General features: G+C 38.6%; 44 protein-coding genes, 1 pseudogene and 1 riboswitch. Of the genes and pseudogenes, 26 read left to right on the forward strand and 19 right to left on the reverse strand.

What is annotated here, in order from left to right; all coding sequences use genetic code 11:
• Positions 1-344: 344 nt before the first annotated feature.
• Positions 345-1,154 carry a pyridoxine/pyridoxal/pyridoxamine kinase gene (gene pdxK / locus SPK86_RS14825; RefSeq protein ID WP_330949727.1) on the reverse strand — a complete coding sequence of 270 codons (810 nt, stop codon included), beginning with the start codon at positions 1,152-1,154 and terminating at the stop codon, positions 345-347.
• A gap of 183 nt (positions 1,155-1,337) precedes the next feature.
• On the opposite strand from pdxK, the gene SPK86_RS14830 reads away from it, so the two are divergent.
• Entirely contained in the window at positions 1,338-1,826 is a 489-nt protein-coding gene (locus SPK86_RS14830; protein ID WP_330949728.1) for an NUDIX hydrolase, read from the forward strand.
• 133 nt (positions 1,827-1,959) lie between these two features.
• On the opposite strand, the gene adhE is transcribed toward SPK86_RS14830, so the two are convergent.
• The 3 genes from adhE to SPK86_RS14845 form a co-directional block, all read right to left on the reverse strand.
• On the reverse strand, positions 1,960-4,560 hold the full coding sequence (gene adhE, locus SPK86_RS14835; protein WP_284141407.1) for a bifunctional acetaldehyde-CoA/alcohol dehydrogenase: 2,601 nt from the start codon (positions 4,558-4,560) through the stop codon (positions 1,960-1,962).
• A 238-nt stretch (positions 4,561-4,798) separates the two neighbouring features.
• Positions 4,799-5,728 carry a phosphotransferase gene (locus tag SPK86_RS14840; RefSeq protein WP_284141408.1) on the reverse strand — a complete coding sequence of 310 codons (930 nt, stop codon included), beginning with the start codon at positions 5,726-5,728 and terminating at the stop codon, positions 4,799-4,801.
• A 152-nt stretch (positions 5,729-5,880) separates the two neighbouring features.
• The gene (locus tag SPK86_RS14845) at positions 5,881-8,088 is read right to left on the reverse strand and encodes an MMPL family transporter (RefSeq protein ID WP_330949729.1); all 2,208 of its coding nucleotides are present in this window, start codon (positions 8,086-8,088) and stop codon (positions 5,881-5,883) included.
• 148 nt (positions 8,089-8,236) lie between these two features.
• Here SPK86_RS14845 and SPK86_RS14850 point away from each other — a divergent pair, with 148 nt between their 5' ends.
• The 4 genes from SPK86_RS14850 to SPK86_RS14865 all read left to right on the forward strand — a co-directional run bounded on the left by SPK86_RS14850 (position 8,237) and on the right by SPK86_RS14865 (position 12,917).
• Positions 8,237-8,839, forward strand: a complete 603-nt coding sequence (locus SPK86_RS14850) for an AAA family ATPase (RefSeq protein WP_330949730.1) — start codon at positions 8,237-8,239, stop codon at positions 8,837-8,839.
• Positions 8,836-10,035, forward strand: a complete 1,200-nt coding sequence (locus SPK86_RS14855; protein ID WP_330949755.1) for a class I SAM-dependent rRNA methyltransferase — start codon at positions 8,836-8,838, stop codon at positions 10,033-10,035. The genes SPK86_RS14850 and SPK86_RS14855 overlap by 4 nt, the downstream gene beginning before the upstream one ends.
• A 347-nt stretch (positions 10,036-10,382) precedes the next feature.
• Positions 10,383-11,795 carry a LysM peptidoglycan-binding domain-containing protein gene (locus SPK86_RS14860; protein WP_330949731.1) on the forward strand — a complete coding sequence of 471 codons (1,413 nt, stop codon included), beginning with the start codon at positions 10,383-10,385 and terminating at the stop codon, positions 11,793-11,795.
• A gap of 198 nt (positions 11,796-11,993) precedes the next feature.
• A riboswitch (cobalamin riboswitch) is annotated at positions 11,994-12,181 on the forward strand.
• A 232-nt stretch (positions 12,182-12,413) separates the two neighbouring features.
• Positions 12,414-12,917 carry an acyl-CoA thioesterase gene (locus SPK86_RS14865; RefSeq protein ID WP_284141411.1) on the forward strand — a complete coding sequence of 168 codons (504 nt, stop codon included), beginning with the start codon at positions 12,414-12,416 and terminating at the stop codon, positions 12,915-12,917.
• 123 nt (positions 12,918-13,040) lie between these two features.
• On the opposite strand, the gene SPK86_RS14870 is transcribed toward SPK86_RS14865, so the two are convergent.
• Positions 13,041-13,490: a YaiI/YqxD family protein gene (locus SPK86_RS14870; RefSeq protein ID WP_330949732.1), complete on the reverse strand. Its 450-nt coding sequence runs from the start codon at positions 13,488-13,490 to the stop codon at positions 13,041-13,043.
• 184 nt (positions 13,491-13,674) lie between these two features.
• On the opposite strand from SPK86_RS14870, the gene SPK86_RS14875 reads away from it, so the two are divergent.
• Positions 13,675-16,329, forward strand: coding sequence for a calcium-translocating P-type ATPase, PMCA-type (locus SPK86_RS14875; protein WP_284141413.1), 2,655 nt, complete (start codon positions 13,675-13,677; stop codon positions 16,327-16,329).
• 465 nt (positions 16,330-16,794) lie between these two features.
• Here the strand turns inward: SPK86_RS14875 and SPK86_RS14880 are convergent, their stop codons facing one another.
• Entirely contained in the window at positions 16,795-16,983 is a 189-nt protein-coding gene (locus SPK86_RS14880; protein ID WP_284141414.1) for a hypothetical protein, read from the reverse strand.
• 483 nt (positions 16,984-17,466) lie between these two features.
• Positions 17,467-18,066: a DNA-3-methyladenine glycosylase gene (locus SPK86_RS14885; RefSeq protein WP_284141415.1), complete on the reverse strand. Its 600-nt coding sequence runs from the start codon at positions 18,064-18,066 to the stop codon at positions 17,467-17,469.
• Positions 18,067-18,409: 343 nt separating this feature from the next.
• Here SPK86_RS14885 and SPK86_RS14890 point away from each other — a divergent pair, with 343 nt between their 5' ends.
• From SPK86_RS14890 to SPK86_RS14920, 7 genes are all read left to right on the forward strand, one after another.
• The gene (locus SPK86_RS14890) at positions 18,410-18,928 is read left to right on the forward strand and encodes a hypothetical protein (RefSeq protein ID WP_284141416.1); all 519 of its coding nucleotides are present in this window, start codon (positions 18,410-18,412) and stop codon (positions 18,926-18,928) included.
• 300 nt (positions 18,929-19,228) lie between these two features.
• On the forward strand, positions 19,229-19,615 hold the full coding sequence (locus SPK86_RS14895) for a GntR family transcriptional regulator (protein WP_284141417.1): 387 nt from the start codon (positions 19,229-19,231) through the stop codon (positions 19,613-19,615).
• Positions 19,612-20,514 (forward strand): ABC transporter ATP-binding protein, encoded by a 903-nt coding sequence (locus SPK86_RS14900; RefSeq protein WP_330949733.1) that lies wholly within the window; start codon positions 19,612-19,614, stop codon positions 20,512-20,514. The genes SPK86_RS14895 and SPK86_RS14900 overlap by 4 nt, the downstream gene beginning before the upstream one ends.
• Positions 20,492-21,238, forward strand: a complete 747-nt coding sequence (locus SPK86_RS14905) for a hypothetical protein (RefSeq protein ID WP_330949734.1) — start codon at positions 20,492-20,494, stop codon at positions 21,236-21,238. The genes SPK86_RS14900 and SPK86_RS14905 overlap by 23 nt, the downstream gene beginning before the upstream one ends.
• The gene (locus tag SPK86_RS14910) at positions 21,238-21,939 is read left to right on the forward strand and encodes a hypothetical protein (RefSeq protein WP_330949735.1); all 702 of its coding nucleotides are present in this window, start codon (positions 21,238-21,240) and stop codon (positions 21,937-21,939) included. Before SPK86_RS14905 ends, SPK86_RS14910 begins: the two co-directional genes overlap by 1 nt.
• 78 nt (positions 21,940-22,017) lie before the next feature.
• Entirely contained in the window at positions 22,018-22,524 is a 507-nt protein-coding gene (locus SPK86_RS14915) for a GNAT family N-acetyltransferase (protein WP_330949736.1), read from the forward strand.
• A 325-nt stretch (positions 22,525-22,849) separates the two neighbouring features.
• Complete coding sequence (locus SPK86_RS14920) at positions 22,850-23,254, forward strand: DUF4064 domain-containing protein (RefSeq protein WP_284141422.1); 405 nt, start codon at positions 22,850-22,852, stop codon at positions 23,252-23,254.
• A 68-nt stretch (positions 23,255-23,322) separates the two neighbouring features.
• On the opposite strand, the gene SPK86_RS14925 is transcribed toward SPK86_RS14920, so the two are convergent.
• Positions 23,323-24,216 (reverse strand): DMT family transporter, encoded by an 894-nt coding sequence (locus SPK86_RS14925; RefSeq protein ID WP_330949737.1) that lies wholly within the window; start codon positions 24,214-24,216, stop codon positions 23,323-23,325.
• 257 nt (positions 24,217-24,473) lie between these two features.
• On the opposite strand from SPK86_RS14925, the gene SPK86_RS14930 reads away from it, so the two are divergent.
• Positions 24,474-25,526: a DUF3900 domain-containing protein gene (locus SPK86_RS14930; protein WP_284141424.1), complete on the forward strand. Its 1,053-nt coding sequence runs from the start codon at positions 24,474-24,476 to the stop codon at positions 25,524-25,526.
• A 306-nt stretch (positions 25,527-25,832) separates the two neighbouring features.
• Here SPK86_RS14930 and SPK86_RS14935 read toward each other — a convergent pair whose 3' ends face one another.
• Entirely contained in the window at positions 25,833-26,993 is a 1,161-nt protein-coding gene (locus tag SPK86_RS14935; protein ID WP_330949738.1) for an AI-2E family transporter, read from the reverse strand.
• 163 nt (positions 26,994-27,156) lie between these two features.
• On the opposite strand from SPK86_RS14935, the gene SPK86_RS14940 reads away from it, so the two are divergent.
• The 4 genes from SPK86_RS14940 (at position 27,157) to SPK86_RS14955 (ending at position 30,373) form a co-directional block, all read left to right on the forward strand.
• The gene (locus SPK86_RS14940; protein WP_284141426.1) at positions 27,157-27,273 is read left to right on the forward strand and encodes an RAxF-45 family protein; all 117 of its coding nucleotides are present in this window, start codon (positions 27,157-27,159) and stop codon (positions 27,271-27,273) included.
• A gap of 155 nt (positions 27,274-27,428) precedes the next feature.
• Positions 27,429-29,297 carry a ribosomal protection-like ABC-F family protein gene (gene abc-f / locus SPK86_RS14945; protein WP_284141427.1) on the forward strand — a complete coding sequence of 623 codons (1,869 nt, stop codon included), beginning with the start codon at positions 27,429-27,431 and terminating at the stop codon, positions 29,295-29,297.
• 145 nt (positions 29,298-29,442) lie between these two features.
• The gene (locus tag SPK86_RS14950) at positions 29,443-29,982 is read left to right on the forward strand and encodes a DUF1572 family protein (protein WP_330949739.1); all 540 of its coding nucleotides are present in this window, start codon (positions 29,443-29,445) and stop codon (positions 29,980-29,982) included.
• 142 nt (positions 29,983-30,124) lie between these two features.
• Positions 30,125-30,373 (forward strand): hypothetical protein, encoded by a 249-nt coding sequence (locus SPK86_RS14955; protein WP_330949740.1) that lies wholly within the window; start codon positions 30,125-30,127, stop codon positions 30,371-30,373.
• A 140-nt stretch (positions 30,374-30,513) separates the two neighbouring features.
• On the opposite strand, the gene SPK86_RS14960 is transcribed toward SPK86_RS14955, so the two are convergent.
• A complete protein-coding gene (locus SPK86_RS14960; protein ID WP_330949741.1) occupies positions 30,514-30,780 on the reverse strand; it encodes a hypothetical protein in 267 nt (88 codons plus the stop codon).
• 88 nt (positions 30,781-30,868) lie between these two features.
• On the opposite strand from SPK86_RS14960, the gene SPK86_RS14965 reads away from it, so the two are divergent.
• Both SPK86_RS14965 and SPK86_RS14970 read left to right on the forward strand, forming a co-directional pair.
• Entirely contained in the window at positions 30,869-31,540 is a 672-nt protein-coding gene (locus SPK86_RS14965; protein ID WP_330949742.1) for a hypothetical protein, read from the forward strand.
• 500 nt (positions 31,541-32,040) lie between these two features.
• Positions 32,041-32,304, forward strand: a complete 264-nt coding sequence (locus tag SPK86_RS14970) for a hypothetical protein (protein ID WP_330949743.1) — start codon at positions 32,041-32,043, stop codon at positions 32,302-32,304.
• A gap of 287 nt (positions 32,305-32,591) precedes the next feature.
• On the opposite strand, the gene SPK86_RS14975 is transcribed toward SPK86_RS14970, so the two are convergent.
• Entirely contained in the window at positions 32,592-33,758 is a 1,167-nt protein-coding gene (locus SPK86_RS14975; RefSeq protein WP_330949744.1) for an MFS transporter, read from the reverse strand.
• A gap of 265 nt (positions 33,759-34,023) precedes the next feature.
• Between SPK86_RS14975 and SPK86_RS14980 the strand changes: the two genes are divergently transcribed.
• The gene (locus tag SPK86_RS14980; RefSeq protein WP_330949745.1) at positions 34,024-35,001 is read left to right on the forward strand and encodes a hypothetical protein; all 978 of its coding nucleotides are present in this window, start codon (positions 34,024-34,026) and stop codon (positions 34,999-35,001) included.
• Positions 35,002-35,105: 104 nt separating this feature from the next.
• On the forward strand, positions 35,106-35,924 hold the full coding sequence (locus tag SPK86_RS14985; protein ID WP_284141431.1) for a phytoene/squalene synthase family protein: 819 nt from the start codon (positions 35,106-35,108) through the stop codon (positions 35,922-35,924).
• Positions 35,925-36,079: 155 nt separating this feature from the next.
• Here SPK86_RS14985 and SPK86_RS14990 read toward each other — a convergent pair whose 3' ends face one another.
• A complete protein-coding gene (locus SPK86_RS14990) occupies positions 36,080-36,565 on the reverse strand; it encodes a hypothetical protein (protein ID WP_443089798.1) in 486 nt (161 codons plus the stop codon).
• A 175-nt stretch (positions 36,566-36,740) separates the two neighbouring features.
• On the opposite strand from SPK86_RS14990, the gene SPK86_RS14995 reads away from it, so the two are divergent.
• The 4 genes from SPK86_RS14995 (at position 36,741) to SPK86_RS15010 (ending at position 40,381) form a co-directional block, all read left to right on the forward strand.
• Positions 36,741-37,481 carry a MerR family transcriptional regulator gene (locus SPK86_RS14995; protein WP_330949746.1) on the forward strand — a complete coding sequence of 247 codons (741 nt, stop codon included), beginning with the start codon at positions 36,741-36,743 and terminating at the stop codon, positions 37,479-37,481.
• A 209-nt stretch (positions 37,482-37,690) separates the two neighbouring features.
• The gene (locus tag SPK86_RS15000) at positions 37,691-38,719 is read left to right on the forward strand and encodes a LytTR family transcriptional regulator DNA-binding domain-containing protein (protein WP_330949747.1); all 1,029 of its coding nucleotides are present in this window, start codon (positions 37,691-37,693) and stop codon (positions 38,717-38,719) included.
• 106 nt (positions 38,720-38,825) lie between these two features.
• A complete protein-coding gene (locus SPK86_RS15005; protein WP_330949748.1) occupies positions 38,826-39,674 on the forward strand; it encodes an ABC transporter ATP-binding protein in 849 nt (282 codons plus the stop codon).
• Positions 39,671-40,381, forward strand: coding sequence for an ABC transporter permease (locus SPK86_RS15010; protein WP_330949749.1), 711 nt, complete (start codon positions 39,671-39,673; stop codon positions 40,379-40,381). The genes SPK86_RS15005 and SPK86_RS15010 overlap by 4 nt, the downstream gene beginning before the upstream one ends.
• A gap of 163 nt (positions 40,382-40,544) precedes the next feature.
• Here SPK86_RS15010 and comJ read toward each other — a convergent pair whose 3' ends face one another.
• The 7 genes and pseudogenes from comJ to SPK86_RS15045 all read right to left on the reverse strand — a co-directional run.
• A complete protein-coding gene (gene comJ / locus SPK86_RS15015; protein ID WP_330949750.1) occupies positions 40,545-41,012 on the reverse strand; it encodes a competence protein ComJ in 468 nt (155 codons plus the stop codon).
• A 16-nt stretch (positions 41,013-41,028) separates the two neighbouring features.
• Entirely contained in the window at positions 41,029-41,730 is a 702-nt protein-coding gene (locus SPK86_RS15020) for a NucA/NucB deoxyribonuclease domain-containing protein (RefSeq protein ID WP_330949751.1), read from the reverse strand.
• Between the two features lie 178 nt (positions 41,731-41,908).
• On the reverse strand, positions 41,909-42,274 hold the full coding sequence (locus SPK86_RS15025) for a hypothetical protein (protein ID WP_284140760.1): 366 nt from the start codon (positions 42,272-42,274) through the stop codon (positions 41,909-41,911).
• A gap of 18 nt (positions 42,275-42,292) precedes the next feature.
• The gene (locus SPK86_RS15030; protein WP_330949752.1) at positions 42,293-42,844 is read right to left on the reverse strand and encodes a hypothetical protein; all 552 of its coding nucleotides are present in this window, start codon (positions 42,842-42,844) and stop codon (positions 42,293-42,295) included.
• Between the two features lie 175 nt (positions 42,845-43,019).
• Positions 43,020-43,094: pseudogene (locus SPK86_RS15035) on the reverse strand (recombinase family protein); the annotation flags it as partial.
• A gap of 237 nt (positions 43,095-43,331) precedes the next feature.
• Complete coding sequence (locus SPK86_RS15040; protein ID WP_330949753.1) at positions 43,332-43,748, reverse strand: hypothetical protein; 417 nt, start codon at positions 43,746-43,748, stop codon at positions 43,332-43,334.
• A 4-nt stretch (positions 43,749-43,752) separates the two neighbouring features.
• Positions 43,753-44,270: hypothetical protein (locus tag SPK86_RS15045; protein ID WP_330949754.1), on the reverse strand; the 518-nt coding region annotated here is incomplete at its 5' end.

Here is a 44,270-nt window from a genome sequence, read left to right on the forward strand (position 1 = left end):
TTGACGGAGAATGAAAAAATAATGCTTACACAGAATTCTTGACACTACCCTCAAAAACGATCAAGAAACACCCCAACTCGATCAAGAAACAGCCTCAAACGATCAAGAATACTCCAAACTCAATCAAGAAACAGAGGATGTAGCTATTATAGCCTGCCTTCCCCTGTCGCTGTTCCCAAAGGACAAGACAGCGTCACATCGCACGTAGAAAAAAAGCGACCTCCTTTTTCAAGGAGGTTCGCCCATTTCAACTGCATAATAATTTTTTTAATTCTCCAAAACTTAATTTAGGTTCATGAATATTTCGTGTGTGTATTTATATAAAGAATCATTTTCTTTTATACTTAGTTTCCAAAACGGTTGTATGCGCCGTGCATGACTGGGCCAACGTATTGATTTAGCTTCCAACCGTGCTTGATTGCTGCAGTAACAAAATCCTTTGCTGCGGAAACTGCTTCTTGGACCGATTTTCCATTCGCTAAATTAGCTGTAATTGCTGCTGCAAATGTACATCCAGCACCATGATTGTAATGGGTGTCTATTTTTTCTTTTTCCATTAAAACAAATTGCTTTCCATCATAGAATAAATCAACTGCTTTTTCATGTTCGAGTGCTTTTCCGCCTTTAATTACGACGTTTTTTGCACCAAGCTCATGAATTTTAACTGCAGCTTCCTTCATACCTTCAATGTCTTTGATTCGCCCAGTTTTAGCTAGCTGTCCTGCTTCAAATAGATTAGGAGTCGTAACGATGGAACGAGGTAAAAGCAGTTCTCGCATTGCATCTGTGTTTTCTGGCTGTAATACATCATCCTCCCCTTTACATACCATAACAGGGTCGAGTACAAAATTTGTAAGGTGATGTTCATCGATTTTTTTGGCTCCAAGCTCAATAATATCAACAGAACCAAGCATTCCAGTTTTCATTGCATCTATTCCCACGGATAAGACCGTATTTAATTGTTTTTCAACCTCATCGACATCGATCGGATAGACACCATGGCTCCAATAGTTGTTTGGATCCATTGTTACAATGGATGTTAGTGCGGTCATTCCGTATACTCCATGCTCTTGAAAGGTTTTTAAATCCGCTTGAATGCCTGCTCCACCACTTGAGTCAGAACCGGCAAGGGTTAGTGTTTTTTTCATTGTCATAGAAGTTACCCCCAAAATTGAAAAAGTTAAAGTTCTTATTCTCATATCATATACCAATTAAAGAGTGGAAAAAAGTAATAGATGTTGGAAGGGACGAGATTTTGTAAAACAATAAAAAGATGTATCATGGATAATAGGAAAAGGATTGGATAATACAGAAATCGTTGGATGGGTGGGAGACATATGGAAATATGGGATTTATATGATCGGAAAAGGAATAAAATAGGGAAAACCCATGTCCGAGGTGTTCCGATTGATGAAGGGTTCTATCACCTTGTAGTACATGTATGGATTCAAAATGAAAAGGGAGAGGTTTTATTATCAAAAAGGGACCCTAACAAGTCATTTGGAGGGCTTTGGGAATGTACAGGTGGTTCTGTATTAGCAGGGGAGTCTAGCTTGGAAGGGGCAATAAGAGAAGTGGAGGAAGAAATTGGATTGCAGCTAGACGATAGAAAGGGGACCTTTGTCTTCTCAAAAATTGCCTCCACGCACCATTCAGATTACTGGCTGTTTCCTGCGAACCCCTCACTTTCGGACTTGCAGCTGCAGCAGGGAGAAGTAGTTGATATTATGTGGGCGAATGAAGAGCAGTATGAAAAGATGGTAGAACAACAGCTAATTGTTCCAACACTTCCTCACTTTTATAAGAATGCTGCCATCTTAAAATGAGTTGCTGTAACTAAGTGCGGAATATGGAATTGACCGGTAGTCTATCTGTTTCTATACGACTGTTGTATACAAAAAAGGATGCTCATCGTCTTGTTTAGACGTTAGAGCATCCTTTTGCAGGAAAGCGATTCGCTTAGACGCCTTTATATGCTTGGCGATAGATGTCTGCTAATTCGGACACTAAAGGCAGCTTCGGATTGGAGATGGTACATTGATCGTCAAAGGCAAGCTCGGCTAATTGATCTACATTTGCTTCAAAGTCTTTTTTCACAACGCCCGCCTCCTTGATACTCATTGGAATATTTAACTCTTTTGCTAAATTGATAATTGCCTGTACTAGGCTTTCGACCCCTTCTTCAACGGTGCTTGCAGGAAGGTGAAGTGTGTGGGCAATTTCTGCGTACCGTTGATCAGCAATAAAGTATTCGTATTTTGGAAACGTAGCAAATTTTTCAGGCTTGCTTGCATTATATCGGATCACATGTGGTAATAAAATAGTATTTGCTCGTCCATGGGCGATTTGGTAAGCTGCCCCTAATTTATGCGCTAAGCTATGATTGATTCCTAAAAATGCATTGGAAAATGCCATTCCCGCAATGGTAGAGGCATTGTGCATTTTTTCTCGAGCAACTTCATCATTCCCGTTGTGGTATGCCTTTGGTAAATATTCAAAAACAAGCTGAATAGCTTTAATGGCAAGCCCATCTGTATAATCATTTGCCATGCTAGAAACGTAAGCTTCGATCGCGTGTGTCAGAACATCCATTCCTGTGTCGGCAGTGACTTCCTTCGGCACGGACATGACAAACTGTGGATCAATAATTGCTACATCTGGTGTGAGTTCATAATCTGCTAATGGATATTTTGTGTTCGATTGTTTATCTGTCACGACCGTAAAGGATGTTACTTCTGATCCTGTACCAGAAGTTGTTGGTACCGCAACGAATTTAGCTTCTCTTCCTAGGTTTGGATACTTGACGATTCTTTTTCTTATATCCATAAATTTCTGTTTTAAATCATTAAATTCTACATCTGGATATTCGTAAAATAACCACATTGCTTTAGCGGCATCCATTGGCGATCCTCCACCAAGTGCAATAATTACATCTGGTTTAAACTGCTGCATTTGAGCAGTTCCTTTTTGAATGGTTTCAATAGAGGGATCTTGTTCAACATCAGAGAATATTTCACAATGGACATAGTCCGAACGTTTTCGTAAATAATAGAGTGCTTTGTCGACATAGCCGAGCTCAATCATCATTGGATCTGTAACAATAAATGCTTTCGTGATATTCGGCATCTTTTCTAAATATTGAATCGAGTTTTTTTCAAAGTATATTTTTGGAGGTAATTTAAACCATTGCATATTATTATTCCTCCGTGCCATTTTTTTAATGTTCATCAAGTGTACAGTGCTGACGTTTGATGATACAGAATTTCCGCCAAATGTCCCGCAGCCTAATGTTAGGGAAGGCATATGGGCATTGTAAATATCCCCGATTGCACCTTGTGAGGACGGTGAGTTAACAATGATTCGTCCGGCCTTCATTCGGAGCGAATACGCTTCGATGACCTTTTGATCTGTAGAATGAATGACAGCAGAATGTCCTAATCCACCAAAGTGAAGCATTTCTTCTGCTCTTCTAAATCCTTCGTCAGTACTTTCTACTCGATAGCAGGCTAATACTGGGCTAAGCTTTTCCCGTGATAATGGAAATTCAGGACCAACTCCTGTTAGCTCAGCAATGAGGATTTTTGTATTCTTCGCTACTTTCACTCCTGCTAATTTTGCAATTTCATATGCAGGCTTTCCGACGATATCAGCATTAACCGCACATGTAGTAGGGTTGATTACGAGTTTTTCGACTTTGGCTTTTTCCTCGTCGTTTAAGAAATAACAATTGTTTGCTTCTAAGTCACGTTTAACAGCAGGATAAATCTCCTTATCGATGATAACAGCTTGCTCTGAAGCACATATCATTCCATTATCAAATGTTTTAGATAAGATAAGGTCATTTACTGCGCGTTTAATTTTTGCGGTTTTTTCGATATAGCAAGGAACGTTTCCTGGTCCAACACCAAGTGCAGGCTTTCCTGAACTGTATGCGGATTTCACCATACCTGCACCACCAGTTGCGAGAATCAATGAGATGTTTTTGTGATGCATTAAAGCCTTTGTTGCCTGTACTGAAGGATATTCGATCCATTGAATACAATCTTCTGGAGCGCCTGCTTTAATTGCTGCATTATAAAGTACTTCTGCGGCTCTGCTGCTACATTTTTGTGCAGATGGGTGAAAAGCAAATATAATCGGATTCCTTGTCTTTATTGAAATAAGTGCTTTAAACATTGTTGTTGATGTAGGGTTTGTTACAGGTGTGATGCCGCAGATTATTCCTACAGGCTCTGCTAGCTCGACAATCCCTTCTTGTTCATTTTCATGAATAATACCAACCGTTTTGTTGTATTTTATATTGTGATAAATATATTCCGTTGCAAATATATTCTTGATGACTTTGTCTTCGAATACGCCTCGCCCAGTTTCCTCAATAGCCATTTTTGCCAGGTGCATATGTTGATCTAATCCAGCTAATGCCATTTCCTTTACAATTCGATCGATTGTCTCTTGATCTAATTGCTTTAACTCTTCTAATGCATGTACAGCGTTTGCTGCCAACTTATCAATCATTTTGGAAGCATCATCTGCCACTTTTGCTTTTTCTACTTGAGTCATGGAAATTCCTCCTTTAATATTGTGAAATGGTGAGCATAAATAAAAACGTTCTATAACTTACATCTATATTATATAAAGGTTTATTTGTTATTTCCATTAATTTTATGTGAAATATTGAGCAATCTTTTATTTGGAAGCGTTTGAAAGGATTAAAGAAACGCTTCCATTGTTGATAGTATAGGATTGTGGATAAAATGTGAACAACTAAAATTCGTAGTGGTCAAATACATCGTTAAAATTATGCTTTTTTAAGTGAATAAGCTTCCATGTTTTGCAAAAGGTGGAGTAAGCTTTGAAATAGCTTTTGCTGGGCATGATTTTCCCAATCTTCCTCATATGCTGCCATTAACCACATCACTTCATCCAGAAAAATATGCTTTAAGGCGATTGACCATTGCTCTACTTCTCGTTCCGTTAGTTGAACCGACTGCTGATACCCATTTAGAAATACGTTCCATTCGTTCGGTGTAAAAACCCTGTCAGGAGCTGTGGATAATTCATTGTGAAAAAGGAGTAAAGAAAGCGCAAGATCAAATATGCGCGGAATCCATGTTGCATTATCGGGGTCAATGACATAAGGCTTCGGTGTGTAGATGAGATTATTCGCCTTATAATCATATGGAGATGCAACGGATAGCAGCGTGCACGTCTTTAATTGTTCTTGCTGTGTAACTGCTTCAAGCAAAACCTTATGTAAAAACGCTAGGTCAAAAGGGAGCCCCTTCTTTTCCACATGCTGGCTAATTTTTTGTATGCTTTCCTCTACTTCTTCCAGGGTAAAATCAAAAACATCATATGTATCTAACAGATAGGTGTTTTCTTTCGGTGACAGTGCATGGATTTTTCCAAGCAAGCTACCGGCATCTCTTATTTGATGTATGGTACCACGATACGTTTCTCCAGATATAAATGGATAAACAACATATACTTCTTTCTCGTCTACCTGCTGTGGATTAGCAGTAGGAAGCGAAACTGGAATAACAATATCAATCCCATGCTTATGGAGAAAAGTTGTGAAGTTCATTAATCGTGTTGCACGCGATAATGGTGCTTGTGTTCGCTTCACAATATATTGATTTATTCGGTAAACAGGTGAGAATGGATAAATACTTTTCGGTTCCTCGTCGAGCTCGAAGCCAAATTGTCTTATACGTGCGATTTCACTCATAACAAAGCCTCCTCCGTTTATACAACCATAAGAAACTAGTATTAAGAAGATAGTAGCAGTAATCACAACGACCAACAAGGTGAAACCGTATAAATGTATAGAAAAGAGCAGTCCACATCTATTAAAAGATGAGGAACTGCCCTTAAAAGCGTTTATTTGCTGTGCTTTATGCTATTCTTTTGCTTTGATTTTGGCTTTGTTAATAGCAAAATCGACGGGAAGAACATTCCACGAATAATGAACGTATCAAGTAGAATACCAAATGCCATGGTAAAGCCAAATAGGAATAACTCCTGTAACGGCTGTGTCATTAAGACGGCAAAGGTAGCTGCTAATATTAGTCCTGCTGAGGAGATGACTCCTCCCGTTAAGCGAATCCCTTCAGCTACTGCTTCATTCCAAGGGAGTTCATTTGCTTTTTCTTTAATTCTAGATACGAGCATTATATTGTAATCAATCCCCAAGGCGATCATAAAGACAAAGGTATACACCGGCAAGCGATAACTAATCGACGTATAGCCTAACCAATGTTCGAACATCCACCAGCTAAATCCTAGTGTTGCAACATAGGATAATAGAATACTGCCAACCATGAGAATCGGATACAAGAAGGAGCGGGTTTGGAAGCCTAATACAATGGTGATAAAAGCGATGACCATCGAAAAGAGAACAATGGTATCACGTGTATTCATATCTCGGACATCAAGCTGTGTAGCTGTTTGACCACTATAATGTAATTCAAAGTGATTAGATAATCCGCTTGCTTCTAATAATGCTTCTTCTTTATCCCGAAGTTGTTCCAGTGTTTGCAACGCCTTCGGCTCATATGGATTGCTTTCTAAGGTTAGCTCTAGCTTTACAGCATTCCCATCTTCGGATAAAAAGTTGTTCGGCAATGCTTTTTCTCCTTGAATAATCGCTGGTTCTAAATCGGGAGAAACCTTACTTACATTATTTTCTGCTGCTAGTTTTTCAACTAGCTTAGAAACACGTTGCAAAAATGTCGAATCGGCATCAATGCTATCCTCTGTTTTTAAAATAATTGTAACAGGTGCTAATTCTCCCGCAGGATAATGGTTTTCTAGTAATTCAAACCCTTGACGGGAAGACATGTCATCTGGGAATGACTTTAATATATTAAAAGAATAGTTCATTGTTGGGACTTGAAAAGCTCCAATTAAGAGAACAATTAAAAGAGAGCCCGCGAGAAATGCTGGATGTTTTTTAACGAATTGTCCGATCATTCCCCAAAACTTATGCTCTTTTTCTTGTTCGTTATTAACCTTTGGAATAAATGGCCAAAAGGCTTTTCGTCCCATTAAAGCAAAAATACTCGGAATGAGCGTTATTCCAGCGATCAAAATGATAACTACAGCGATAGAAAATACTGGCGCAAAAGCATGATACGGTTCAAATATTGTAGCAAACAAAGTAAGCATTGCTAGGAAGATTGTTCCCCCACTAAAGAAGATAGGTTCCGCAACATGATACATTGCTTGAGACATCGAATCATACTTCGACTCTATTTGCGAGAGCTTTTCTCGATATCTTGAAAAGACAAATAAGCTATAATCGGTTAATACGGCAAAAAGTAGTACAAGCATAATAGAAACAGCAGAGCTGTCCACTGCAAACCACTCAAATTTTCCTGCCATTCCTAGTATTCGATCAACAACACCATATACTAATCCAGCGATGATAAGCGGAGTAATCGCTAGAAGTGGTGAGCGATAAATCAATATTAATAGGATAAATATTAATACTACTGTTGCTGCCATTAAAACAAAGTCACCGTTTTTAAATAATGTAATCGTATCCGCAGAAATACCAGCTGGTCCAGTAATCTCAAATTGCATGTGATCCAGCCCTAGTCCAGTAACCTGATCTGATATTCGTGTTAAGGTGTCATGGGTTTCATCGGTTGAGATTCCTTCCTTTAACGTTACATTGAAAAGAAGCGTTGTTTTGTCTTCTGAAAATAATTGCGCTTGCACATGCTCAGGGAATTTGTGATATGGGAGTGCCTTTGCAACATTTTCTGGCTTGTTTTCAGAGGCAAACCATTGACTAAGCTGATTAAATTTTTCCTTATCTGTTTCTGAAAATGTCTCTTTTTTGTGAAATACGAGCAAGGCAGTTAGTCCATCCTTGGATGGAAACTGTTCTTTTTCCAATTGTTGTGCGATTTCTGATGGGGTGTTTCCTGCTATACTTCCTTCCGTACTGTTTGATTCATAATCTTTTGCAGACGGGGCTAAAACCGTAAATAAAAGGACAGCCATTATCCAGGCAATAAGTGTTACCTTTGCTCCTTTTCTGCTACTCGTATATGCGACAATGTTACGAATAAATGTAAGCATCGTAATTCATCTCCTTCTTATTCAATGCTCTTATTTTAAGTGTTGAATATGAACAGAAGATGAATAGGATGTTTCAAAAAAGTTTGTATGAGGCGCTTTTAGGCTAGCTTTTTGTGGTAAGCTAGAAGGAAAGAATAAAGGGGTTTTCATGATGATTATATGGTTGAATGGCACCTTTGGCGTTGGCAAAACGACGCTTGCATTTGAATTAAAGAGGCGCTTGGACCAGGCAATTGTTTATGATCCAGAGCATTTCGGTGCTGTTTTCATGGCGAATATACCGAGAGTTATGGCAGAAGCTGACTTTCAAGATTATTCGCTCTGGCGTGAGGCGAATTACAAGCTGTTGCACCATATATCAGAGACGTATAATGGTCCCATTATCGTCCCAATGACATTGACAAACCCATCATATTTTAATGAGATCATAGGAAAACTAAGACGTGATGGAAGAAACGTTCACCACTTTGCATTAATGGCATCTCCGCAAACAATAGCGAAACGATTACGAAAACGGCTGGAAGGCAGTCGGAGCTGGAGTTATCGACAAATGCAGGGGAGACTGCAAAGCTTACAAGACACGCAGTTTGGCATCCATCTTTTAACCGATGGGAAAACCGTTGATGATTTAGTAGAAACGATTGCTTCCCGATGTGAGCTTTCGTTATTGCCAGATAAACGTACAATATGGAGAAAAAAGTGGGACTATATCAGCATACAAATGAAAGAGAGATTGGTTTGGATAAAATGAATAGAGCGATTATCGAAGTAACCGTAAAAAATAAATATGAAAAATCCTTTCAAAAAGGATATCCATTAATACATAAGGACGCAATTGTTGAGAATGAGCTAGAAGGCAAAGAGGGAGCGATCCTTCATTTGAAATCGGCACATGGAAAGTGGATTGCGAAGGGATACTATGGGATTCAAAACAAAGGTATAGGTTGGGCATTAACAATCGATCAACAGGTGGACATTGATGTGTCTTTTTTTAAGCAAAAGCTAGAAAAGGCCTTGTCCAAGCGAAAGTCATTTTTCACAGATCCGAATACGACTGCTTTTCGCGTTTTTAATGGAGAAGGCGATGGTATCGGTGGTCTCACGATTGATTATTTTGATGGCTGTTATTTAATGCAATGGTATAGCCTTGGAATTTATTCATATAAGGAAGAAGTACTAGAGGCATTCGAACAGGTTGTCGATTATCAAGCAATTTATGAGAAAAAGAGGTTTGATCATAAAGGACAATATATTGAAGATGATGATTTCGTAAAAGGAACACGTCCTACCTTCCCAATCATCGTGAAGGAAAACGGCATGCACTATGCGGTGTATTTAAATGATGGTGCCATGGTTGGCATATTTTTAGATCAACGTGAGGTTCGCCAAGCGATTCGAGAAAAGTATGCAAACGGAAAGCATGTGCTAAATACATTTTCATATACAGGAGCTTTTTCGGTAGCGGCTGCACTTGGTGGGGCTCGAAAAACGACTAGTGTTGATTTAGCAAAGCGAAGCAAGCCGAAAACCGTTGAACAATTTGAAGTTAACGGAATTGATGTTGCAGTGCAGGATATTGTTGTCATGGACGTATTTGATTACTTTAAATATGCCAAACGGAAAGGCTTCACCTTCGATATGATAATCCTAGATCCGCCAAGCTTTGCCCGATCGAAAAAACGAACATTTTCAACTGCAAAGGATTATCCGATGCTATTGAAAGAAGCAGTTGCTATCTTAGAGGAGGATGGCTTCATTGTTGCATCCACAAACAATGCCTCTTTTGGAATGAATAAATTCAAAGGGTTTATCGAGAAGGCGTTTCGCGAGATGAATGCTTCTTATAAGATTTTGGAGGAATTTTCCCTTCCTGCTGACTTCCAAACGATCTCAGCTTATCCAGAAGGAAACTATTTAAAGGTTGTCATCCTTCAGAGAACATCATGACTAGGCATAGATAAAGAAATATTATTCAAAACTACCCATTTAATAAAGTGGGTAGTTTTTTGTGGTTGTAGGTATGATCCTGATAGATGGAACAAGGATTGTGAAAAAGAGAAATCTAATTGCCTTAGAGCGGTGAATTTACTTCCTGATTTTTTTTCAAGCGTTTATTAATCTCTGCACTATATCATGTATTAACTTACATTATGATACGTTTAATGCTGAACAGCCCTACCCTCCTAGGCCACGTCTTTTTCCAATCTAGTGGGCTTTTATTTGCTACATGGTACCGGGACAAATTCACAATGAATAACATGATAGGTAGATATGTAAGATTGGGAGGGAAGGATATGAAAATACATGTAGTGAAGCGTGGCGATATACTTTGGCGAATTGCCCAGCAATATAATGCGGATTTAAACGAGATTGTATTAGCAAATGAAATCAAGGATCCAAGTGCACTTGTTGTTGGGCAAGCATTAGTTATTCCAGAGCGAGGGCGGGAATATGTTGTGCAGGCTGGCGATAGCTTGGAGGAGATTTCAAGACGGTTAAACATACCAGTTGAATCCCTTGCTAGCGTAAATAATATTACAAATCCATCTTTAATTTATATTGGGGAAGTTTTGCAATTGCCTTATACCACTCATCAAGTTCAGCCAGGGGAGTCATTGTGGCAAATTGCCAAACGGTATGGGATTACGGTTAATGAGCTCGCTGCCGTAAATGGAATAGCTAATCCATCACTTATTAATCAAGGGCAAATGCTGCGAATTCCTTTGCCAAAAAAGCCGACGAAGGAGGTCAACGCATACACAACTGAGATTAATGAGCAAGGGGCAGAGGAAGTGCTCGTATTAGGAAGAAATTTCACGTATTTATCTCCATTTATGCACCGGGTAAAGGAAGATGGAACAATTAGTGTACTTCAGGATACAACGATTTTAGATGCAGCACGAACTACAAAGGTATCGCCGCTTTTAGTGATTACTAATTTCAAAAATCGAAAATTCGATTCGGATTTAGCAGCTGCAGTTCTTCGTAACGCAGATGTTCAAGATAAACTCCTTACAAATATCGTTTCAACGATGAAAGGGAAAGGCTATCGTGGCTTGAATATCGACTTTGAATATGTATACCCAGAGGATCGAGAAAACTACAATGCTTTTTTACGAAAGACCGTTTCTCGGTTGCATCCAGAAGGATTTACAGTTTCAACAGCATTAGCCCCAAAGGAGCGCGGAGAGCAACAAGGCTTATTGTATGAAGCACATGACTATAAAGCACAAGGACAAATAGTAGATTTTATCATTTTAATGACCTATGAGTGGGGGTGGGCAGGAGGAGAACCGCGAGCCATTGCACCACTTAATAAGGTAAAGGATATTCTTGATTATGCAGTAACAGTAATTCCGCGAGATAAAGTAGTTGTAGGTATGCCACTGTATGGCCGTGATTGGAAAATCCCATGGGTACAAGGAACCTTTGCCACTTCAGTTAGTCCACAGCAGGCAGTACAGCTTGCTCTAAAATATGGAGCAGCGATTCAATATGATATGGTGGCACAATCTCCGTTTTTCCGCTATACAGATGAAAATGGACAACAGCATGAAGTATGGTTTGAGGATGCAAGAAGCATGGCTGCGAAATATAAGTTGGTGCAGGATTATGGCTTGCGAGGTGTTAGTTATTGGGTGCTAGGCAATGACTTTCCACAAAATTGGGCCGTGCTTCGTGACCACTTTACGATTAAAAAAATATAACACGCATTCAAAACATCTTTGGCCTTGAATCAAAGGTGTTTTTTTGCTACATCTAATGTTAGGAAAAAGGAGTTGCGTGTATTTTTGTCGAAGTTCCTTAAAGAAGGAAAAGCATATGAAGCGGGCAGAAATAGTATAGAAAAGTAACAATTTATGTAGAATAAGATCCCTTATGTTACAATAAATAATGGAACAAAAATTAAATAATCGCCACATGGTGACCTTGCTTGCAAGGTTGAAAAGGGAAGCTGGTGTGAGTCCAGCGCGGTCCCGCCACTGTAATGTGAAGAATCGACTTGTATACACCACTGATTTCATTAGAAATTGGGAAGGTAAGCGATTCGTTGAAGCAGAGCCAGGAAACCTGCCATGCGGAAGGACATTTTTTCCTACGGGAGATAGGAGGGTGTGACGAAATGATGCATGTTAGGATACATGTGTATTTCGACTAGGCCGAAAACCTTCTATATCATCTTAGAAAGGTTCTTTTTTTATTCCCCATGAGCCTGCTACTTAAGTGAGGGTCAAGTTGCACGTTGCATGTTGTGCTCAACGAACAATTAGTGTGGGATAGAAGAATCACCGCGGGTTGAAGCTTCACTATAGGGAGGAAACGGAGTGCAGAAGAAAACAATAAGTGAAACAAAAACAGTGCAAACGCGATTAGTTTTGCCGCCAGATACAAATCATTTGGATACTATTTTTGGTGGGAAGGTGCTAGCATATATCGATGAAATTGCAGCATTAACAGCAATGAAGCACGCAAAGAGTGCGGTTGTTACAGCTTCTATTGATTCGGTTGATTTTCTCTCATCCGCTAAGGCAGGAGATTCATTAACCTTGGAAGCCTATGTAACCTATACAGGAACAAGTTCTATGGAGGTCTATGTAAAAGTAGTTGCACAGGATTTAATTAAGCATGAGGAAAAGCTTACTACCGAATCATTCCTAACAATGGTAGCTGTGAATGAAGCGGGGAGGCCAATTCCGGTTCCAAAGGTATATCCAACTACACCTGAAGAACAGCAGCTTTATGATTCTGCACCATCTCGGAAAAAGCATCGCGAAAAGCGTGTAGCGATGCGACAACAGCGTCAAACAATGCAGGTAAGCAATACGTAAATGAAAAGAAGAGACGATTAGAGCAGGAGGCAATGTTAGCAAATATTGCTGTAAGACGGAAAAAAGCAAGCGCTTTGTTCCGTTTTTTCCTGCTCTTTTGTGTGCGCTTGCAAAGGGATGTGCCTATTCTTTAGCCCTTTGGACGGTTTGCAGGAGTAAGACGGTGAATTTTTCCCGATCCTCCTCTGTAAAAGGCTTAGGACCTTTTGTACGTTGGCCTGCGCGTCTCGCTTTTGCACTTAAGTGCCGTGTTTGAAGCAGTCGATCGATGTTATTTTGTGTGTAAGCAAATCCTTTATGGTTAAGGACATGGCATCCTTTTCCTAGTCCAAGCGAGGCAAGTCCGTAATCCTGTGTAATTATAATATCGTTTTTTGATACGAGTTGAATGATGCGATAGTCAGCAGCATCTGCCCCGTGATCGACATAAACTGTTTTTACCCCATCTGGATCCTCTTCATGTGAAAAGTGATTAAAGCTCTTCACGAGAATTACTGGAATAGCTTCTTGTTGCCCGATTGTTATCACAATATCCTTTACAGGACTTGCATCTGCATCTACATATATATTCATTTCTGATTCTCCTCAAATAATATTTCGAATATCTCATATAATAAGTTAGAAAAAATAGTGTCCATCCTTGCTGGAAATTGTTGGACAGCGTAAATATTGCTACAATAATCATAAATCAAGTGTTAGCTTTTTTCGATTAATAACAGACTGGATTCTATTATTATTAGATGAAAGAAGGGGTAACATGGAAGCGGAAAAGGATCAACAAGCAGAAAATCTACACAAAACTAATGTGGAACAAGGGCTATCAGCAGAAGAGGCAGCAAAGCGGTTAGCTACGTTTGGACCGAATCGCTTTGAAGAAACAAAAAAGGCATCTTTTCTAGTCTTGGTTTGGCGGCAAGTAAACAGCTTACTTATTTATATTTTAATTGCTGCGGCAGCGATTTCAGCAATAGTCGGTGAGTGGAGCGATGCAGTCATTATTTTGCTCGTCATTGCCTTAAATGCGGTAATTGGGGTTGTTCAAGAATCAAAGGCTGAAAAAGCTTTGGAAGAATTAAAGAAGATGTCTACTCCAAAAGCTATTGTTCGTCGAGATGGAACAACACAGGAGATCCCTTCTGAAGAGGTAGTTGTTGGTGATGTTATATTACTCGATGCGGGTAGATATGTACCAGCAGATGTCAAGCTTGTTGAAACAGCAAATTTAAAAGTAGAAGAATCTTCTTTAACAGGAGAATCGTTAGCGGTCGACAAGGATGCGAACTGGCAAGCACCTAGTGAGGATGTTCCTTTAGGAGATCAGAAGAACATGGCATTTATGTCCACGCTTGCAACATATGGAAGAGGAACAGGCATTGTCGTTCGAACCGGAATGGCGACAGAAATTGGTAAAATCGCGAAGATGCTGGCGAATCAGGACAAAGAGATGACCCCACTTCAGAAAAAACTAGACGAAGTCGGAAAAGTACTCGGAATAGGTGCGATTGCCATTTCAGCAGCCATTTTTTTAATCGGATTTTTACAGGGACGCGAACTCCTCGATATGTTCCTTATTGCTGTTAGTTTAGCAGTAGCAGCTATTCCTGAGGGGCTTCCTGCTATTGTAACAATTGTACTGGCGTTAGGTGTCCAGCGAATGATAAAACAAAACGCCGTTATTCGTAAGCTGCCTGCGGTAGAGACACTTGGTGCGGTTAGTGTTATTTGTTCAGATAAAACCGGGACATTAACGCAAAATCGGATGACGGTAACAAATGTTTTTACAAATAATAACTATACCAAGTTATCTGATGTGGCGATTTCAGATCCGACCGTTGAACGGTTTATAAAAGCAATTACATTATGTAACGATGCAACGATTGATCATGAGAAAAAGACGGGTGATCCAACAGAAATTGCCTTAGTTGAAGCGGCGATGGCATTGGGATTATCCAAGCAAACGCTGGAATTAGAGCATCCTCGGGTTGATGAGCTTCCATTCGACTCGGATCGGAAAATGATGTCTACCGTTCACCAAGAGGATGGACAGCAGGTTGTATATGTCAAAGGGGCACTAGAAAGTGTTTTTCCAAAGCTTGTTTCCATTGAAATCAATGGAGTTGTACAGCCGATAACAGATGCCGATCGTGCGAAAATAATGCAGCAGGCAAATGATATGTCCGAACAAGCGTTACGTGTATTGACGGTTGCTTATAAGAAGCTTTCAGATGAGAAGAGTGGCGAAGCACTAGAGGAAGAGCTTGTATTTCTTGGATTAACAGGGATGATTGATCCACCTAGAGAGGAAGTAAAATCATCCATTGAACAGTGTAGTAATGCAGGGATTCGTGTTGTCATGATTACCGGAGATCATCAAAAGACAGCACTTGCTATTGCAAAAGAGCTGCATATTGCAGCCCATGAAGATGAAACAATGACAGGAAAAGAACTAAATGCTATTAGTGATGCAAAGCTGGAAGAAAAGGTAGACACCATTCGTGTATTTGCTCGTGTTTCTCCAGAGCACAAGGTGCGTATCGTCCAAGCACTTCGTAACCGTGGGAAAATCGTTTCGATGACAGGTGACGGGGTAAATGATGCGCCATCCTTGAAAGAAGCCGATGTTGGCGTCGCCATGGGAATCACCGGAACAGATGTTGCGAAAGGGGCAGCAGATGTTGTCTTGACCGATGATAACTTTTCGACAATAACTGCTGCTGTTGAAGAAGGACGTAACATTTATAAAAACATTAAAAAATCAATTTTGTTTTTACTTTCCTGTAATCTCGGAGAAATTGTCGCGCTTTTTATTGGAATTTTAATGGGGTGGCCTGCGCCATTAACGGCAGTGCATATTTTGTGGGTGAACCTTATTACAGATACGATGCCTGCTATTGCACTAGGGGTTGATCCAGATGATCCGGATATTATGAAAGAAAAGCCAAGGAAGGCAAGCGAAAAGATTTTCTCAAGCGAAAACATTGCGTTTAGTTTGTGGAACGGGGCGCTAATCGGGGCGCTTACGCTTTTTGCCTTTATGGAAGGGTTAAAGGTATATACAGGCTCTGAATCGTTGTTCTCCATGGATTTAAAGCATCTTTCTGGTGATGCATTAATCCATGCACAAACGATGGCATTTATTACATTAAGTGTTTCGCAGCTATTTCATTCCTTAAATTTACGGAATGAGCGGAAATCCATTTTTCAAGTGGGTCTCTTTACAAATCGGTGGTTAATTGGAGCGATACTTCTTGGACTAGTCATTCAAATTACGATTGTCAATATCCCGCTTTTCCAAGGGTTATTCGATGTTCGTTCACTAGCCCTATTAGATTGGCTATTCGTGATCGGGTTATCGATTATTCCTATCGTTGTTAATGAAATTGTGAAAGGAATCAAGCGTGTCTTTGTATAAAATATAAAGGAAATGAGACAAAGCAAGCGTATTTGTATTAAAATAAGAACACTAACACCGCAGTTTGAAAATGGGTTCGCGATCCCTGGCACGGCTCAACCCCCTCGGAAAAGAGAAGCTGCTTTTCAGAGGGGGGTTATCTCAAAAAAACACCCTAATCCATTTTCAGCTCTTCTTGTCATTGGATGAATTCTAAAATTCCATATGCTGCTTTTCGTAAGTATTCGCCACTACATCCAATACTTAATAGATCGGCGATTCTCCAGGTGCTGCATATATTCTGGTTTGATTCTTTTACTCACTTGCCCTCTCCTCCTATCGAAATAAGTCTGAAAATAGGTCCCTAACAGATTCATTACCGAGGATAGAGGCTTATTTAAACAGGCAAAAACTGCACCAACAAAAACGAGACCCATAAGAGTAAAATCTCTTACAGGCCTTGTTGAACTAGAAGGTGTTTAGTTTTTAATCTTCCTCTTTTGCAAATCCTTTTGAGTGCCCGTAGGTAATCATTACAAGACACGCTATTATGCCTAACAAGCCTCCAGGTCCAGTAGTGATAAAACTTGATCCTTCTGGGTAGAAAAATTTCAAGAGACCAAAAATTAACGCAATCACCCAGCCCATCATGTTGACTTTTTTAACTTTTGTCATATCCATTCTCCCAACTCATCGTCTCTAATAACTTTACAATCTTTTGTATACTGCTGGATAATTGGTCTTTTTATTGTAAGTAACAATACATATTATTCTGTGCGCGATTTGGAAAGTCCTTTATTTTTTTATAATTTCTCGTGATTTACTAAATTTAACATTCGACACAAAAATGTAGAAGATCACGCCTAAACATGACTTTCTACATTTTGTGTTTTTATGGTCTTTTATAATTCTTCCCCAGAATCTCATAACGCTTTACGTAATAGTAGCATCGCAGTTTGAAAGTGGGTTCGCTTTCCTCGGGCACGGCCTCAACTAACTCGGAAAAGAAAGTTTGCTTTTCTGAGTGGATTTTCGGCTCGCGCTGTTCCCGTAGGAGTCTCACCCATTTCAACTGCTTGATAAATTACTTCGATTTAAAATGATGCTTAAAAAGAATGAAAAATCCTTTTCTGCCAACTTGTTTATGCAGTGTGTAGGTTATTTTGAAATATAAGGATTTCCTTTTATCCAAAACCGATAAGGGTAATGCTTTGCCTTCCCGGAGTTTTCGATTCCGATGCGCGGCCCAGCTTCAATCTCTATCGGTGTTTTTCCGTTGGCGATAAATAAAGGAGGCTCTAGAAAGGATCTGCCATAATCATGCATGTCGATTCCCATCGCTTTTGTTAATTTCCCAGGTCCATTGGTAAGGCTTTTAATATCCTTTACAGGTCTGCGTTGCTGCATTAAGTCAATGCCGCAACAAGGCTCCAATGCGCGAATTAGAATCGCTTCAGGGTTTTCTATTTCTCCGCTTACGACATTAACGAGACAGTGTGTATGCATGGAGTAAGTATAGACCATGCCAGCTTTTTCAAACATAATGGCGGTCCGCTTTGTGCGCCGGTTTTTAAAGCTATGTGCTGCTTGATCGACTGCACCAAGATATGCTTCTGTTTCTACAATAATCCCAGCCGTCATTCCTTCATCTGTATTTTTTACAAGCACTTGTCCGAGCAATGCTTGCGCTAGTGGGAGAGTTGGTTGTTGATAGAATGTCTCGGGTAGAGGAGTGAAGCGCTGTTTATTATTAATCATGGTAACCTCCTTCTATGTCGAAATGGAAGATGTAGCTATAGTATGTGGGAACGCATGGAGGAAAACAAGAAATTGACTACAGAACTAAGAAAAATTATCCAAACCATGCTAAGATTAGGATAGGTGGCAATAACAAAGAAATCGGAGTTGTTTTTAATGAGAAGGAAAATGCGTAAACAAGCGGATTAGGGGACGATGCCAACGTCAGTGATTTCAAGCATACACCTACTGGTGGAAGGTGGGAGATATCCCGTCTTACAGTGGCTGGTACAATGAAAGGAAAGCTAGAATAACTAAAGGGCGCATAAAACAACTATCTCCTGAATAAAAAGAAGGTGCTTTATTGGAAATTAAGAATTTCTATCTAAAAAAAGAAGTATATGATCTAGATGATCTTTCTTTAAACGCAGATTCTTATATTGGCGGTTATAATAACGAGTATTTGGTTGAAACAATCGAAAAAAATAGAGAGAAGCATGTTGAAAATGGTATATTGATGATAGAAGGAAGTATAGTGTTTATATCGAATTATAAAGAAATTGGCAACATACCAATCTTTGATGATCTAACTACTTTATATTCCTACTATTTGAATACCATTGAAGAATACCTTGACAATGGAGAGGCTACTTTTTATTATCCAAGTCAACCAATTGAAGTAATTATAAAACAGGATATTGGTCAACAAACAGAAATAACTATAGACGAAAATTCTTTGAAGGTTAACGAACGTTTTCTATTGGAGGGTCTCCTCAATAGCTCACAACATTTTTTTGACATATTGGTGACCCGCTTAATGCTTAATAAATATCAGCATGAGCTTACTCAAATAGAATCAATTAAAAAGAGACTTACTAAATAAAATAATATAGTTTTTGAAAAAAAGCACTCTAAATAGGGTGCTTTTTCTAATCCAAAATAACTACTAGGAAGGTAATTATATGTCTTATTAAAGATGAGTTTGATCGTTCGAATCAAGTGATAGTTAACCAAGATAAATCATGTATTACTGCATCTAATTATAGCGCAAAATTTGAGTTTTCGAACTCTGGCTTAAAACACCGCAACTAATCTTAATTTTCCTTCTTGACGAATTACGCTTCAATCTATATACTACATTACAACAGTAATGCACTAACCTGCATGAAGGGAGGATGCTGGATTGAACCTGGATATAAATAGTACAAAGCCAATCTATATACAAATAGCGGAATGGATTGAGAATGAAATATTAGTTGGTCATTTTAAGACGGAGGAAAAGGTTTTTTCTCAATATAAGCTAGCAGAAGTGTTCAATATTAATCCAGCAACCGCTGCCAAAGGGCTTAATCTCCTGTCAGATGAGGGGATTTTATATACAAAGCGAGGATTAGGGAAGTTTGTAACAGCGGATGCAAAGCACATTATCCAACAAAAGCGTAAAAACGGCACATTAAAGGGGCTTATTTTAGATAGTGTGCGCGAGGCGAAACGACTGAAGGTTAGTGAGCAGGAGCTAATGGAAATGATCACCAAGGCGCATAAGGAAATAGAGGGGGATGAAGCATGAATATTGTACAATGTAACGCGGTATCAAAATCCTATGGAAACGTAGCTGCCTTGGATGAGGTTACTTTTTCCATTAAACAAGATACAATCACTGGTATCATTGGACGAAATGGCGCAGGAAAAACAACCTTATTAAAATTAATCGCGGGATATTGGAAGCATTCAAAAGGGGACATTCACGTGTTTTCGGAAAATCCGTTTAATAGCTTAACGGTTTCCGCCAATATGATTTATATCGACGATCAAATGACATTTCCAGATGCAATGCCACTTCATAGTATACTGACCGAAGCGGCACGATTTTATCCAAATTGGGATGCCAAGCTTGCGAAGCGGTTATTTGATTATTTTTCCTTTCATCCAAATCAGTTTCATGATCATTTATCAAAGGGAAAAAAGAGCACTTTTAACACGATCATTGGTCTTGCTTCTCGGTGCGCACTTACTATTTTTGATGAGCCTACAACTGGAATGGATGAAGCGGTAAGAAATGATTTTTACCGTGCCTTGCTTCGCGACTATATTGTAGCACCAAGAACAATTCTTATTTCGAGTCATCATTTAAATGAAATCGAGCATTTACTTGAAGATGTCTTACTAATAGATCGTGGTAGGGTTAAGTTGCACTTATCCATCGATGCACTCCAACAATATGCGATTGGTGTAACTGGAAATCAAGCAGTTCTTTCACAATGGGCAAATGATCAGGAAATCTTGTTTTCCAAGGACGATGGGGAAAACAGCCTTTTTTTAGTAGTAAGAAACAATGTATCAAAGGAAAAAATGGATCAGTTATTAAGGCTAGGAATAAAGCCGACGTCAATTTCACCAGCTGAACTCTGCCTGTATATGACACAACTGAAAAAAGGAGGAATTGATGATGTCTTTCGCGACGCCTAAACTAATCGATATCGTGAAAAAGCAATTTTTATTTAAATGGAAAGGGTATCGTACTTTTTTTACAAACCTCGTTATATTGCAAGCGATAGCTATTATATTTTCTCTCGGTGGTATTGGTTCATCTTCACATGGAAGAGAAGGTGTTAATGTAAGTGAATCGATTTACTCTGCAGACTTTGTGCTCGCCTTTACCATGCTTTGGGCATTTATTGTCGCAATCCTATTGACGTCAAAAGCATATCGTGAAGCTGATTTTGTTTTTATTACGAATCGTTTTACTGCACAGCTAGCAAATGTCGCATTTTTATTTACCATAAGTGTTATTGGAGCGATTACAGCAATTTTATCAAGAAATTTGTTATGGATGATCACGTATTTTAGTTCGGATAATATTACATTCGTAAAAGAAGCAGCGCTGCATCCTTCAGAATATGTAATGGGCGGTATAGCAACCATCCTGTATGTTTTTCTCTTTAGTGCTGTCGGATATTTGCTCGGCTCTATTGTACAGATGAATAAAATGTTTGCCTTTATTTTGCCAGTCGTATTCATTGCTTTACTTATCCTTTTCGGGATGCAAGAGCAGTATCTATTATTATGGCTCCATGAATTCTATTATCAAGAAGACTCGTTTATATGGTGGTTCGTAAAGACTGGATTTACGGCTACTGCCTTCTTTATTGCTTCCTTTTACCTTTTGAACAGACAGGAGGTTAGCAAATAATGCATATTATCTTTGGATTTATGCCGATAATTATTGTGGTAGCTCTCGTTATTATAGCTGTATTTATTGGACTTAAGGTTGGTAGATCGAAAAAAACGCGTGGAAATAAATCGTTATACATACTAGTTGGCTACGGCTTACTGCTCGTATTGTCGACGATACTATATTTTTTGGTGCCAGTAACTGCGGAAGATCCTACACAGAAAATAGATGTAACGCAGATTCCAAATCTTTCTATGGAGGCATATGAAGGGAAGCTAGCAAATGTAGACGAGAAGTACATTACCCAGAAATGGACATTTCCATTTGAAGGAAATCAATTAAATATCGAAGAATACTGGGGAAATGGGGACGTAATTGATGTATATTACGGAACAAGAAAGAATACGAATGAGATTGAAGTGCTACTCTATGAAACCCCACTTATTATTGGTGAAAGCTTTGATGCAAGCAAGAGTCTAATCGCCCCCAAAGTATCGTTGGAGGATGACAGTTTATTGATTCAGCATCCGGATGCTGGAAATATTCAACTATCTCAATTTAAAAATGAATTTCCATTTAGGCAATTTCTGAAGGGATCGAAGGGCGACTTATTTTATAGTGCCGATTTGGATTGGGATTCGGATTATTATGGCGATCGAGTTATTTATATCCTTGTTCCAGCTCGTGTCCAGCTAGAATCGAATGTGGATGAACAGTAGCCCCTAACGTGAAAGAATCCTTGCAAAAAATCGGCATTCAGCTATAATTTAGATCATTCAAACGAAGGGGGAATGGGGATGCGACTAGTAAGGCCTGCAATAGAGAGGCAAATGGAGCATGAGGCGTACGTGGAAGAGTGGGAAACCGATCGGATGACACCGAGTAGCTTTCATTTAGGTGGCTATAAAAGCTATGAAGCTTATTTAACATCCCTTCATAAGCGCGAGCGTGGTGAAGGAAAATGGCTACCAAGTACGAATTATATGCTAGTAGATGATCAAGATGTCGTTGTCGCGCTTGTAGACATTCGCCATGCGCTTAATCGGCATTTGTTAAACGTTGGCGGCCATATTGGCTATAGTACACGTCCATCAAAGCGTGGAAAAGGCTATGCAACAATCGTACTTGCAGAAGCGCTCAAGAAATGTAAAGCCCTTCAAATCGATCGCGTGCTCGTTACCTGTAATCTATCGAATACGGCTTCCGCTAGAGTAATTGAAAAAAATGGCGGAGTAGAAGCGGAACATTATGTGGAGAGCGATGGAAACGTGGTTAGGCGATTTTGGATTGATAATGGAGAATAGAATTTTTGGGAAGCTGAAGGCTTGGTTCGCACCTATTGCGATACCAAGCCTTTTTTTACAAAATCCAGCCATTATGTGTTGGGTCTTGCCGAGAAATCGCGGTAAAAAATGAAATGAAACCTTATTCATTATTTTTCGTACAAACGGGTATACATAAAATGACACGCAGATTCATTTTGCCTCGATTGAATGGAGGAAGGCTTTCAAAAAGAACTTGAGCTTTTGATTACTAATATTGTAATTGTAAATATTAGTAATGCGACTTTCGATTACTGAACAATAGGTGTAAATGAGCCTGAACATATGATAAAAGGAGGAAGTGCACATGAAACGAACAGGAGAAATGGTGTTAGGTGTAATTGGTGTTGGGATGGATGCATTATTTATGTTGCTTGGGATAGTTGTACTCATTATTATGAACAGTGGTGTTGGTTTGTTAGAGCAGGGGATAAATGAATTGGGATATGGAGGATTTAATCAATTTCTTTATTTATTTATTAATTTAATATGGATTCCCATTGTTAGCTGTGTTATTAGTTTTGTGTTAGGCATAATTGGTCTTTTAAATTTATCCAAAAAACCAAATGTGGCAGGTGCATTTTTTATTGCTGCAACGGTTGTAAGTAGCTGGCTTATTTTTACCGGTATTGCTTTCCAATCGTTGTTATATTTGATTGCCGGAATTATGTGCTTTGTTCGCAAGCCAGATAGACCTTCCGTTTCTTTATAACCGAATAGTCCGATACAAACATAAACGGAATGGAATATGTGAATAGCACAATTCCATTCCGCAAAAAATTACTCCAAACGTGTTTTTCTTCTTCTTCTACCTAAGGTATTCACAATTAGTACACTTGCAATGGCAATGGTTCCACCTATTAATGACAGCGTATTTGGCCACTCGTTTAACCAAAACCAAGCAATAATAATTGTTAATGCGGGCTCTAAATACATCATTGGCGTAATTTTGCTCGCATCTCCTAAGGAAAGTGCAATTGCCCATGTTGCATAAGCTATCCCTGCCGGAAAGACACCGACGAAGATAGCGGCTATATGCGCTTCTGCTGTCGCAATCATCATATTTGAAAGTAAACCAGGTAAAAAAATCAGCATTGGCAATGTGCCTGCCCATGTAAAGTAAGCGGTCAACTCTATCGGATCGTAGCGTTTAAATAACGGCTTTTGAAATACGAAAAAAATAGATGTTGCTATCGTTGCAATCAGTACATAAATCGTCCCTTTCGATATTGTGAATGCGGGACCTGCAGAACCAAGTGTAATGAGTACGATGCCACTAAATCCAATCACTAACCCGATCCAGCTGCTTGCTGCCATGCGTTCTTTTAATACAATTACTGCAATAATTGTTGTGAAAATAGGAGCTGCACCAACAATCATGGCAGCAGTCCCTGCAGTAATGGTTTGCACGCCAAAGGTAATGCCTACGTGGTATACCGTAATACCAACGAATCCAAGGAGAAATATTCGCACGGCATCTCGTATATTTGGAAGCTTAAAATGGACATGAGGCATAAGGCTATACAATCCGAAAATAGAAGAAGCAATCAAGAAGCGGACAAGCACAAGATGCTCTGGTGTGTATCCCCCTTGTAAGCTTGCTCGCACGCCTGGAAAAGCAGCCGACCAGATAACAATGGTGATAAACGCCAATACTAATGCTTTTCTATTCATTTTGCTCGCCTCCTAATCAATCGCATAATAAGAAAAAGGTATCATACTCGGTGATGTACTGGCAATCCCTATCTTCAACAATTTCTGACACTCCTAATTATGCTTCGCCTGAAAAAATCGCTAGACTTGCCTCAAAGATAGTCTATCAATTTGGATAAAATACGATATAATGAATAATTCAGGTATATGAATGAATTTTTCGAGCGTGAACCTACCAAATATTAATGCAGAGAACAGCATGAGGGAGCTTTGTTATTATGGAATTTGAGATTAACTATTTATCATTCTATGTTATCGAATTAAAGGATCAGGACGATAAACGGTATAAGCATTTTCAAACATTAGATCATTCTTTATATGAGGAAAGCCCTTTAAAAGACTTTTTAGATGGAGAATTAACAAAAATCGCCAAACGAAGAGTGGAACGACATGCGAAATCTGTCGATGCTCCAACAAAAATTGGCCGGTTTATTGTGGAGCCAGGACATGAATTAACATCAAACCCCAATTATAATCAATTCCATCGTGTGCGTTTTGCTGCCTCGACAGATGATTTTCGTATCGCAGCAGATGAGATTGCTCAAATGTATATTGAAACAAGCGCAATACGAGAAGGTGCATTAATCATTGTTTCTGCGAAGCTGACGAAGTTTTTTGATGATCCGTTTATTTTTATTTTGAAATGTGATTTTGAGCAGAAAGTAGCGCGGATCACCGATGAAGCCACTTTGATACATAATGTAGAAATGGCTATTACAACAAAAAACATGAAGTCGATTCAGTATCCATATATGCCTGAAGAGGGCATGATGGATAGTGCAGAATTAAAGGTATATCAGGCATCCCATGCACGATACTTTGAGGATTTTTTGAAATTTGTTGCCTATGAGAAGGCGATGCCGGAGATTGTCCGCAGCCAAGTGGTTGACCTTGTTCACGCACATATCGAAGAAGCATACCCTGAGGATAGTGAAGAAAAAACAAAGTTTGAAGAAGCCATTGCGGAATGGGCCATTACACCAAAACGAGAGCTGCAGGAGCGGTTTACGACAGAGGAAGTGATAGAGGCAACCTCGCATATCGTTGAATCAGCACCAGAAGTAGAACTGAAGATGAAACTTGATCATCACTCGGTACGTTCTATGCTTTCTGATTTTGGTGATACGGTTCATTTAGCAAAAGCGAATGATCGCTATGTTTTGTTAATTGAAGCGGAAGCAATCCATTTTGAAAAAGGCTTCTCACCAATTGAATTCCATAAGCCAGAACAGTTAGAAACAGTTGTGAAGCAGTTGCTGGATAAAGAATAAATTATAAAAGAGGCTGGGACAAATCCAGAACAGGTTACTTTAAAGACGAATAATAAGATTTGAAGGTAATCTAAGTGCAGTCAAAATACAGAGACTCCTGCGGGAACAGCACGAGCTGAAGATCCACTTGGTAAAGGGCTTTTCTTTACCAAGTTAGCTGAGGCCGTGCCCGCGGAAAGCGGAGTATTTTGACGAAGCGATGAGAAATGCTGTTTTTGAATACAAATAATCCGAACTTATTCGAGTGAATAGTTCGGATTTTACTATGCAGAAAATACTTTTATCCCTTCCCTTTTAGGTGTGATCTTATTTATCTTTTGTTTCATATGCTCCATATGTTTCGCCAAAGAAACGGTTATATCGTAACTTAAATTTGCCAAATACGTAAACGACGATTACTTTAAGAATGGCATAGCCTGGTATTCCAAGAATAACACCGACAATACCAAATAAATTTCCAGCGACAAGTAGTACAACAATGATTGTTAGAGGATGAATTTGCATTGTTCTTCCCATGATATTAGGAGAAATAAAATGTCCCTCTAAAAACTGCACCGCTGCCCAAACAATCGCTAGCTTTAAGAGCATAAATGGTGAATTAACGATGGCGATAATAATTGCAGGAGAAATAGCGATAATCGGACCAAGATAAGGAACGACACTTGTAATTGCTGCAACAACTGCCAACGTAATCGCATATGGCATGCCAATAATTAAATAGCCAATGAATAATAGGATACCAATACAGGAAGCGACTATGATTTGCCCTTGAATATAGGAACCTACTTGCACATCCATATTTTTCAGGATTTGTTGAAAATCATTGCGATACTTCGGTGGAAGCAATCGTAATGAATATTTTTTAAATTTGGCACCATCCTTCAATAAAAAGAAAAGGATAAATGGAAAGGTGAAAATTGCCACCATCACATGGGTCAAGGTGCTAGCAACATTGCGTATTCCTTCTACCGCTCCACCAAGGTATTCGCTTATTTTTCCAGGTAGTTCACTAAGATTTGAGGTTACCCAGCGGTAGCCCTCATCATAATATGGTCCAAGGAAGGAATGATCAACCCAAGATTTTATCCCATTGCTCATTTGCTGTAAGTACCGTGGGAAATTCGTTGCTAATTCTTTGATTTGCGCTTCAATAGCAGGTGCTGTTAATAAAACAACACCAGTCAGCAATCCACTAATTCCAAGAATAATAATGATAATCCCCCAGAGCCGTTTAATACGGAGTCGTTCCAGAAAGCTAACGATGGGATTCATTAAATAATAGGCAATAAAAGCCAGAATAACAGGTGCTGCCACTGTTGAAATTATGACAATGATTGGATGAAAGATAAAAGATATTTGGTTGTAAATATAGATAGCAATCCCGATTAGGATGAGTACGACAAGCCCAAAAACCAAATCACTGCCACCTAAAAACTTCATAAAGCGGCTTTCTGTATTTAATTTCATAGATATCTCCTTTATATAGAAAATAGAATGGTTTTAGATTTTTTATGTATCTATAGTATAGATGAAAGTAGGGATGGCTGTCATTATTTAGCTATAAAAAGGTTGCGTAAAGTTATCAGAAATATTAAACTAGTAATAACGATAAAAAGGAGGTAGGTGTAGCATGTTATATCAAGCTGTTTTTGCACGCGGATATTGGACAGAGTTCTTATATTTTAGCCGTGCAAAATTTGCTGTTTCTGTTATTAACGGGATACGTATGCCCTTTTTTAACAAGTGAATAGCAAATAAAAACAGTGAAAACACTCTACCTACTTATAATATGAACGGTTAAAGAGGGCGTTTTAGACGTTCTTTTTTTATTTAAAGGATTCGTAGCCATGGGAAGTGCTGTATTTCTCATGGCTTTTTATTATGTTAATAGGAGGAACTGCAATGATATTATGTAGTTGTAATCAATTAGAAAAAACATATGGTGGGAACACCATTTTTAAAGAAATAAGTTTTGAAATTAAGGAAGGTGACCGAATTGGATTAGTTGGAAGGAATGGTAGCGGAAAAACAACGCTATTTCGATTGCTTTCTGGTGAAGATACCCCCGATTCAGGACAAATTCATTGGCGTAAGGGTATAAAAGTTGGTTATCTCGCGCAAATTCCAGAGGCTGCTCCTGATCAAACAGCACGTGATGTACTCTTAACAGCGTTTTCAGAGTTGCTCCTGATGAAGCAGGAGATGGAGAGCTTAGCAGCGAATATGAACCAAAATCATAGTGAAAAGGAAATGGAACGCTTGTTGCAGGCATACGGTCAATTACAAGATAGCTTTACGATAAAAGGTGGCTATGAAATCGAAGCAAAGCTGCAAATGGTTGTTCAAGGATTAAGTATTACCGCTTTAATGGAAAAGCGATTTACTTCTTTAAGCGGTGGAGAAAAAACAAAAATAGGCTTAGCCCTTATTCTTTTGCAAGCGCCAGATTTATTAATCTTAGATGAACCAACAAATCATTTAGATTTACAGGCAATTGAATGGTTATCAAGCTATTTAAACAATTATTCAGCAACATGTATGCTCGTTTCCCATGATCGGTATTTTTTAGACGATGTCGCAGAAAAAATTTACGATCTAGAGGATGGGGAACTAACGATATATACAACGAATTTTTCAGGATATGTAAAAGAAAAGGAGGAACGTTTATTACGAGAGTTTCAAGCTTATCAAGAGCAGCAGAAGAAGATAAAGAAAATGAAGGAAGCGATAAAACGGTTACGAGATTGGGCTAATCGAGCCAATCCCCCGAATGAAGGACTACACAAACGAGCGCGAAACATGGAGCGTGCTTTGGAACGGATGGAAAAACTGAATCGTCCTGTTATCGAGCGAAGGAAAATGCAATTCGAAATGGAAGTCACAGATCGCAGCGGTAAGGACGTGATTTTACTAGAGGATGTAACGAAGCGTTTTGGAAACCAATTACTTTATGCACATTGCACCATTCATGTGACATACCGGCAGCGAGTAGCGATTATTGGTGAAAACGGCACAGGGAAATCCACCCTCGTTCACATGATGTTACAGCAGGAGGTTCCGGATGAAGGAAAAGTGCGGCTTGGAAGCAATGTGAAAATCGGTTATTTAGCACAGCATGTGTTTACTGGGGAAACAGAGCAAACGGTGTTACAGGCGTTTCGTGAAAAAGCGAACGTTTCAGAAGGAGAAGCACGATCGATCTTAGCACGTTTTTTATTTTACGGACCAATGGTTTTTCAACTTGTTTCACAGCTTAGTGGTGGAGAGCGGATGCGTTTACGGCTTGCGCAGCTCATGCAGGAAGATACCAATTTGTTAGTGCTGGATGAACCAACAAACCATTTAGATATTGAGTCACGAGAAATATTAGAGGATGTACTTGATACGTATGAAGGCACGATTATCGCAATCTCCCATGATCGCTATTTCTTAGATAAGTTATTTGATCATATTTATTGGATCGCTAATAAGAAAGTTCGAAAATTTTCTGGTAACTATAGCTATGCGAAAAAGAAAATGGCTGAAATAGAAAGAAATAATGAACAGCCTCAGCTAAAAGAGCAAGCAAAGAAAAAAGCGCGGAATGATTGGAAAACTCCTGTTAACGAAGCACATAAACTCGAACAAGAGATAAACAGCATTGAAGCCCAGTTGGAAAAGCTGGAAGCGGCAATGGAAAATGAACAGCGCGTCGAACTGTTGCAGCAAATGCATTTGGAGAAAACAGAGCTCGAGCAAAAATGGGAGAAGCTTGTAGGACGTTTCGACTGAAAATCAGTTCTTTTAAAGCGAGCTTTCACACCGGGTTTGTTATAATTATTGAATAAGTCAAAATTTAATGGGATTTAGGTTAAGGACTGCAGAGCAATGGGGTATAGCGAAAAAGTATTAACAAAATTCGAGAAGAGGTGGGAGAATGCAATTAGGCACTTTTTATTTGCAAATTATCAATGAGCGGTTTTCGAGCTTAAAAGACCTTGGAGAAAAAACCTTACAGCAGCTCGAAGAAAATGAATTACATTGGGTATATCATAGCTCATCAAACAGCATTGCTGTCATCGTAAAGCATTTGAGCGGGAATATGCTTTCACGGTGGACGGATTTCTTAACAACGGATGGGGAAAAACCATTTCGAAAGCGGGAACAGGAATTTGAAGCAGCGGGACTTTCTGTTGGCGAACTGATGCAGATTTGGAATGAAGGCTGGGATACGTTATTCTATGCGTTAGGACAATTAGAGGAAAAGGACCTTCTCAAAAAGATAACGATTCGAGGGGAACAGCAAACGGTCTTGGAGGCAATTGAAAGACAGCTTGCGCACTACGCCTATCATGTTGGGCAAATGGTGCTAATCGGCAAGCAATTAAAAGGAGATAATTGGGAAAGTCTTAGTATTCCAAAAGGAAAAAGCGAAGAATATTTAGAGCAAATGTTAAAAAAACATCAGCAATCGTGAAACAAAGGAAGAATGGAAAATAGCTTATAACCTGAAAGAATTTAGGTTAAGAAAAAATGGTGAAATAAATAAACATGGCTTAATTTTCTCTAATAAAAAGCTAGTCTAATTACTAGAGATCACCGAGGAAGAACAGCAATACATGACCACCATAATTGGCGAAGAAGAAAAGAAACGCCGGGAACGTATTCGTTCAATCAATAACAGGCGAAAAAATGGACAAATAGAGCGTAAAGTGTACATAGAGGAACAACAAATTAAGACAACGGACAGGCTAATACAAGTTGAAACCTTATTGAATAAGGGATATAAACAGAAGCAAATAGTTGAGGAACTAGGCTTATATAAAGGGCGTGGGAGTCAACTTGTTAAACAAATAAAAGAAGTTTAATGGTTCGTACGTTTATATTGGGTTGTGTGAAGTTTTTAGGCAATTAGGAAATATACAGAAGTATGGTTTGTGTTTTATATTATTTAATATTAATGTATCTGGGTTAAAAGATGAGTGAAGTAAGGAGCTTTTCCTTACTTCTATTTTTTCTTTTTAATAAGTTGATACACTTTTTTAGAAATTTTAATAATCCATAAAGTGATAAAATAGAAAAATACACCATTAAACAAGAGACTTAATAGTTTTAAACTTGCAAGATCTCCCTCCTTATACAGTACTAACCAATCAGCAGGAAACCCATAAACGTGTTCATCACCTTCTGTACGATGTCCAATATTAAAATAAAAAGAAAAGAATAAGATTAATAAAAAACTAGTGATTAAAATGCTAATTTTAACTTTTTTCAAATAGATTCCCCTTTTTGAGAAAATTTTACAATAGAGTGTTATTATATATATTATACTATATTTAAATTTAAAAAAGGAGCTAAGAAAAATGAAAAAGAAACTGTTTTTATCTTTACTTGTATCTTTGTTTATTATTGGATCTTTTAGCACTAATGTTTTTGCCTCAAACACTACATATGATGATTTGAAAAGGATTTCAGATGAAAGTGAAATCTTTGAATTGGTAAGTAAGGATGAATTACCAGAAGGAACAAGAATGGTTGAGTTTGATAGTGTTGAAGAATTTGAAAAAGCATTACAAGAGTTGGAAGAAGAGAAATTACAAAAAGCTATAGAAGTTTCGGAAAAAGATTCTATTATTTCAGATAGCTTAAACTCTAGTAGGTTTGCAAGTCTAGCAGCAACTAAAAATGGTTCTAAACGACTTGGTGTTATTCTTAAACCGAGTTTAAATCCGTTAAAGCCAGGTACGATTACTGCTAATATAACATACACTTACACGGGTAGTGGAAATAAAAAAAGGTTGTCTAGTATTAAAAAGGTAACTTCTCATTCAACTTTATCATTTCCAGTAGATTGGAAGCAACAGACTAAAACAACTAATATTTCTAGTACTAGAAAAAGTGTTCATGTAAAACTTCAAGGATACTTTTTAGTAGGTGTTTCTATTGGGGGACAAGGAGTAGGAGCAAGAATTAATGATACAATTAGTTTCAGATATACTATAAATAGTTCTAAACCAGCTGTGCCAGAATTATAAAAAATATACTATATACATATAAAAAGTTAGGCTTATATAGTCTGACATTTTATATGTAGCTTAAAAGGTATGAGGAATTGGTTATATGACGTACTAGTTGTTTTGGGTGTATTTGTATTGCTTTTGGTATTGTTAGCAATGTAGAAGGTTTTAACTGTCATAACACAAAAAAACAATTTACTTTTGAAATGAGAGGTCTTATGCTACTATCAACAACTGGTATAGCCAACTTTTAAAACTTACTTAAAACACTTTGAAGCCTTATTCCATGGGGAGTAGGGCTGTTTTTATATCTAAAATTTATTAGGAGGTCATGCAAAATGGAAAAGAAGGAAGTTAAAAAAGGAATTATTGAATTAAAACAGGAAGAATTAGCGAGGATCCAAGAGCAAATAGATGAAAATGTTCTCCAATATAAAGCACTTTGGGAGTAAAGAAGTTTCTATTTAGAAGCCGGTGAAGTTATGAAGGCTTAAGAATTAGAGGGAAAATATTATCATTTGCGCGTTGTTGTCGGAAAGCAGTTAGACAGGAAACGCATTGAAATTGTTACAGAAATTGATGAATTACAAGGTGAAGTATTTAGGTTGAATAAAGAAGTGGTCACAGATACCAAGATTTTAGACCGACAAAAACAGGAATTAGAAGCTTTGAAAAATGAGTACCAACAAAAATTGGAAGATAAACAGCAGTCTATTTTAGATACTCAATCTATCTTGAAAGAAGTTAAAGAACGTATTTTAGAGCTTGAGGGGGGCGAGTAATGGACACAAAGGAAGCTAAAAAAGAATACCATCGTAAATGGCGTGAGAAGAACAGAGAACACCGTAATACCTACCAGCGCCAATACTATAAGAACAATAAAGACAAGTTTAGGAAGTACCAGGGTTCGCCTTCCCCGGGCACGTGCTGTTTCCGAGGGAGTCCCACCCATTTCAACTGCTCTATACATCCGTTTAATTAAATTTAAAGGATTGTCGTCCATAGTTCGTTCGGATTTTTTGGATAAAAAGATGTTATTTCTCATCTTCTTTTGATTTGAATATAAAGCCTAAAGCTGCTCTTGCTTTTTTGGTAGCGGCTTTTTTTCGTGCATGGATAATAGTGCTGTTCCTAATGCTAACACAACTAATAATCCACCAACGGTAGCATTATGCGTCACAGAGGTATGCTCAATGACAACACCACCAACAACAGAACCAAACGCAATTCCTAAATGAAGCGCGGAGTTATTTAAGCTTTGCTGAATGTCAGACGTTTCTGGTGATGATTCAATGAGATAGCTTTGCATTGCTGGAGACACTGCCCAGCTCATCATTCCCCAAACAATCATCACAACAAGAAAGACTGGCATCGCAAATGTCGTATACGGAATCGCAAATATAGCACAGCCAAAGATTACCGTAACAACGAGAATCGTCCGTTTTGTACCAAAGATATCTGCTAGGGTTCCACCAAAGCCTCCCCCACTAACAGCGGCAACACCGAAGACGAGATAGGCCACGCTAATGGCAGTGCCTTCCATGCCCATTGTAGTTTTTAAAAAAGGAGTTAAGTAAGCATATAACACGGTATGTCCCGCTAAAAAAAGAAATGTCGTTGATTGTGCAAATAATATTTTTCTGCTTTTTAAGGTCGCAAGTTGTTTGCCGATTGGAATGGAAGGCTTTGGTTCCACTCGTTCCATAAAAAAGAATACACCAACAATAGATAAGACGGTTAATAAACTAATCATCACAAAGGGTGCACGCCAGCCAAAAGCATTTCCGAGCATTAGTCCAAGTGGTACACCGAGTACTAAAGAACCACTGACCCCCATCGATACAAGGCCAATTGCTCTGCCCCGATACTTAGGGTCCACGATCGTAGGCGCCATAACTAAGCATAAAATAATGAGAAGTGCTCCACTCATCGCTGAAATAATTCTCCCTAGGAACACAATCATATACGTAGAACTAAACAAGGTAACGATATTGCCTAGCAAAAATACAAAAAGAGATACAATAGTTAGTCGTTTTCTTTCTACTCCGGCGGTAGCAATGAGTAATACCGGTCCAGCAATGGCAAAAATTAATGAAAATATCGTAATTAATAGACCGGCTTTCCCGAGACTGATTTGCAAGTCGTCCGCAATTAAGTCAAGAATCCCGCCAATAATTAATTCGACCATACCAACAATAAAAGAAACAATCATTAAAAAGTAGACACGTTTATCCATACAGGCATTTCCTTCTTTCGCTGTTTATCATTATGTTTTGTCCACCTGTAAAACAATAGAAAGAGCCTTCTTCGCCAGGAACGAAGAGAGGCTCTTGTCTCCGAGGCAATAGGTGGCAATATTTACCCACCCTCACCCTAATCATATGTATATCCTACCCTGTTTAAAGGAAAATTACAAGAGGAACTCGTTTCCGTTTTTTTATAGGATAACGAGCAGTTGGTTGCGATAGGATTTTTAACGTGTTTATAAAGGAGATCGTTAAATGAAGCAGTGCTGTAAAACGATTGTTTCCACAATTTTAATTGGATGTTGGGTGGCAATGGTCTTAATTGACTCATTGCCGATACTTGGTATAGCGGCAATAAGTGCCAAGACGAATGATCCCCATACAAAGCAAGTTACAACGGTTCCGATTGACCAAGGGGCATTAGATGTATGGTTTGAAGGAGAAGTGCGTGTTACTTCTAAAGCTGTTCATGTGAAAGGAATGACGAACTTACTTCCAGGTTCTAAGATTCAGCTTGTTGTTAAAGGAGAAAATGCTATACTCATTCAAACAGATACACAAGCGATTGTGAATGAAAATGGCGATTTTGTATTTCATCGTAATCTACCAAAAGGTGTGAACGGAATTCTTCATGTAGAAATAGAATTTGATCCACGTTTCCAATCACGATCGATTGCGCAGCATTACGAGGAGAAAATGACTGGAAACTTCGTCCGTTTATTTAGTGAATTACATGAAATGTATAGCGTAGCTACTTTTCAGCATACGGTCTTTTTAGAGGATGAAGAAGTAACATTTCCGATAAAAGAACCAGCATGGGATGTTCCAGAGGACTATGCCATGCCAGAAGTTTGGATTGAGGTTGATTTAAAGGAGCTTGGGACGTATTTAGTTATTCAAATGAAAAGTAATATGATTGAAGGAACGTTTTTAAGAGCGAATGCCGCAATTCCAGGTTATATAACAGCTGGATTTCAAGGAACCGCATATACAAATCCAGATGGCACAGCTGTCTTTTATATGGAAAACCCACGAAAAGATCGCCGCATTAAGAATTTGCAAACGTATGACATTGTTCTATCGATGGATCCAGAGGAAGGAAAAAATGGGCAGCATGTTCGCGAACAATATGGTGAAGGTGGAGAAAAGCTATTAGGAGAGTTTGTGAAAAAAGAGCCTGACGGGAGTAAGGGAATTGAACGGAAAATAAAAGTGCAAGTCGATGAATTGTAGTCGGTTTGCCTTCGGGCGTTCCTGTGTTATGCATAGGAAAAGAAATAACGCATCGTTTTTGTTATACTAGTGATAACGCATGTTCCTTAAAGGAGGCACTTTCAGTGAGTGAAGAAGTATTATTGGAAAAAGAAGCAATGCATGTATTAAAGCTTACAAGCAGAACCTTTTATATACCAATAAAATTATTAAAACAACCATTGCGAAAAACAGTAGCATCGGCGTATTTATGCATGCGTGCGATTGATGAAATGGAAGATCATCCTGAGATGGATAAAGCAACAAAGCAGCATCTATTACGAGAAACGAGCCGCTTGTTATCTGGTCCTTTTGATAAAGAAGCATACCAAGCGCTAATAGAGCCACATGCGTCATTATTGCCAGAAGTAACGCTCCGTCTAGGAGATTGGATTGATTTTTGCCCACAAGAAATTGTACATAAAGTAACCGAATCGACTCGCATTATGGCAACAGGTATGGCAGATTGGGTGGAACGTGAGTGGCAGGTTAAGACGAAGGAAGATCTAGACGATTATACGTATTATGTTGCGGGTCTTGTCGGTGTCATGCTTTCAGATATTTGGAGATGGTACGATGGAACCGAAACAAATCGAGAACTGGCTATTGCCTACGGAAGAGGACTCCAAGCAGTAAATGTGTTACGAAATAAAGATGAAGATGCAGAACGAGGTGTTCGTTTCTTTCCTGACAATTGGACGCGCGCAGATATGTTTATGTATGCAGAGGACAACCTTGCTAAAGCGGATGAATATATGAAGGATATACAGACGCGGAATATCCAGTTGTTTTGCAGTATTCCGTTAGCACTTGCGAAGAAAACCCTGAAGGCATTAAAGCGCGGAGAAGAAAAAATGTCACGCCAGGAAGTCGAAGAAACCGTGGAAGAGATATTAAATAAGTGATGACAATATAGGAATACAGCATTTCTTTCTATGGGGGAAATCAGCTGTGTTCGTAAAAAAGAAGGCACGAGCAGTACAATCTATAAAAGATAGCGGTCAGGCAGATTATCATTCGATGATCTGCCTGACCTTTTTATTAGCTAAGATGTGAAAAACTAAAAGCATTGGAAGGATTGAATGCGGTCTAAGTCAATTCCAAAGTAAACCCATCTGTTTCGTTGCCACCTATAGCCTGCAATTGAGTTTCTACCGATGAAGACTGGATAAAACCAGAACGAACTTCTTCTCAGCCATATATAGGTATAACGATATAAGCAACGGCGAATCGCTCCAGGATCTACAGCAAAGGTTTGCATAGAGGGCTGCTGGGGCTCAAAGGCTGGTGGTGGACTTGTAGGTGGTCCCCCATCCATACCTCCAGGTTGCCCGGGAAAACCTCCACCTCCTGGAAATGGGGGATTTACTCCTCCAGGCTGTCCAGGGAAGCCCGGTCCACCAGGAAAAGGTGGGTAAGCAGGAGGTTGTTGTCCTGGAAAGCCTGCTCCACCTGGCCACATGCCTGGAAACATTTGATTCATCATACCAGTAAAGTTAAATTGTCTATCATCATAATCGATGTATGAAGGGTCATCATAATACATCGTTCATTGCCTCCTTTTTGATAATGCCTTACTTTACTATATGGTGAATTCGTCTAGAAAGGGATTGATTTTATCAAGAATGGGCGGACGAATGTCTATTTTTAAAAAAATACGAAGAAGAATTGACTATCACGTTACGTGATGCTTTATAGTGTAGTGGAAAGGAGGTTCTCCCATGAAGGTGAAAGAGGTTGCAGAATTAACGGGAATAAGTGTGCGTACACTACACCACTATGATGACATTGGATTATTATCTCCCCAAAAGATGGCAGAATCAGGCTATCGTATATATAAAACAAAAGATTTAGAAAATCTACAGCAAATATTATTCTTTAGGGAGCTTGATTTTCCGTTAAGGCAAATCAAAGAAATTATGATGAGTCCGCTATATGATCATGAAGAAGCACTTCGTGTGCAACGCAAAATGCTTATTGAAAAGCGAAAACGGATTGATCAAATGATTACCACGATCAATCAAACGATTCAATGTGAGGAAGGAGAAATAGAGATGACAGATAAAGAACGGTTTGCAGGAATTGATTTCCGACATAATCCTTATGAGGAAGAAGCACGACAACGGTGGGGAGACACGGCAGTCGAACAGTCTAAGAAAAAGATAGCAAGTATGGGAGAGGAGGAGCAGCAAGAAATGGCACAAGCCTTCGATGCGATTTATAAAAAGCTAGCAACAGTTCGCGATGAGCCCGCTGATTCAGAAAAGGCACAAGCATATATTGAAGAATGGTTTCTCTATTTGAATCAACTTGGTTCATATTCCCTCGAAGCATTTAAAGGACTTGGTCAAATGTATGTTGATGATCCACGTTTCACAAAAAATATCGATAAATATGGAGACGGGTTAGCAGAATTTATGAAAAACGCGATGGCAGTATATGCGGAACGAAACCAAAGATAGGAATGTAAGACGCTGTGATAAAACACAGCGTCTTTTTAATCTCAATATGCTTGCGTGCTGACAAACTAGTTAAGCAGCTTTGTTCTCTGCATTTTTAGACGGTGCTTTTTGAACGTTTTCCTTTAAAGAAAAAAACAGGTTGGTATTTCTGAGAAACAGATGTAAAATTTGTTGTATATATAAAAAAGAAGCTGTAAAAGGAGAACGTCATGGCATTATTACATATACGCAATTTGGAAAAGCACCATGGGGATGTGGTGTTATTTCCAGCTTTTGATTTTACAATAGAACAAGGTGAAGTTAAGGCGATTTTCTCGAGCTTGAATGTTCGCACGGTACTTTTAGATGTTTTAATGGGTACAGAAAGTAGTCCGAACGGAAAGATTACGATTAACGATAAGGCATATGTGGATGGAAAAGCAGCTTATTTATCACAGGTCGGCTTTCTTCAGTTGAATGCAGGGATATATACACGATTAAAGGTAGATGATCAACTTAAGTTCATTCATCGGTTATATGGAAAGGATAGACAACTGCAGGAGGTTTTACAAGATGTTCAATTAGCTGAAAAACGTCATCAGGTGATTGGAAAGCTAAGTGAGTCTGAGCAAAGACGTGTACATTACGGGTCTATCCTTTTGCAAAACCCTGCACTTTATGTTTTTGAAGAGCCTGATTTGAACGTAGACGTGGAGACGAAGCGCGTGTTTATTCATCTAATAGAAAAGCTGAAAAAAGAAGGAAAAGGCGTTCTTATACTAACGAGCAATATGGAAAGCGCGATTACGGTAACAGATCATGTTTATCGATTAGATGAAAAAGGGCTGCACATGGTAAAAACCGAATCAAGCAATGCGAAATCTTTAGAGGAAGAAGTAGCAAGTGAAGAGAAAACGTTTCAATTTCATAAGATTCCTACAAAAATTAATGATAAGATGGTGCTGTTCGATCCGCCTGAAATTGATTATATTGAAAGTGTAGAAGGTCAAGTAAATTTATATATCAATGGAGATGCTTTTCCAACTAGCTTTACATTAACAGAGCTTGAAGAACGGCTCATGTATTTTGGGTTTTACCGATGTCATCGCTCTTACATCGTAAATCTGCAAAAGGTAAGAGAGGTTATTACATGGACGAGGAATAGCTATAGCTTAATTTTAGATGATAAACCTAAATCATCTATTCCGCTTTCTAAGACGAAAATGACACATTTAAAGGATATGCTCGGAGTGAAATAAGCACCATTCAACCTCTGAAATACGCTTTTCAGAGAAAATATACTGTATTCATGCGCGTTTTTCCTTATTGTATAGTTGTACAGGAAAATAACAGAGGAGGAAAAGCGTGCATAACATTATTGACGTAAAATCATTAGCAAAAATGTTTGGAAATCAAACAGCTTTAGAAAATGTTCATTTTCAAGTAAAGAAAGGGGAAACATTTGGACTTCTTGGTCCTAGTGGGTCAGGTAAAACGACAACAATTAAAATTTTAACTGGTCAGCTTGCCCCAACAGCGGGAGAAGCATATGTATTTGAAAAAGCAACATCCCATTTAAAAAAAGGGAAATACAGACAGAAAATGGGCGTTCTGACCGATAATAGTGGGCTATATGCTCGATTATCCATCTACGATAATTTAAAGCTATATGCTGATTTATATAATGTAGCAGCAAAGCGCATTGATGAAGTGCTAGATATGGTGAATTTGCGACAGGAGCAGAAAAAAATCGTATCAAAGCTTTCAAAGGGGATGCTGCAGCGTGTAACTTTAGCACGAGCATTACTGCATGAGCCAGAGCTTTTGTTTTTAGATGAGCCTACGTCAGCACTCGATCCAGTGAATTCAAAGCATATCCATGAAGGGCTTCGAAGACTAAATGAACAAGGCACAACCATTTTTTTAACGACACATGACATGTTAGAGGCGGAGCAACTTTGCGATCGGGTTGCATTGTTGCATAAAGGGATGATTCGTTTACTTGATGAACCGAAGGCCCTTCGTCGCCAATTTTCAGATGGTTCGTTAGTTCTTGAACTAAAGGATGGGCGAGTAGTAAAGCTACCTGGTGGAGCTGACGGGGCAAAGGAAGTATATCAATATATGTCCACAAATAATGTCATCTCGATTCATTCGAATGAACCAACATTAGGGGATATTTTTGTTGAAGTAACGGGGAGGGAATTAATATGATGCCTTCGATGAAGCGCTTGATGGCTATATTTCAAAAAGACATAAAGGACTTATCAAAAAACATGTTTGTTTCTACTTCCGTTCTTATGCCGGTTATTTTTGCTGCTGTTTACGGGGGGATGGAAGTTGTAACACTTGAGATACACTTTCTTTCAATAAATATCGCATTTGTCATGGTTGCAGCATATATTCAATGTGCATTAATAGCAGAGGAAAAGGAAAAAAATACACTCCGCGGCTTGATGCTGTCACCAGCGACTATTCCTGAAATCCTAGCAGGAAAAAGTTTAGTGTCCTTTATTTTGACGATTATAACGATTGTTTTAAGTGCAATACTAACAGGCTATGAGCCAGCAAATTTCGTATTAATAGCGATCGCCATTATTATTTCTACGCTTTTTTATCTTGGACTAGGAACTTTATTAGGTCTACTTACCAAATCAGTTGTAGAAGCGTCAGTTGTGATCCTGCCCTTTTTCTTTATTTTTGGATTTAGTATCTTTATTGAGTTTTTAATTGAGAAGTATCCTATTTTTGCTATCGCAGAATACATGCCCAATATTCAATTAATGGAGTTTGCAGCGAAGGTACAAGAGGGCTTAGGGTTTATGGATGTATGGTTCCATCTAATGATTATGGTTGCTTGGACCGTTGGTATAGCAATACTTGCGGTAATTACCTTTAAGAAACGTGAGATGGATTATTAGGGTAAGAATGAATTGAATATCGTATATGTGGATAGAAGGTTGGAAAGTAATTTATATAGGATAATAGAAAGAATTTGCTTCTTATTCTGCTTAAGAAGCAGTTTATTAAGCACTTCATAAACTAAAATGGACGGCTAACACAGAATTAGCCGTCCATAAATTTTTATATAGCTGGATTTGCTTTCATTAATAAATTTTCAGTTGAATTTAATTCATCGTCTGCTTTCAAAACTCTTGCAGTAGTATTTTCACTCTTTATAAATGAAAATGTATAGTGCTCTGTATTATTTACATTTTTAGCTGTAAACAAGACTTCATAAGTACCTTCAGGTATATCAATTGAAACTGTTTCCATTACAGAACCTATCTCTACGCCACCCTTTTCAACTTTGAACGGAACAACAATCGCTCTTATTATATCATCATCAGATTCTATTTTTTTAGTCATCTTCACAGTAATCATACAATCACCATCACTAGAGAGTGTTCCAAAGGAAACTGAACCCTCTCTCCACGAAAATCCTTGATTTACATGAATTTCATTCCAATCATTAAAAGGGTTATCAAGTCCATACTGAAATAATGCAATCTGTGAATAAAGTATTTCAGTTTCAAAAGAAAACTCACTCATTTATATAATCCCTCCATTATTTAAGTCTTACTCTTGTTCCATCTGGATAATTTCTTAACTTATTCCCTAAATAAGCACCTGCACCTCTGTTATCAGATGGACTAACAGGTCTCACACTTGCCCCCATACCGCCCTCTTTAAACATTGCTGGTGGGTATTCATCTAAATCCTTTCCTGGAACTTTATCTAGACCGCTTAAGCTATCTTTTCTTCGTAACTTTGCACCTGAACGGTCAATGGTTAATGTGTTTGGATGACCTGCTTTTTGTGCGTCTCGAATATGCTTACTTGTTTCAGGATATCTATTACTAGGTATAGTTACTTCAACATTAACTTTACCCGTACCCTTAGTACCCTTACTCACATTACTTGCAGCACCACTGCCTCGCGTAGCTTTACCCGCACTATTGGCACTGAAGCCTAACTTTCCTAGCTTAGCTACTTTGAGCACTTTTCCGATTGGCACAGGTACGAGACTAACTGCCGCAATGGTTCGATCTAGGAAGCTGGCGTCTTTGCTGAATAGGGTATTTACATCATCGAACACAAGGAATTTCGCCGATTTCATGCCGATTTTCCCTGCTACTTTTGCTCCTACGACAAGTCCTGCGCCTACTTGCTGTAACCCCGTGGCTGCTTTTTTAGTCGCTTTTTTCGCCCATGATCCTAGTTTACCAAATATTGACGGACTTTTTGGCTCTGGTGTATGCTGCTCCATCTGCTTACATTTTATTATTACAGCTATATTCGACCATTTACTAAATCAAGCTACCACAGTCCTGATGAATTAAGGACTGTGATTACAATGGTTACCCTTATTCTCGGCACTAGGTCATCCATTGTAAATTCAAAAAGGGTGTCCCAAAAGTAAGTCTTTTGGTGACACCTCTAAATATTTAACCTCTTATTTGTTTATTAAATATATCGTGAAGATAGACTTCTTTTGGGTTGTTTAATAAAATACTATTTTCATCTTTCTTATAGAATAGTTCTAGTTTCCCCTTATTTGTGTCACTTTCAATAGTTCTTACACCATCGAGTACTGCAAATAATCCGAAAATGGAAGTATCCACTGCTCTTTTAACAACTTCAATTAATTTCTCTCTGTCAGTATCATCCAGTTGATTAAACCAACTGGATAATTCTATATCTTCACTACTTGGTTTTCTTCCTGGAGGGTCAATTAAATCTTCTACACTGTCTGTTATACTTTCTTCTCTAACAACTTCTATAATATTCTTAACGAAATCTTCGTTATTCATTTAAAACTATTCTCCTTTCTATTTTACAAATGAACCTGGATACATAGATTTATTAAGATTCATTAACTCTTTTAAGGTACTATTTGGAGCATTCGTATGCCTTCTTAAATCCCAAATATCTTTTGCTAATAAATCTCTCGCACTACCATTATAATCTCCTTTTAGGGTAGGTATCCTCTTATGTTCTCTAAAAGGAACTGCAATAGATGGAGCATATTGAGGGTTGTATCCATCTATAACTTGACTGGCAGGATGTTTCTGTCCTACATGATGAATGTCTAGCTTGTCTCCTACAGCTGACCTTTTTTGTAAGTCATCAAACACCCCTACCTCATATTTCTGTACTTTACCCGTACCCCTACTCACATTACTTGCAGCACCACTTCCTCGTGTAGCTTTACCTGCACTATTGGCGCTGAAGCCTAACTTTCCTAGCTTAGCTACTTTGAGCACTTTTCCGATTGGCACAGGTACGAGACTAACTGCCGCAATGGTTCGATCTAGGAAGCTGGCGTCTTTGCTGAATAGGGTATTTACATCATCGAACACAAGGAATTTCGCCGATTTCATGCCGATTTTCCCTGCTACTTTTGCTCCTACGACAAGTCCTGCGCCTACTTGCTGTAACCCCGTGGCTGCTTTTTTAGTCGCTTTTTTCGCCCATGATCCTAGTTTACCAAATATTGACGGACTTTTCGGCTCTGGTGTATGCTGTTCTATCTGCTTGTATTTTATTATTACAGCTATCCGGATATTTCAAGCTATATCCATCTTTGGCTTGCCCTTGCGTTGAGACTCGTATATACCCGACAACGTTCAATTCCTCACCGCATTCATCTTCTTGTGTACAATTTTATTCGTTATTAATCACTACGATCTTTGTTATTCTTGTGTGTGAATTTTAATCGAGTAGTAACTGTGGTCGTTATATTTAAATGTCACTACAACTATTTTCATACGTCTGCTTACCAAATTTCTATTGATTTAATTCTCTTTATTTAAACAAAAAACCTTGAAAGGCATAGCGCCAATCAAGGTTTATGCTTTTCATTATAAATTAATTATAATAATTCTTTTCAAAGACTATTACTCCTTCTACAGGTTCTGGTGGTTCACTTTCTGCAAATGGGGCATAAACTCCAAAGCCAAACTTTAATGAAGTAAAACCAGTCTCATCAATCTGTAGCTTCTCATCAAATTGCGAAACGAAATCCTTTACTTTAGAAAATGAATTTCCAATTAAGTATTCTCCATTGAAAATAACTAAAGCTGGTGCAAATAATTCTATAGCCTCACAAACTCCTGGCTTTTTATAGAAAACATGACACCAATCAAAACTGTCTGTTTCATATTCATCATCATCAAACTTCCAAAATTTTTCAGCCTTTGAATTCAATGCAGTCTGCACTTCATCCGGGGTCATCCCTAGACGAATCTTTCCAACACCGACATAAGGCTTAATGTTAAACTCCATTCTATTAATCCCCCAATAAATCATTAGTATAGTTTTGCATTTGTTCAATTCCATTATCATATTTGTTACCGAATTGAGACCTTAAATCATCAACATCCAATTGTTGAGCTTCTCTAAACTTACCTTGTTCAATTAGCGCTTTTTGTTTCGCTCTGTATTCTTTCGATTTTTTTGAACTGCCCCAACTTTTTGTTTTCATGTGATCCTTTGTTTCCATTCTTACTCCTGGCCCATTACCCTTACTATATGGACTAACTGAGTCTGCTGGCATATGATGAACTTGTCCACCATTTGCCGGTACATTTTTATATGCACCACCAAGTTGTTCACCATTAACCGTACCCTTAGTACCCCTACTCACATTACTTGCAGCACCACTTCCTCGTGTAGCTTTACCTGCACTATTGGCGCTGAAGCCTAACTTTCCTAGCTTAGCTACTTTGAGCACTTTTCCGATTGGCACAGGTACGAGACTAACTGCCGCAATGGTTCGATCTAGGAAGCTGGCGTCTTTGCTGAATA

Origin of the sequence: Virgibacillus sp. MG-45, assembly GCF_036409425.1 — a bacterium.
Lineage (GTDB): Bacteria > Bacillota > Bacilli > Bacillales > Amphibacillaceae > LDC-1.

Excerpts from the sequence above, each read along its gene's own strand:
- SPK86_RS15020 (WP_330949751.1), bottom strand. The coding sequence starts at position 41,730 with ATGGAGCAGCATACACCAGAGCCAAAAAGTCCGTCAATATTTGGTAAA.
- SPK86_RS15030 (WP_330949752.1), bottom strand. The coding sequence starts at position 42,844 with ATGAAATCGGCGAAATTCCTTGTGTTCGATGATGTAAATACCCTATTC.
- abc-f (WP_284141427.1), top strand. The coding sequence starts at position 27,429 with ATGATATTATGTAGTTGTAATCAATTAGAAAAAACATATGGTGGGAAC.
- SPK86_RS14870 (WP_330949732.1), bottom strand. The coding sequence starts at position 13,490 with ATGAATATATATGTAGATGCAGATGCAAGTCCTGTAAAGGATATTGTG.
- SPK86_RS14840 (WP_284141408.1), bottom strand. The coding sequence starts at position 5,728 with ATGAGTGAAATCGCACGTATAAGACAATTTGGCTTCGAGCTCGACGAG.
- SPK86_RS15010 (WP_330949749.1), top strand. The coding sequence starts at position 39,671 with ATGATGCCTTCGATGAAGCGCTTGATGGCTATATTTCAAAAAGACATA.
- SPK86_RS14880 (WP_284141414.1), bottom strand. The coding sequence starts at position 16,983 with ATGACAAAAGTTAAAAAAGTCAACATGATGGGCTGGGTGATTGCGTTA.
- SPK86_RS14980 (WP_330949745.1), top strand. The coding sequence starts at position 34,024 with ATGAAGCAGTGCTGTAAAACGATTGTTTCCACAATTTTAATTGGATGT.
- SPK86_RS14940 (WP_284141426.1), top strand. The coding sequence starts at position 27,157 with ATGTTATATCAAGCTGTTTTTGCACGCGGATATTGGACAGAGTTCTTA.
- SPK86_RS14845 (WP_330949729.1), bottom strand. The coding sequence starts at position 8,088 with ATGCTTACATTTATTCGTAACATTGTCGCATATACGAGTAGCAGAAAA.
- pdxK (WP_330949727.1), bottom strand. The coding sequence starts at position 1,154 with ATGACAATGAAAAAAACACTAACCCTTGCCGGTTCTGACTCAAGTGGT.
- SPK86_RS14990 (WP_443089798.1), bottom strand. The coding sequence starts at position 36,565 with ATGTATTATGATGACCCTTCATACATCGATTATGATGATAGACAATTT.
- SPK86_RS14925 (WP_330949737.1), bottom strand. The coding sequence starts at position 24,216 with ATGAATAGAAAAGCATTAGTATTGGCGTTTATCACCATTGTTATCTGG.
- SPK86_RS14920 (WP_284141422.1), top strand. The coding sequence starts at position 22,850 with ATGAAACGAACAGGAGAAATGGTGTTAGGTGTAATTGGTGTTGGGATG.
- SPK86_RS15025 (WP_284140760.1), bottom strand. The coding sequence starts at position 42,274 with ATGAATAACGAAGATTTCGTTAAGAATATTATAGAAGTTGTTAGAGAA.
- SPK86_RS14830 (WP_330949728.1), top strand. The coding sequence starts at position 1,338 with ATGGAAATATGGGATTTATATGATCGGAAAAGGAATAAAATAGGGAAA.
- SPK86_RS14860 (WP_330949731.1), top strand. The coding sequence starts at position 10,383 with ATGAAAATACATGTAGTGAAGCGTGGCGATATACTTTGGCGAATTGCC.
- SPK86_RS14905 (WP_330949734.1), top strand. The coding sequence starts at position 20,492 with ATGATGTCTTTCGCGACGCCTAAACTAATCGATATCGTGAAAAAGCAA.
- SPK86_RS14850 (WP_330949730.1), top strand. The coding sequence starts at position 8,237 with ATGATGATTATATGGTTGAATGGCACCTTTGGCGTTGGCAAAACGACG.
- SPK86_RS14995 (WP_330949746.1), top strand. The coding sequence starts at position 36,741 with ATGAAGGTGAAAGAGGTTGCAGAATTAACGGGAATAAGTGTGCGTACA.
- SPK86_RS14955 (WP_330949740.1), top strand. The coding sequence starts at position 30,125 with ATGACCACCATAATTGGCGAAGAAGAAAAGAAACGCCGGGAACGTATT.
- SPK86_RS14885 (WP_284141415.1), bottom strand. The coding sequence starts at position 18,066 with ATGATTAATAATAAACAGCGCTTCACTCCTCTACCCGAGACATTCTAT.
- SPK86_RS14965 (WP_330949742.1), top strand. The coding sequence starts at position 30,869 with ATGAAAAAGAAACTGTTTTTATCTTTACTTGTATCTTTGTTTATTATT.
- SPK86_RS15000 (WP_330949747.1), top strand. The coding sequence starts at position 37,691 with ATGGCATTATTACATATACGCAATTTGGAAAAGCACCATGGGGATGTG.
- comJ (WP_330949750.1), bottom strand. The coding sequence starts at position 41,012 with ATGAGTGAGTTTTCTTTTGAAACTGAAATACTTTATTCACAGATTGCA.
- SPK86_RS14900 (WP_330949733.1), top strand. The coding sequence starts at position 19,612 with ATGAATATTGTACAATGTAACGCGGTATCAAAATCCTATGGAAACGTA.
- SPK86_RS15040 (WP_330949753.1), bottom strand. The coding sequence starts at position 43,748 with ATGGAGTTTAACATTAAGCCTTATGTCGGTGTTGGAAAGATTCGTCTA.
- SPK86_RS14950 (WP_330949739.1), top strand. The coding sequence starts at position 29,443 with ATGCAATTAGGCACTTTTTATTTGCAAATTATCAATGAGCGGTTTTCG.
- SPK86_RS14935 (WP_330949738.1), bottom strand. The coding sequence starts at position 26,993 with ATGAAATTAAATACAGAAAGCCGCTTTATGAAGTTTTTAGGTGGCAGT.
- SPK86_RS14855 (WP_330949755.1), top strand. The coding sequence starts at position 8,836 with ATGAATAGAGCGATTATCGAAGTAACCGTAAAAAATAAATATGAAAAA.
- adhE (WP_284141407.1), bottom strand. The coding sequence starts at position 4,560 with ATGACTCAAGTAGAAAAAGCAAAAGTGGCAGATGATGCTTCCAAAATG.
- SPK86_RS14910 (WP_330949735.1), top strand. The coding sequence starts at position 21,238 with ATGCATATTATCTTTGGATTTATGCCGATAATTATTGTGGTAGCTCTC.
- SPK86_RS14975 (WP_330949744.1), bottom strand. The coding sequence starts at position 33,758 with ATGGATAAACGTGTCTACTTTTTAATGATTGTTTCTTTTATTGTTGGT.
- SPK86_RS14915 (WP_330949736.1), top strand. The coding sequence starts at position 22,018 with ATGCGACTAGTAAGGCCTGCAATAGAGAGGCAAATGGAGCATGAGGCG.
- SPK86_RS14875 (WP_284141413.1), top strand. The coding sequence starts at position 13,675 with ATGGAAGCGGAAAAGGATCAACAAGCAGAAAATCTACACAAAACTAAT.
- SPK86_RS14930 (WP_284141424.1), top strand. The coding sequence starts at position 24,474 with ATGGAATTTGAGATTAACTATTTATCATTCTATGTTATCGAATTAAAG.